A 57,671-nucleotide genomic window follows, 5' to 3' on the forward strand; every position below is an offset into this window, starting at 1 on the left:
TATCGATGTTCAACCGCTCTTCCAGCGCATTCAGCTCCGGATCGCCATAGATCTCCCACCACTTTCCATGCAGCATCGCATCCTGAGGCTGTGCCACCTTCCAGCCATCCGTATCCTGAAATTGTGTCGGCGACTCCTTATACGTCGCCGGCGGCGCCTGCGCAACGGCCGGAGGCGTGTGGTACTTAGGCCCCACCATGCATCCGGCCAACAAAAGCGCCGTGGCTGTCGGGCAAATCGCGATGGTCCATCGAAGGTTCGTCATAGAGTTAGACATCCAAATCTACTCCGCAGCGACGGCAGCTGGGCCGCCCCCGGGGTTGAAAGTATCGTGCTTACGACCCAATGCACGCAGACGCAGGCGATCCAGCGTGAGATAGACAACGGGAGTGGTGTAGAGCGTAAGCATCTGGCTCACGATCAAACCCCCAACAATCGTTATGCCCAGCGGTCGTCGCAACTCCGACCCCGTTCCTGTCCCAAATGCCAGCGGCAACGCCCCAAAGAGCGCAGCCATCGTCGTCATCAGAATAGGCCGAAAACGCAGCATGCACGCCTCAAAGATCGCGTCTTCCGTATTCATGCCACCCTCGCGCTCTGCCTGCAGCGCAAAGTCGATCATCATAATCGCGTTCTTCTTCACAATGCCGATCAGCAGCACAATCCCGATGATCGAAATAACGTTCAAATCCGTCTTGAAGAGCATCAGCGCCAGCATCGCGCCAACACTGGCCGAAGGCAGCGTCGAAAGAATCGTCAACGGATGCACCAGACTCTCGTACAAAACTCCCAGCACAATATAGACCGCAAGCAACGCCGTCAAAATCAGCAGGGGTTCGGTCCCCAGCGACTGCTGATACGCCAGCAGCGTTCCCGCAAAGAATCCATGCACCGAGGTGGGAGTCCCCAGCCGCTGCTGCATCTGCGCAATCTCAAGCGTCGCATCGCTCAATGACATCCCGGGAGCCAGATTGAACGACACCGTCACCGAAGGGAACAGCCCCGTGTGATTCAAAGAAAGCGGAGTCGTATTAGTCATAGATGTCGCCATCGTAAAGAGCGGGACGTTCCCGCTGGCCGTCGTGCTGCTGGTGCCGGAAGGATGAAAATAGATATTCTTCAATCCCTCTGGCGTCTGCCAGTACTCCGGCGCAACCTCCAGCACGACGTAGTACTGATTCAGTTGGGTATAGATGATCGAAACCTGCTGCTGCCCGAACGCACTGTACAGCCCCTGATCGAGCGACTGCGCCGTCTGGCCCAGCTTCGCCGCCGTCACCCGGTCGTACGTAAGCAGCTGATCCAGGCCCCCATTCTGCTGATCCGAGCTCACATCTTGAAACCCGGGCAGATGCATCATAGCTGTCAGCAGCTTGGGACCCCACGTCGAAAGATCCGTAACGTTATCCGCCTGAATCGTGTACTGATAGAGCGCGTTGCTCGATCGTCCGCCAATGCGAAGATCCTGTGAAGCCTGCAAAAACGCCGAGGCGCCCGTCACCCGGTTCAGCTTCGGCCGCAGCCGGTTGATAATATCCGGCGCCGTGATCTTGCGAAGGTTCAACGGCTTCAGCGCCACGAATATATTTCCTGTATTCGTAGCCCCGCCGCCACCCGTAAAGCCAATCACGTTTTGAACGGCCGGATCATTCTTCACGATATTTGCGACTTCCTGAAGTGCCATATTCATAGAAGCGAACGAAGCATCCTGCGGCCCCCGAACCGCCCCTGCCAGCGACCCCGTATCCTGCTGCGGAAAAAATCCCTTCGGAATCTTGATCACCAGAGCCACATTCAAAGCGATCGTCAACAGCAGTACAGTCAGAGTCAGCACAGGGTTTTCCAGCACCCAATGCAGGCTTCGCCGATAGAGCGAAAGCACCCAGTCGAAAAACCTCTCCGACGCCATGTAAATCCGGCCATGCTTCTTCGCGTGCTCGTTCCGCAGCAGATACGCGCACATCATCGGCGTCGTCGTCAGCGAGATCAGCATCGACACGAAGATCGCTGTAGAAAGGGTCACCGCAAACTCGCGAAACAGCCTCCCCACAATCCCGCCCATCAAAAGCAGGGGAATAAAAACCGCAACCAGCGAGATGCTGATCGACACCACCGTAAAACCAATCTCCTGCGCTCCCTTTAGCGCAGCGGCAAACGGAGTCATCCCGTTCTCGAGATGCCGCGTGATGTTCTCCATCACCACAATCGCATCGTCCACCACAAACCCGGTCGAGATCGTCAGTGCCATCAGCGAGAGGTTATCGATGCTGTAGCCAAACATGTACATCACCGCAAAGGTCCCAATCAACGAAACCGGAACCGCCACCGCGGGAATCAGCGTCGCTCGCCCATTCCGCAGAAAGACGAAAACCACCCCAATCACCAGCGCGATAGAGAGCAGCAGCGTTCGCTCCACATCACTCACCGACGCACGAATCGTCGTCGTGCGATCCAGCACAATCGTCGTATCGATCCCCTTCGGAATCGAGGCCTCCACCGACGGCAGCTCAGCCCGGATACGATCCACCGTATCAATAATGTTGGCCCCGGGCTGCCGAAAGATAATCAGCATCACAGCCCGCTTGCCGTTCAGATATCCCGCCGCACGCAGGTTCTGTGTCGAGTCGACCACATCTGCCACATCAGACAACCGCACCGCCGACCCGTTATTGTAACCAATAATGATCGGTTTATAGTCCTCCGCATGCGAGATCTGGTCATTCGCAACGATATCCGCTGACACGTCTCCGTTCGTGATCTGACCCTTCGCCAGGTTCGAATTCTGCAGACTCACCACCGACTGCACATTCGCCATCGTCATCCCAAAGCTCGCAAGCTTCGTCGGATTTACCTCAACCCGAACCGAGGGCAGCGCGCCTCCACCAGGATTGACCTGCCCCACTCCCTGGATCTGCGAAAGCTTTTGCTGCACCACCGTCGACGCTTCGTCGTACAACTTGTCCGGCCCATATTTATCCGACGTCAGCCCCAGAATCATGATCGGCGCATCCGCGGGGTTCACCTTGCGATACGTCGGATTTCCCGGAAGATTCGCCGGAAGATAAGTTCTCGCCGCGTTGATCGCCGCCTCGACATCGCGCGCCGCGCCATCAATATTCCGGCTCAAATCAAATTGAATCGTGATCGACGTCGTGCCGAGGCTGCTCGCAGAGGTCATCTCCGTCACCCCTGCAATATGCCCAAACTGCCGTTCCAGCGGGGTCGCCACCGACGACGCCATGATCTCGGCGCTCCCGCCCGGCAAACTCGCACCCACCGAGATCGTCGGAAAATCCACCTGCGGCAGTGGCGAAACCGGCAGCACATTGAACGCAATCGCCCCCGCAATCGCAATTGCAATCGTAAGCAGCGTCGTCGCCACAGGCCGATGGATGAATGGTGCAGAGATGTTCATGGCTGCTCCGCCGGCTCTAACTCGCCTCCGCCCTGCTCCGCCTTCTTCGACTTGCTCGAGAACCGATGCGAAAGATTGTCAAAGAAGATGTAGATCACCGGAGTCGTATAAAGCGTGAGCACCTGGCTTACCAGCAGGCCGCCCACCATGGCAATTCCAAGCGGCCTGCGCAACTCCGAACCGATACCATGCCCAAACGCCAACGGGAGACCGCCCAGCAGCGCAGCCATCGTCGTCATCATGATCGGACGAAAGCGCAGCAGGCACGCCTCATAGATAGCATCGGTCGAACTAAGCCCGCGGTGGCGCTCCGCATCAAGCGCAAAGTCGACCATCATGATTCCGTTTTTCTTAACGATGCCGATTAGCAGAACCAACCCGATAATCGCCACCACGCTCAGATCCTGGTGAAAGAGGATCAGAGAAAGAAACGCGCCAACACCCGCCGAAGGCAGCGTTGAAAGAATCGTAACTGGATGAATGAAGCTTTCGTAAAGAACACCCAGAACGATGTATACCGTCACCAGCGCAGCCAGAATCAGCAGCGGCATTCCCGAGAGCGAGTTCCGAAATGAAGCCGCAGTCCCCTGAAAATCCGCCTGCAGACTTGCTGGCATGTGCATGTCCTTCTGCACTTTTGTAATCTCGGTGATCGCGCCTCCCAGCGCAGCATTCGGCGCAAGATTAAACGAGACCGTAATCGCCGGAAACTGTCCCTGGTGAGTAATCGAGAGCGCCTCCGTCGTCGTCTCAAAGTGCGAAAACGCGCTGAACGGCACTGCATTATTGAACGTCGAACTCGTAGTACCAGCCGAAGTCGCGCCCTTGCTCGAGGTCGAATTCACAGTGCTCGAAGTGAGTGCATTGATCGGAGGAGCCAGCGTATTCGCAGAAGCCGTAAACAGTGCCGAGCCCGTCAGTGCGTTCGACCCCGCCGAGGTCGAGCCATTGCCCGAAGACGAAGTTGCCGCTGCACCCGTGGTCCCTGACGCCGAACCCGACCGGATATAGAGATGGTTCAGCTTATTCGGATCGAGCTGAAACTGCGGCTCGGCCTCCAGAATCACGTGATACTGATTCAACTGCGTATACATCGTGTTGATCTGCCGCTGGCCAAACGCATCGTAAAGCGTGTTATCGATCGTCGTCGGCGCCACACCAAGCCGCGAGGCCGTCGCCCGGTCAATCATCAGCGACACCGCCAGCCCGCCCAACTGCTGGTCCGTCGCAACATCCTCCAGTTCTGGCAACTCCTTCAACCGAGTTACAAATCGAGCCGTCCAGTCGTTCAGCTCGTTCTGATCCGGATCCTCCAGCGAGTACTGGTACTGCGTGCGGCTCACCCGGTCATCCACCGTAATGTTCTGCACCGGCTGCATAAAGATCTGAATGTCCTGCACATCCTTCAGCTTCGACTGAAGCCGTCGAATCACATCGGAGGCATTCAAATCGCGATCTTCGAGCGGCTTCAGGTTGATCGACATCCTTCCACTGTTCGTCGTGATATTTGTTCCATCCGCGCCAATAAACGAGGACAGGCTCTCGACAGCAGGATCCGCCAGGATCACCTTCGCCACCTCCTGCTGCTTGACCGCCATCGCCTTCGACCCAATCGTCTGGGGAGCCTGCGTGATTCCCTGGATCACGCCCGTATCCTGCACAGGAAAAAATCCCTTGGGAATAATGATGTACAGAAAGATCGTCAGCATCAACGTCGCAAGAGCAACCAGCAGCGTAATCGTCTGGTAGCGGAGTACAACCTTCAACGTCCGTCCGTAGAACGCAATCATCCGTTCAAAGACGTGCTCCGAGGCTCGATAGAAACGTCCCTGCTGCGCTTCAGGATTGTGTTTTAAAATCCGCGAAGCCATCATCGGCGTCAGCGTCAGCGAAACCACCGCAGACACAACGATCGTCACCGCCAGCGTCACCGCGAACTCACGGAACAGGCGACCCACAACATCTCCCATGAACAACAGCGGAATCAACACCGCAATCAAAGAGACCGTCAGCGAAAGAATCGTAAACCCGATCTGCTCCGCGCCCTTCAGCGCCGCCTCCATCGGCGTATCGCCCTCTTCCAGATAGCGCGAGATATTCTCCACCATCACAATCGCGTCATCGACGACGAACCCCGTCGAGATCGTCAGCGCCATTAGCGACAGGTTATCCAGGCTGTAGCCAAGCGAGTACATCGCTGCAAAGGTTCCAATCAGTGACAGCGGCACCGCCACACTTGGAATGATCGTTGCATACAGATTTCGCAGGAACAGGAAGATGACCAGCACTACCAGCCCGATGGTCAGCATTAGTTCAAACTCAACATCGCTCACCGACGCCTGAATCGGGGTCGTAAGGTCAGTCAGCGTCGTCACCTCGATGCCCTTCGGCAGATTGGCCTCGAGCTGCGGCAGCAACTTTTTGATGCTCTTGACCACGCTGATCGTGTTTCCACCCGGCTGGCGCTGCACATTCAAAATCACCGCAGGCGTCTGGTTCATCCACGCAGCCTGCGTCGTGTTCTCAACGCCGTCAAGAATGTGTGCAACATCAGTCAGCATTACAGGCGCTCCGTTGCGATACGCAACCACCACACTCCTGTAGTCCTTGCTGGTCACGAGCTGATCGTTTGCATCGATCTGGTAGTCTTGCCGCGGCCCGTCGAAGTTCCCCTTTGCAGCATTCACGCTGCTCTGGCTGACCGCCGTACGCAGATCCTCAAGGTTGATGCCGTACGACGAGAGCGCCGTCGGATTCGCCTGAATCCGCACCGCAGGCTTCTGTCCGCCGCTGATGCTCACCAACCCAACCCCGCTCAGCTGCGAGATCTTCGGTGCCAGCCGCGTATCCACCAGATCCTCCACCTGGGAGAGCGGCACCGTCTTCGAAGTAATCGCCAGCGTCAGCACCGGCGCATCCGCAGGATTCGTCTTGCTATAGATCGGCGGTGCAGGAAGGTTCGCAGGCAGAAAGCTCTGCGAAGCATTGATCGCCGACTGAACCTCTTCTTCCGCTATATCGATGTTCAAACTGAGATTGAACTGCAGCACCACCACCGAGGTTCCACCCGAACTGCTCGAGGTCATCTGGCTCAACCCCTGCAACTCGCCGAACTGGCGCTCCAGCGGAGCCGTCACCGTCGTCGCCATCACCTGCGGACTGGCGCCGGGATAAAACGTCAGCACCTGGATCGTCGGGTAATCGACCTCAGGCAGCGCCGACACCGGCAACTGCGTGTAACTCACAATACCGACTAGCAGAATCGCAGCCATCAACAACGACGTTGCGACCGGTCGCAAAATAAACGGACGGGATGGACTCAAGGAGCGCTACTCCCAGCCGTCGCTGCCGCAGGAATCGGCTTATTCGACACGCTGACCTTCGAATTGTCCTGCAGCTTGTCGAAGCTGCTGTTGGCAACCACGTCCCCGGGATTGATCCCGGTCACCTGCGCGGTCTCGCCCTCGACCACCCCCGGCTTTACCGAGCGCATGTGCGCCGTATTATTCTGCAAAACATAAACAAACGACGCCGTGCCGTTATGCTGAATCGCGGATGTCGGAATCAGCGTCGCTCCCTGCAGCGTATTCACCAGCAGCCGCGCATTCACAAACTCATTCGGAAACAGCGACGAATCCTTATTTTCAAACGTCGCCCTAGCCTTCACCGTCCCTGTCGTCGTATCGATCTGGTTATCCAGCGTCAACAACGTCCCCGTCGCAATCTGCTTCAACGCCGCCCGGTCATAGGCATCCACTGCGAGCTTCGCCTGCTGACGAAGCCGCGGCTGAATCTGCCCCAGGTTGTCCTCCGGCACCGTAAAGATCACCGTGATCGGCTGCATCTGCGTAATCACCGCAAGCGTCGTCGTCCCCGAGGCCTGCACCACATTTCCCGGATCGACCAGCCGCAGCCCGACCCTTCCCGAGATCGGCGCCCGAATATGACAGTACCCAACCTGAATCTGGTCGAACTTCACCGTCCCTTCGTCGTTCTTCACCGTGCCCGCATCCTGCAGCACAATCTTCTCCTGGTCATCCAGCGTCTGCTTCGGAATCGCATTCCTCGACCACGCATCGCGATATCGATTAAGATCCATCGTCGCCTGCGCCAGCGTAGCCTGATCGCGCTCCAATACACCTTGCGCCTGCATCAGCGTCGCCTCAAACGGCCGCGGGTCGATCTCAATCAACGGATCGCCCTTCCGCACAACCTGGCCCTCCTTGAAGCGCACCGCGACAACCGGCCCCGTCACCTGGCTTGTAATCGAAGCCGTGTAAACCGGAGTCACCGTCCCAATCGCATCGAGGTACACGCCAATGTTGCCCTTCTGTGCGGTTGCGGTCGTTAGCGCCACCGCCCCACCCCCGGCACCCCGCTTCGGAGCAGCGTTCGTGCCCGAATCTTCGTGATGCCGTAACACCAGAAAGAAACCAATAGCAAAGATCAGCAGCAATACGACCCACACAATAACCCGAAGCAGCTTACTTCGAGACGAGGTCGGAGGAGGAGCCGGAAGTTGATGATCCGGCCCAACGATGGGGTGCTGTTCATGCGATTCGGCTGGCAATACGTCTCCCTTGCCACATCAGAGAATTTTTTTTGGACAGAAAATGTGCAGCAGGTCCCTAATCTTATCGACGGATGAGCCCGTACAAAGACTCAGCTTCGGCCCACGCAACCGTCAACTTTTATCTGATCGACAGCTCAATAAGCAATGACTCCTCAATAAGATGCCTGCAAAATCCCACACGATGTCCCCAGCCTTCCCCTTCCCGCGACTCTCCCGTTGAGCCCACCGCCCACAGCATGGTATGATTACGAATCGGCAGACTACCCTTCATCGGGTAGCGGTCAGGAGCGACCCCGCTCCCAGTACCATCCTTCCCGACCCCGTTTTGAGGCTTCTTTCACTCAGGCGCATGTCCCCGGGAATCTTCTGCGACTCAGGATTGGAGCACTTCGTCATGGCACAAAAATGTGATCTTTGCGGCAAAGGCCCGCAGTTTGGCAACAACATCTCTCACGCCCACAACACCACCCGTCGTCGTTGGAACGTGAACCTCCAGCCCGTCAAGGCCCAGGTCAACGGTGCCAGCAAGCGCATGCGCGTCTGCACCAGCTGCATCAAGACCGGCAAAGTCGTAAAAGGCTAACCAGCTCTAACCTCCAGAAACAGAATGCCCCAGCCGCGACCTAGCCGGCTGGGGCTTTTCCTGTTTTTCAGCTCAATTTACTGTTTCTCAAAACCCAACGAAGCGCTATTGATGCAGTACCGCAGCCCCGTCGGCTTCGGACCATCCGGGAAGACATGCCCCAGGTGAGCCCCACAGGTCGCACACTGCACCTCCACCCGCCTCATCCCAAGCGAATTGTCCTCGATCGACACAATCGCATCCGGCGAAACCGGGTTCCAGAAGCTCGGCCAACCGCTCCCCGACTCGAACTTCTTATCCGAGGTAAACAGCGGCGCATTGCAAGCCCCGCAGTGATACACCCCGTCCTCATGGTTATTCACCAAAATCCCGGTAAACGGACGCTCCGTCCCGCCCTCACGCATCACATGAAACTGCTCCGGAGTCAGCAGCTCACGCCACTCCGCCTCCGTCTTATGAACCTTCTCACCCTTTGTCACTTCGGCCATCGTTCCGACCTCCTGTCGTCTACCAATTAGATGCCAGGCCGCCCATTATGTTTCAGGCGGCACCCTTCACGATCACTTCAATCTCCACCAGCGCATCCTTTGGCAGCCCGGCCACTGCCACCGTCGACCGCGCCGGCGGCACCACGCCCTCAGGCGCCAGGTACTTCGCATAAACCTCGTTCATCGCCGCAAAGTCCCCCATCGACTTCAAAAACACAGTCGTCTTCACCACATGACTCAGATCCAGCCCGGCCTGCGCGAGCACCGCCTTCACATTCTCCAGCGCCCTCGCCGTCTGTTCCGCAATCCCCCCGGCAACCATCTGCCCTGTAGCTGGATCCAGGCCAACCTGCCCCGACGCAAACAACATATCCCCCACCCGCACCGCCTGCGAGTACGGCCCAATCGCCCCCGGCGCCTCTTTCGTCGAAACCGCCGTCTTCCCCTGATCGCTCAAAAGTTCGCTCATGCCGCTAAGTCTATCCCGTTCTTCAGACAATGAAAAACCCCACGCGGCAGAGCATCGATACGATCCCTTCGCACAGCCATGCCCGCTCAGGATCAATCTATTGATGGATGTTCCGCCGAACTGCAAAACGATATCCTCCCTCAATGGCGATCCCGACTGAACCCATCGGCAGCATCCCCCGTCCACCTGCATTGCTCGAAGCCTCCGTCGCCTTCCACAACCAGCAAATCAGCAATGAGGCGCTTGAAGAAGCCACCGCCGAGGCACTCCGCGACACCATCCAGCGATTCGAGCAAACCGGATCCCCCATCCTCACCGACGGCGAACAGACCAAGCCCAGCTTCGCAACCTATCCCCTCTCCGGGCTCACCAATCTCGCTCCCGACGGAGTCACGATTCCCTTCGCCGATGGCCACGTCCGTCAACTACCTCGCCTCACCGCAGGTCCCTTCCGCTACGGCGTGCACGCTGCCAGCTACCTCAGCGCAGCTCGTCGCTACACCCGGCTCCCGATAAAACAGGCCGTCATCTCCGCCTCTGCCTTGAGCCTCCTCTATCCATCGGCGGGCATACCGGGCTATCCTCGCGAGGAGTTTCTGGCCGACCTCATCGACGAAGCTGCCGCCGACATCCGTGGCGCCCTCCAGGCCGGAGCAGCCTCTGTCCAGATCGACTTCACCGAAGCCAGGCTCTCCCTCAAACTCGATCCCTCAGCCGGCTTACTGCGCAGCTTCATAGCCCTCAACAATCAGGTCCTCGAACGCTTCACCCCCGAAGAGCGCCTTCTCATCGGCGTTCACGTCTGTCCCGGGGGCGACCACGACTCCACTCACAGCGCCGACGTGGACTACTCAACGTTGTTACCTGACCTCTTCCAGTTGAACGCCGGACGCTTCTACCTCCAAATGGCCAGCGAACCCGACAGAAAACGAATCCTCCAACTGGTAGGCCAGCTCCTTCAACCGAATCACACCATCTTCATCGGCGTCATCGATCCCATCGATCCGAAGATTGAAACCCCAGCTCAGGTGCGCGATCGCGTCCTCGAAGCGGCCTCTCTCCTCCCGGCAGCACAGCTCGGAACCACCGATGACTGCGGATTCGCTCCCTTCGCCGATGACACCTCCACCGCTCGTGACCTTGCCTTCAGCAAAATTCAGGCCAGAGTCGAGGGCACCGAACTTGCCGCGCGGGAACTTGGCCTCTCCTAGAACCACCCGTCCTCGATCCAATGAAAATCCATCACAATTAACCAAAATTGGAGCGCTTGGCGACCTCCATAAATCCACCTATCCAGCGGAACATTCCCCTCACTCCTTCGTACACTGTTTGCATGAGTGCGACCCCATCGGCAACTCTTGCGCCAAAACAAGACCGAACCCCATCTCTCCTGACCTCCGGAACCGCCATCATCGTCTACGTCGCCTTGGTGCGTCTCGTCCTCTACTTTTTTGCCGGACCACGCTACGGATACTTTCGCGATGAACTCTACTACCTGGCCTGCGGGGAACACCCCGCCTGGGGATACGTCGATCAGCCGCCACTCATCGGATGGATCGCCTGGCTCCTTCAGCACACCATCGGGACCTCGCTTTGGGCTCTGCGTCTCCTGCCAGCCCTTGCCGGTGCTGCCACCATCCTTCTTGCCGGCCTCCTCGCACGCGAACTAGGTGGCCGCCGCTGGGCGATGTTCCTCGCCTCATTTGCAGCATTGATGGCCCCCGTCTCCCTCGCCCTGTCCCACCTGTTCACCATGAACGCCTTCGATCCCCTGCTCTGGGCCGCGATCGCATACCTCGTCGTGCGTATCGCGAAGACAGGCAACGAGCCCCTCTGGCTTGCCGTCGGCGCCCTTGCAGGTGCCACGATCCTCAACAAGTACGCCGTCATCTTCTGGCTCTCGGGGCTGATTATCGGCGTCTGCCTGACACCTCTACGTCAAAGTCTGCGTCATCGCTGGTTTTGGTTCGGCTGCGCCCTGGCAGCGGCCATCGCTCTCCCCAACTTCCTATGGCAATGGCAGCACCAGTTCCCCTTTCTCCAGCTCATGGCCAATGTCCGAAAGAGTGGCCGCGACATTCTCCTCTCCCCGCTGCCTTTTCTCCAGGCCCAGGCACAGATGCTTGGCTTTGTCGCCGCGCTGCTCGTGCCCTTTGCGCTTCTGTTCTTCTTTTCCAGGCAGGGCCGTCCATATCGCGCTCTCGGATGGGCCTATCTCATATTTCTCGCCGAAATGATGATCCTTCACGGCAAAATGTACTACGTCGCCCCCGTATACCCCATCATGTTCGCCGCCGGTGCAGTCTGGATCGAAGCCGTCACAGATTCCACCCTCTGGATCTGGGTCAAACCCGCTCTCGCGCTCGCAATCCTCGCCGTCGGCGGCATCTATGCTCCAACGATTCTGCCCATCCTCAGCGTCCCGAACTTCCTCGCCTACGAGCACAAGACCGGCATCGAGCAACAGAAGTTCGAAAATATGCCACAGGGGGTTCTCCCGCAGTTGTACGCCGACATGTTTGGCTGGGAGCAGATCGCCCAGCGAGTGGCCGTGTACTATCACAGCCTCTCGCCGGAGGAACAACAGAAGACCGCCATCTTCGCCAATAACTACGGCGACGCCGGAGCCATCGACTTCTTCGGGCCCAGGTACGGCCTCCCCAAATCCATCGGAGTTCATCAGAACTACTGGATCTGGGGACCCCGTAGCTACACAGGCGAGAGCATCATCGTCCTCGGAGAGGGCAATGAACGCAACATGCAGACAAAATGCACCAGCTACTCGATTATCGGCAATACGGAGTACCCGCTCTCCCGCCGCGATGAATGGGGACCCATCTATCACTGCCGCGGATTCAAGCGGAACCTGCAAACGATCTGGCCGGACCTCAAGCGTTGGAATTGAGCATCGACTCTATGCCGAGCAGCCGGGCCAACAGACCCGCCTTTTCGTCTACCCAAATCAAAAGTCACCGCATGACAAATCCATAAATATTTCTTTCTTACGCCCGCACTCCTGCTAAATCAGTCATATATTGGGTGCGAGGTGAACAAACATGGGAATTATGGATATGATCCAATCGCTCGCCGGTCAGACTGGAGCCGCAGCCGGCACCGATCAGGCTAAAGTTGCAGGTGGCTTCATTGAAGCTCTCACCCAGCATCCCGAAGGTATTCAGGGCGTTCTCGACGCCTTCAAGAACAACGGAATGGCCGAGCACGTCAACAACTGGGGCGCAGGTCAGGCCACCACAGCCACTCCCGAGCAGGTCCAGCAGGGTCTCGGCGGAACCGGCCTCATCGAGGCCACTGCAGCCAAAGCCGGCGTCTCGCCTCAGATCGTTCAGGTAGCCCTCGCCACCGTCCTGCCTATGGTCATCCAGCACTTCGCTCCCAACGGACAGGCCGCGCCGACCAGCTCCATGGGCAGCATGGCACAGAGTCTCCTCAGCAAATTCGTCTAAACCGCAAGGTCGAAGCGGAACAACTTCGCAGGATCATTTTCAGGAGCGCAGGGGCCCCGCGCTTCCTCCCAACAGCATCAACCAAACAGTCAGCCAAGCTGACAAGGAGAGCTACGCCATGGCAGATCTAGACGCATTGAAACAGAAGTACGCCGGTGTCATTGCATCCCTGCAGAAGTTCGCCCCCTACGGAGCCACCCTCGATGCAGTCGACCTCGACGGCGAGAAGCTCCACATCAAAGGCAGCGTTCCCTCCCGCGTCATCCTCGAGCGCGTATGGGACGAGATCAAAAAGGCGGACCCCACCTACGCCGACCTCCACCACGAGATCACCAACACCGGCGGAGATACCCAGGCCTACACCATCAAATCCGGCGACACCCTCGGTGCCATCAGCCAGCTCTTCTACGCCACCGCCAGCAAATATACTCAGATCGCTCAGGCCAACAATATCTCCGACCCCAACAAGATCCAGGCCGGTGCCACCCTTCAGCTCCCCGTAATCACCTAGCGCAAAGTCATTTAGGAGCACCGCCGCGGTGGTTAGAGCAAACGCCGTAGTGGGGTATGCCGTAGTGGGGTGTAGAGTCGCCTTCGCTTTCTTGTTTGTCATTCCCGAAGGGAATCTGCGTCCGCAGTCTCTAACCCCCTCATAGAATCACCGGTAGCCTCATGTCTCGATTCTGAGACATGGGGCACACGGCCAAGCCACCTCCGCAAGGGCAGCCTCAAAAATCCTGTCAAGCCCCCTCCACACGAAAACCTGCGCCAATCCTGAAGATTCGCGTGGCGTATGAGTTAGTCTCCATCCGTTATACTGGACTAATAGAACAGAGAGCCCCGGAGACCACTCCGGGGTTCTCCAGTTTAACCAGTAACTCCTTTATTTCTTATATTTTGCAGGCAAGTCATCTAAAATCAATATTTTACAGGCATGCCATGCCGCTAGGCCACTGATTGTAAACAGTTTACGCCCAAGATACCCGGGAGGGGGGGGGTACCCCGCTAGCCCGGGATCGTCGAAGCCGCAGCCACCTCAACCCGGTTTCTGCCCGCGGACTTCGCTTGGTAGAGCGCCTGGTCGGCCGCATCCACCAGCATCGTCGCAGCCGAATCATGCCCCAGCATCTTCGTCGCGCAGCCGATACTCACCGTCACCACCCCGCTAGGACTGCCCGAGTGCGGCAGCCCAAGCAACTCCACAGTCCGGCGAATCTGTTCAGCGACCAGCTGCGCGCCGCTGCTCCCGGTGTTCGGCAGCACGGCCACAAACTCCTCGCCCCCATACCGGGCGAACAGGTCCGACGACCGGTGGATCACCTCCTGCGCCGCCATGGCAATCTGGCGCAGGCAGCTGTCGCCCATCACATGCCCGTAAAGGTCGTTGTAAGGTTTGAAGTGATCGACATCGATCATCAACACCGAAATCAGCGAGCCATCGCGCATAGCCCTGCGCCACTCCAGGTCCATCTTCTCCTCGAACCGCCGCCGGTTTGCGACGCCAGTCAAGCCGTCAGCCATCGCAAGATTCTCCACCAGCCGGAAGGCGCGGTTCAGCTCCTCCTCGGCAGCCTTGCGAGCAGTTACATCCCGCACCACGTTGACGAACCCGATAGGCTCCCACGTCGTCTCGTCGTGATAGAGCCGCAGGCTCGCCTCCATCCAGACATACCTGCCATCCTTTCCCGCACACCGATAGATCAACGGCTCGACCGGCTCCCCCTCACGACAGGCCCGCATCATCGCCTCCACCGCCACAATATCGTCAGCATGGACAATCTGGTGGTGGGTCCGGCCGATCAGCTCCTCCGGCTCCCACCCCAGCACGGTAAAAACAGCTGGAGAGACGTACCGCCTCGCGCCAGCGAGGTCCGAGAGAACAATCACATCGTTTGAAGCCTCAGCCAAAAGACGAAATAGCGTCTCGCTGGCCTTCAGGTTGACCTGCAGCCTCTCACGCTCGGAGATCACTACCTCAACGACATAAAGCACCAGCATCGAGACCGCAACGAAGAACTGCAGCAGCAGATCACCAGTCAGCGGCGAGCCCGCATGCACCAGCGCGATCGGACCCCGTCCCCGAATCGTCAGGTAGCCGCCGACTATCGACACGATCAACAGCCCAAGCGCCGATCCTGCCAGGCGCAGGCGAGCGCCAAGCAGTAGCAGCACAGGCAGCAGCAGGAACAGAAGCGGAAACCGCGTCTGCCAGAAGACACCCACCGTCGTCGCGAGCAGAAGCATCAGGAGCCCAGTAACCTCCAGCCGCGACCGGCCGGGAAACCGCTCCCTCTCCCGGAACGACAGGTACAGCGGCGTCATCACCGCAATGCCCAGCGCATCCGCCACAAACCAGTGTCTGGCTGCGATAAACCTCGGCAGCGCATGGAGGCTCGAGATGCTCAGCTGTGCCAGCACCGAAGCAATCGCCGGCGCGAGCACAACGCCATACGCCAGCAGCCGCAACAGCTGCCTCCGCTGGGTAAGGTCTGGATTGGGTGAGATCGTCCGATACGTCAGCGCCGCCGCGATGCCCACCTCCAGCATGTTGCACCCGGCAAGATAGATAGAGATACCAGGCGCAAACGACAGCGATAGATTGAGTCCAAGGTCGACAGCGAAACCTACCGCCAGATAAGCCGCCCACTGTCGACGCCTCGAACATAGGAGCACCCCCAGCAGCAGGCCGTTCGAAGGCCACAGGATCGTCGCCCCGCCAATGTCCCAGCTCCGAATATTCAACAGTAGCGCCGCATAGCCCAGGCACACAAGCACCAGCGCGACCGTCGTCAGTCGCCACAGAGACGAGACGCGATCCTCTACGGCCTCATTGAGAGAACCAATACCCATAACCAGCCCGGAGCCACCTTATCGGCAAACGCAGCGTTTCGCTTTATTGCCTTTCATCGGACTCCTAGTATGCTCCTTCCTGAAAGTTCAACCATCCAACGAACGATCTCGAACCCTGTTGTTCACCTGGGCGATCGAAGCCTCAGTTCGTGTTTGCCGCAGCGGCGTCCAGCTCGCCGGCAAAGTAGCTCTCGCGAAAGCGGATTCGCGCCTCAGGATAATCCGGAATCTTGACCCGTATCCTGTGCATTCCCGATGCCGGCTCACCGTTCGCCTCGGCGTGGGGCTGAAAGCTCAACAGATAGTAGTTATGCACGTGATTGGAGAGCTGATGCAGGCCTTCGTCGAAGCCTCGCTGCGTGGTGAAGTTGATGTACTCGCCGCCCGAGAGCGCAGCCAGCTCATGCGCCGCATTCTTCTTCAGGGCGTTCACCGCCATCACCAGAAGGCCGATCGGCCCGCTACCGCCGCCATACTTCAAATCACTCATAACCTCCGTCTTTCCTGGCCCAAACGCCACAGAGTCGACGACCGTATTGGTTCTCCCAAGTGCAGCAACTACCTCGGCCGGCTTAGCTGTGCTGCCGTGGTCACGGGTCTCGCTGATCAGCAGAATCGCGTGACGATAGTGGTTCTGGCGCGCTTCAAGCAGCTTCGTCGCATACGCGACGGCGTCGAGGGTTGAGGCTTCGGGATCGTCGCAGGGTTCAAGCTGCGAGAGTGCGCGGCTCATAGCGTCGACGTTGTTGGAGAATTTGCCGAGCAGCAGCGGTGCGGAGCCGTACGTGACGATGGCGACCTCGCGCGGGGCATCGCCGGCGATGCCATCGATCATCGAGCCCAGGCCGCTTAGCTTGGGGTACTCATAACCAGCGGCGCGGCTGCATTGGACGACGACGACGAGCGACAGGCCGAGGGAGTCGGTGTCCTCATCGACGCGCACCGCTTGCGGAACTCCATTGTCTTCAACGACAAACTGCTCCGGCTTGAGCTCGTAGATCATCTCGCCGTGTTTGGTCTGGACGGTGGTTGGGATCAGAACCACGTTGGATTGGGTTTTGAGGGTGTAGCTCTGGCTGTCCGCCGGCGCCTGAGCCAGGGCTGGAAGCGTGGCGCACAGCAGAAGGGCGAGGAGGAGAGACCGCATCCCTCAAGTCTAAACGGAGGAAATTTTGCATTTTGATTGGGAAAAAATGGTTTGTGGTGAGGGGGTGGCTTTTGTTGGGGTTTTGCGCTTTTGTGGTGTTTTGCGATGGTTAAATCGTGGTGTGATCGTGGTGACTTGTGTGGCTGACGTGGTGTTTTAGCCGTCACTTTTCTGCAACCGAAAGATGCGCCACAAATCTCAACTTTATTTTCGGACTTGCCGGTTTACTTTCTGCCTCCCGGGCGGTCGAAAGAAAATTTTCCCATTTGCGTCCACACGACAGGAATCTCTACTGCCTCGCGGCGACTTACTTCAGAGTCACTCATCTAAGTTATAGTCCGAGGGTGGCTGTCTGACCTCCCCCTGGAACGAGAATTGAACCGAAAGTTGACTTGATGACTACGACCCCTGCTATTGCTTCACCCTCCCCTGCGATGACCTCCCCTGCGACGACCTCAGCTCTCACGTATCCTACTGCCCGCAAGGTGGAGCAGACGGACGACTACTTTGGCACTTCGGTCAGCGATCCTTACCGATGGATGGAGGATGTCGACTCCGCCGAGTTGAAGGTCTGGGTGGATGCCGAGAATGAACTGACACAGAGCTATCTTGCGGAGGTCCCCTCTCGCGAGGCGATGCAGAAGCGGCTGATGGAACTGATCGACTTCGAGCGATACACCGCTCCCGCGCGGCGAGGCGAGCGATACTTCTACTCGCACAACAGCGGGTTGCAGAATCAGAACGTCATCTACTGGCACGAGGGGCTGGAGGGTGAGCCGAAGGTGCTGCTCGATCCGAATATCTTCTCGGCCGATGGCACGGTTGCGATCAGCGGCCTCAGCATCACCGACGATGGATCACTGGCAGCGTACTCGATCGCGGACGCAGGCAGCGATTGGGTGAAGTGGCATGTGCGCGATGTCACCACCGGCAAGGACCTGCCCGATATCGTCGAGTGGTCGAAGTTCAGCGGGGCCGCGTGGCTCAAGGACGGCAGCGGCTTCTTCTACGAGGGCTACGACGCGCCTGCGGCTGAGGCGCTGAAGGCTGCCAACTACTTTCACAAGGTGTTCTTTCACAAACTGGGTACACCGCAGAGCGAGGACAAGCTCGTCTTCGACCGTCCCGACGACAAGGAGTTGAATCTCGGGGCGAACGTGACTGATGACGGGAGATACCTGGTGCTCTATCAGAGCAAAGGCACAAGTCCGAACAACGAGATCGCCATCAAGAATCTTCAGCAGCCCGAGTCTGCGACTCTGCGGCTGATCGAAACTGCGGATGCCACCTACGCACCGATTAACAACGACGGCTCTCTCTTCTGGCTGCTCACAACGCTCGATGCTCCTAACGGTAAGGTCATCTCCATTGACCTGAATCATCCTGAGCGCGAACACTGGAAGACGGTAATTCCCGAGAGCAAAAACAAGCTGAGCGACATCTCGATCATCGACAATACGTTTATCGCGAACTATCTTGCCGATGCGCAGAGCCTGATCGAACTTCGCAGTCTTGATGGTCAGTTGATCGAACGGCTGAAGCTGCCCGCGATCGGCACCGCCTACGGCTTCGGCGGACTGCGCGAGGATACCGAGACCTTCTACCAGTTCACCAACTTTACGACGCCGGGCACGATCTACCGACTGGATATGAAGACGCGCCAGTCAACCATCTATCGACAGCCGAAGTTGTTGTTCGATCCGGCGCTCTATGAGACGACGCAGATCTTCTACATCAGCAAGGACGGTACGCGCGTTCCAATGTTTATCAGCCACAAGAAGGGCCTTATGCTCGACGGCAGTGCGCCGACACTACTGTATGCGTATGGCGGCTTCAATGTGCCGTTGATGCCGGAGTTCTCTTCCGCGCATGTGATGTGGATGGAGATGGGCGGGGTCTACGCACAGCCCAGCCTGCGAGGCGGCGGCGAGTATGGCGAGGCGTGGCACGAGGCCGGAACTCGACTGAAGAAGCAGAACGTCTTCGACGATTTCATTGCGGCAGCCGAGTGGCTGATCGAGAACAGGTACACCTCGGCGGCGAAGCTGGCCATCTCCGGCGGAAGCAACGGCGGTCTGCTGGTGGCAGCCTGTGAGCTGCAGCGGGCGGATCTCTTTGGTGCCGTAGTCGCGCAGGTTGGTGTGATGGATATGTTGCGCTTCGATAAGTTCACGATCGGCTGGGCATGGAAGGAAGAGTATGGATCTCCTTCAGAGAACGCGGAGGAGTTTGCCGCGATCTACAAGTACTCGCCGCTGCACAATGTTCGGCCGGGCGTGGCCTATCCGGCGACGTTGATTACCACGGGCGACCACGACGACCGAGTCTATCCGGCGCACAGCTTCAAGTACACCGCAGCTCTGCAGGCGGCACAGACTGGCTCGAATCCGATTCTGATTCGGGTGGAGACGCGCGCGGGACATGGGGCGGGAATGCCGCTGAGTAAGAGAATTGAAGCGACAGTGGATCAATATGCTTTTCTGGTGAGGGAGTTAAACCGGTAGAGACTGTCCTGCCGGACGGGCGCCCTACGCGGGCAGCGGTCACTTCGTGACGTGTATACCGCTTCGCGTGGTTCTCCCGTTGGTCGCGAGGAAAGATTGATTCCGACCAACGGGAGAACCACGCGAAGCTTTAAAAAGGCGTGCGAACGCCCGCGCTCCGCGCAGGAGGCCCGTCCGGCAGGACAGTTTCTAAGAGATGTTTTTACGAAGGAAGACGGTCGCCTGGGGGTTGTCGTTGTAGCGTTCACAGGGAACGTAACCACGCTTGCAATACAGCGCAATTGCAGTCTTCAAACCGTCGTGGCTATCAAGGTAGATCCAACGCAACTCCCTGCTTCGGGCGAACTCCTCCAGCGCATCCATAAGCTTGTCTGCGATGCCGTGCCCGCGGGCGGCAGGCTGCACGTAGAGCCGCTTGCATTCGCCGGCAAACGGAGTTGAGGTCATCTTACGCAGGAGGACGCAGCCAACCGGCTTGTCGTCCAGATGAGCGAGCCACACGCCGGAGGAGGCGCCGTCGATGATCTTCCGGATCGAAGGGAGCGTATCCCGTACCACGACGTTGATTGCATCGTAGTACTCCTGCAGAAGTTGAAGCACCTCGTCGCTGCACTTCGATACGCGAACGATTCGCAGAGAAGGTTCTTTCGGCCGACTCAGAATGGAACGAACCTTCGAGAGCGAATCAAGCAGCACCTCGCGGTCGGGGGAATCGAGGCCTGCGAGCAGCTGCTGTATTTGTAACTCAGACTGTTCGTTGAGCTTTGCTACGGCTCTGGCTCCTGATGTCGAGAGGGTAAGCAGCCTCTCGCGGCCGTCCTGCTTTGAAGCGACCTGGCGTACCAGCCTTCGCCGTGTGAGCAGAGCGAGGCATCGACTGATGTATCCGGCGTCGAGGCAGAGCGTGTTGCGTAACGAGGACGCAGTCTGGCGGGGATTGGCTCCGATCTCATAGAGAATCCGCGCCTCCGTCAGCGAAAACTCCCCATCCAGATGCCGCTTTCGCAGCAAGCCCAGCCGCGCTGTGTAGAAGCGGTTGAACTCTCGTACTGCGGAGACCTGATTCCGTTCTTCGAGGTTGGTGCCAAGCATAGGTGGAGTTTAAGATTAAATAGTTGCTAAAAGCAAGTATCTAGATCCGTCCATGACTCAGTGGAGCGGGCTGTTGATCTTGTGGAGTGGTTGGGGCATTTCGGCAGGTAATAACCAGTTACGCAATACAGCTTGCGGCACCCGACGGCGGGATTCAATTTTTATCGCTATTTTTGAGGCGATACTGGGTTTGTCCCGCTTTCGGGGTATATCCAAATACCCAGCATTTGTGGTGATCCGGCGGAGAAATGTGAATCCGGGGACATCGCCTACGCGTCTTAATAAATACGTAGAAAGGTTGCTCTATGAAACTGAGAATTTCTATCGCGTTCCTACTGGCACTGGTTCCTGCACTCGCTTCGGCAGCACCAAAGCAGCCCGCAGCGCATCTGCGGTCACAGGGGTATCACGACCGCGCCCCAAAGGCTCACATTGAACACTCATACCCGCACCACGCGTAAACGAGTGTTCTTCGCTGCCGCTGAGTTGAGATCAAACCAAACTTAGGTCAGATCGAATCGACCTTCGACTCACGCGCCTTCCGAATAAATACCGCTAGTTTTTCCGGGCTTTTTCTGCCCGGCACCGCCTCCACACCACTTGCGACATCGACCCCCCAAGGATTGAGCCCCTGGATAGCCTCCGCTACGTTTTCGGCGCGGAGGCCACCTGCCACAATGAGCTTGAGCTGAGGCGGGGCTTCGTCGAAGATGCTGCGCGCGATGTCCCAGTCAAACGCGACGCCAGTGCCCCCGAGGACTGCGCCTACCTTCGAATCGATCAGAACACGATCTACTAAGCCGTCAGCTGCAATCTTGCGCAGCTCCGAGGCTACGATCACTGCGCTGGCGGCGTCGGCATCGACTTGCCAGTGAACGGTCTGGATGAGGGAGACCTGCCCGGCGAAGAGCTTGTGGAGGCGATGCAGAAGGGCGAAGTCGACGCCGCTGTGGAGCTGCACTGCGGTGAGACCGGCCTCATGGGCTGCGCGCGCGATCTCGTAAGCATCGACTGCGTGGAAGACGCCTACGCGCTCGACGGTGGATGGAAGATGCGGCGTAATCTTTGCGACCTCGGCAGAGGTGATGCGGCGCGGGCTGGGGGCGAAGACGAAGCCGAGCGCATCGGCGCCAAGTTCGGCGGCTAGTTTTGCATCTTCGAGGCTAGTGTTGGCGCAGATCTTAATCCACATGAGGTTGGCCGGCTTCGCTCGCGCGCCTTCTGATTAGATGTCGGAGGAGAGCTCACGATCCAGAAGGGTGGCGAGCGCGGCTGCGGGGTTGGGCTGCCGCATGAGCGTCTCGCCGATGAGGAAGGCATCATATCCGACGGCTCGCAGCCTGGCGATGTCTTCGGCGGTGCGGATGCCGCTCTCGGCTACGGTGACGACGTCTTTCGGTACGGATGCGGCGAGCTCGAAGAGAACTTCGGTGCGTACGGAGAAGGTGCGCAGATCGCGGCTGTTGACACCGATGAGGTCGAAGCCCAAAGCGATGGCGCGTTCCATCTCTTCGCGGTCGTGGGTCTCGCAGAGGACGTCGAGGCCGCGTGAGCTGGCTTCGACGCGCAGATCGCTGAGCGCCTCGTCGCTGTGCGCGGAGATGATGAGCAAGATCGCATCGGCTCCGTAGGCGCGGGCTTCGAGGATCTGAAAGGGATCGAGGATGAAGTCCTTGCGGAGGCAGGGGATGTCGACGACGCTCGATGCCTGTTCGAGGTAGGCGAGCGAACCCTGGAAGAACTCCTCGTCGGTGAGGACGGAGAGGGCAGCGGCGCCGGAGGACTCGAAGGTTTTGGCGAGGGTGGCAGGATAGAAGTTGCTGCGGATGAGGCCCTTGGAGGGAGAGGCTTTTTTAATCTCGGCGATGATGGCGGGGCCATTTTTTGCAGCTGCCTGGAGGCCGGCACGGAAGCCGCGGGGGATGTGGGCGGCGGCCATGCTCTCAAGCAGCCCAAAGTCCGCGACCGCCTTGCGAGCTCTTACCTGTAGGAGCGTGTGCGCAAGAATCTGGTCGAGCTGAGTGGGCATAGTCCCCTTGCGATGGCCTTGTGGTCAGCTCCGGATGCGACCGGTTCGACCAACACTCGGCTGTCGTTGGCGGCTATTGAAAGCTGCCTGCCTGCAACCGAGGTTGAAACTTTGGTGCCGAAGGGGGGACTCGAACCCCCACACCCTTGCGAGTACATGGACCTGAACCATGCGCGTCTGCCAATTCCGCCACTACGGCACGGTGTCATTCGCCCCACCGCAAAGGCCGGAGCACGCTAACCGCGAGTCTCTAGTTTTACAAACGCGACAGCTGCTGTCAATGTTGTCGCTGCCAGTGTGGCGCAGGTTTCCGGGAGGCGGACATCCCCCGAAGAAGGAGACGTCCGGAGTGGGGACCTTGCGCATCCAATAACGAAACATGGTTCAATGCAGGATCGGAGATTGCGAGTCTTCTTCCCGGCAACCGCGTATAGATCCTAAGGAAGGCTGACCCATTTCCATGAACGAACCCAAGGCTCCCTCCCAGGGGACAAACGTTGAAAAGATTCCGGAAGATATCTCAGTCGAGATGCGCAGAATCGCACACGATCTCAGCAATGCACTCGAGATTATTGTGCAGACGAGCTATCTGCTGAGCACCACCGAGCTGAAAGAACCGGCTTCGGACTGGCTGCGGATGCTCGATGGTGGCGTGGAAAAAGCACTGAAGCTCAACCTGTCGCTGCGCACTTACATCAAGGAACACACCACAAGCTAGTGCGCGCAAAGCTGCCAGATCAGGACTTTGTTCGACGGCGTGCAGGCTTCGACTTGGCGGCGGCCTTTGTCGCCTTCTTCGCGATAGCTTTTTTGACGATAGCTTTCTTGACGACGGACTTCTTTCGGATTGGCGTCTTCGCGGTAGCAGCCTTCTTGGCCGGCGACGTTCTAGTGGCAACCTTCTTCGCAATCGCTTTCTTGACAACCGCTTTTTTGCCGACCGCTTTTTTGCCGACCGCTTTCTTGACGGTTGTTTTCTTTTTGCCAGTCGCCTTAGCAGCAGCGGGGTTCGACGCGGTTAGCGTCAAGCCAAGAGCCGCTAACTTTCGCTCGTGCGAGGCGATCAGGTCTTCAATCTGCTGGAGGAGTATCCGCGTATGCATGGGCTTGACCAGAAGTTGATCAGCGCCCATCTCCTGCCAGTCCTCTTCGGCGACAGGGAAGGCTGTCAACAACGCAACCGCGGGATGGTAGTTGGCCAACCGCGCGGCCTTGATCACCTCGATACCGGCAACATCGTGCTCCATGCGCATGTCGGTAATCAGCATCTGATACTCGCGGGTGTGCAGCTTCGAGATGCCCTCGCGCGCGGAGGCGGCTGTGTCCACATCGAAGCCGCTGATCTCCAGCACAGCCTTCAGGGTCAGCAGAACAGCGACTTCATCATCGACCAACAGAATACGGCGTCTCATTCAGTTCCCCTTCGAAGGCTTCCGTGCAAACATACATGATCGAGCGCACGATTCCAAAGCGGAAGGGTCCCGACGTTGAAGAGTCCTGCTCTGGAAGGCTCCCACTCGAAGCCCACAACGTTCGATCTTCTTCGCTGATTACAGGGGGCTTGGTGCGCGAAGTGTTATACTTCACGTTGCGGTGCAACCTTTCGTAAGATTTGCATCTAAACCCTAAACAAACGCATGGCGGCTGAGAAAATCCGCTGTGGAGGCGACTTATTCCACCAATTGATAAACGTTCCGCCAAGTCTTTTATCCGCACCAACGAACGCATCCGCGCCCGCGAGATTCGCGTCATCGACGAAAATGGCGAACAGCTCGGCGTCATGGCTCCCTTCGACGCCCTCAAGATGGCCCGCGAGCGTTCGCTCGATCTGGTTGAGATATCACCCAACGCCGTTCCCCCTGTCTGCAAGATTCAGGACTACGGAAAGTTCCTCTACGAGAAAGACAAGAGCGACCGCGCTGCCCGCAAGAAACAGAAGGTCATCGTCATCAAAGAGGTCAAGTTCTCCGTGACCGTGGACGAGCACGACTATCAGACCAAGAAGAACCAGGCTGTCCGTTTCCTGGGAGAGGGCGACAAGGTCAAGGCCTCCCTGCGCTTCAAGGGCCGCCAGATGGCGCATCGCGACCTTGGCTATAAAATCATCAATCGCCTCATTCTGGATATAGGCGATGCCGGCTTGGTGGAGTTCATGCCCCGCATGGAAGGCACCACGCTCCATGCCATCCTCGCTCCGTCCAAGAAGGTTGAGGCTGCCCCAAAGAAGGCTGCCTCCTCAGCTACTCCGGCTTCCGGCTCCAAGCCCGCCGAGCCTCTTGCTCCTACGCCTGCTCAAGCCTAAGAAAATACTCCTTTTTGCCATCGGTTTCAGGCTGAAGTGGGTGCGCAAAACATTTCGGCTTCAAGAGAAGAAAAAAGTCCCATCAGACACCTTCATCTGATGGGACCTTGCTGTTTTTCCCTAGTTCCCGCCGGCACTTTCTCTGCGGCTGGCTCTGGCCCCGCCCAATCGGAAGTCTTCTAACTAAGAGCCAGCCACACGTTAGTGGCATCGAGCCTGACCGTGACGACTCGCGCCCCGTGACAAAAGCTCTACCTAACAGGCCGTTCAACATTTGATCCCAGAATCGGCACGTCTATAAGCATCACCCATCCGTGAAGATGCTTACGTTACTTTAGTAATATAAACTGTTATATACTTTTTTATATAACTGATTCTATTAGACTTAGTCCAGTTTGTATCCTATGGTTACATCATCTGGTTTGTCCAGAGAAATCTTTTTACAGAAATACAACTTTGGGGGTATCTCGTTATGAAACATATCGTTCGCGCTTTTGTTGTCGTCCTCGTCCTCACCGGTGCAGCTGCCACAACCCAGACCTCCAACGCCTCCGCCAAGAACAAGGTAGTCGCCAGCCGCGTCAGTATGTTGCCCGTTCCAACCTGCGCTCCGAACGATCCTAATGCCTGTGGGATGATCGGTCGTTGATAGTGGTTTCCTTCTTTACAAGCTTATTTTCAGCCACTTACAAAAATAACTCTTAAGGGATCCCCATGAAACACATCGTTCGCGCTTTCGTCGTCGTCCTCGTCCTCACCGGTGTAGCTGCCACAACCCAGACCTCCAATGCCTCCGCGAAGAAAAAGGTAGTTGCCAGCCGCGTCAGCATGTTACCGGTTCCCACTTGTGCGCCGAGCGATCCGAATGCGTGCGGAATGAAAGGGCGTTGAGCAAAGGCACCTTTTTGCATAATTCAGGTATTTATTTCTTGTGTGCGCTACTGCATTAGGCTACGCTAGCTCTGTCGATAAGGTACAGAGCCTATGAACGTATCCTCAGCAAGCTTAGTTTCGTTCCTTGAATACCTCGAGCCCCTACTTTGCCTGATTGTCATCACGTTTTTGATTCGCGGCAAGAATGCTCGCCAGTTTGCGTATCTCACGGCACTCATGGGGGTGCGTCTGGTTTGTTCCCTAGCGTGCTTAAGCCTGATCTATGTCAGTGCACACTTTGGGATGGAACGTCATCTGGCATACCAGATTTACTTTTATGTTTATTGGTCCGGTTACGCTCTTGAAGCAGTGCTTTCTCTGCTCGTAATCTACAGCATCTTCAAGCTTGCAATGGCACCGCTTAAAGGACTCCAAACACTAGGGATGTTGGTTTTCCGATGGGTAGCTGCTATTTCGGTTGCGGTTGCAGTAGGCGTCGCCGTCACTCCGCACCTCTCCGGAATCAACTTCATGGTTGCTATGATCACGCAGCTTCAGCAAACCTCAAGCATTCTTACTCTTTGCTTGCTGCTCTTTGTGTGCTTTGCCATCCGCCCTATGGGGCTTTCTTATCGGAGCAGGATCTTCGGCATCAGTCTAGGTCTGGGTTTCCTTGCGACGATCAGTCTGGTCAATTCAGCCTGGATCGCGCATAACTCAAACATGTACTCCATGTTTAGTGTGATTAACGGCCTCGCCGTTGGCATTACTTTATTGACCTGGTCAACCTACTTCGCGTTCCCTGAGCCGAAGCGCCGCATCATCACTCTCCCAACCACCTCGCCGTTCCTTCGTTGGAACCAGATCTCGATGGCTCTGGGCGACGATCCTGGGCATGTGGCTGTCGGTGGAATTCCGCCGGAGCTCTTTGCCCCGGCTGAGCTCGAGGTCATGCGCCGCGCCTCTGCGAAGATGGCTACCGGAGCGATCGAGTCGCCAGCCTCCATGCACACTCTCTCCGCATAACAGCCTTCGCCGAGCAGCATCGATCCGTTTGCCCTCTGTCGAAAGACATAAAAAGGCCATCCCAAGCGGGATGGCCTTTTTACTGCTTGCTTATTCGAGCTTAGTCACGCTCAGATTCAGAACGCTTCCAGTTGATCAGATCGCCCAGCGTGGTGCTGCTGCTGTTGCCTGACGAGGAGGAGGAAGACGAACCGGAGTTGTTGCCCTTAGGCGACTTCTCGCGCTCCTTGTAGCTCTCGACCTCTGCGCGGCTGGCTTCTTCACCAACGGCACGGATGCTGAGACCGACCTTCTTCTCTTCCTGGTTCATCTTGACGATCTTGAACTCGTGCTCGGAGTCCACATCCATCGAGACTGGCTTACCCTCGGCATCGATCGCTTCGGAGACGTGGCAGAGGCCCTCGACTCCTTCGGCGATCTCAACGAAGGCACCAAACTGAGCCGTACGCAGGATCTTACCCTTGATGACATCGCCAACACGGTGCTGAGCGAAGAACGTATCCCAGACATCCGGCTGAAGCTGCTTGACGCCAAGCGACAGGCGGCGGTTCTCAGGCTCAACGCCGAGGACGATCGCGCGTACCTTCTCGCCCTTCTTCAGGACTTCCGAGGGATGCTTGATGCGCTTGGTCCAGCTCAGGTTCGAGACGTGAACCAGTCCGTCGATTCCATCTTCGATCTCGATGAAGGCACCGAAGTCGGTCAGGTTACGAACGCGGCCTTCGATGATGGCACCCGTTGGGTACTTGTCTTCGAGCTGCTCCCACGGATTGTCCTGCAGCTGCTTCATGCCGAGCGAGATGCGGCGATCGTTCGGGTTGACGCTGAGAATGATGGTGTCGACCTCGTCGCCGGGCTTGACCATCTTCGACGGATGCTTCATCCGCTTGCTCCAGGTCATCTCAGACACGTGAACGAGACCTTCGATTCCCTGCTCGAGCTCAACGAACGCGCCATAGTCGGTGACCGACAGAACGCGGCCGCGAACCTGCGCACCAATCGGGTAACGCTCGGTTGCATCGAGCCATGGGTCAGGCGTCAGCTGCTTGAAGCCGAGCGAAACGCGCTGCTTATCCTTGTCGAACTTCAACACCTTCACCTGGATCTCATCGCCAACATTGACGAGGTCGCGAGGGTGGGTGAGGCGGCCCCAGCTCATGTCGGTGATGTGGAGCAGGCCATCGAGGCCGCCCATATCGACGAATGCGCCGTAGTCGGTGAGGTTCTTCACGGTGCCAGTCAGGACGCTGCCCTCTTCCAAAGTGGAGAGAGTGACGGACTTCTTGGCGTTCTGGTCTTCTTCGAGAAGCTCTTTGCGGCTGATGACGACGTTGCCGCGCTTCTTGTTGAGCTTGATGACGCGAACTTCAATCTCGGTGCCGATGTAGCCGTCCAGATTGCGGACGGGGCGAACCTCGACCTGCGAGCCGGGGAGGAACGCCTTGATGCCGATGTCAACGGTGAGACCACCCTTGACGCGGCTGAGAACCATGCCCTTCACAGGGGTCTTGTCGTTCGCCGCCTGCTCCAGCTTGTCCCAGACCTTGTGACGGAGAGCCTTGTCATAGCTGACCAGGTATCCGCCTTCGGACTCTTCGCGCTCCACCACAACTTCAACAGTGTCACCTGCCTGGAACTTCGAGACACCATTGATGTCCAGAACCTGTTCCAGGGGGATGAGACCTTCAGACTTAAGCCCGATGTCGACAACAACATGCTTGTCGGTGATCTTGACGACGGTGCCGGTAACGATGACCTCTTCTGCGGTCAGGTTTTGGGCAGCGGCGGACTCGGCAGCCTGCTCGCGATCGAAGTTCGCAAGGGCGGCGGCAAAGTCAGCTGCGTCGTAGTTCAAATCATCGTCAGACTCGTCGGCTGCAGCGGTAACCGTGGCTACGGTTCCGTGATCTGCAGATTCATGAGCGGCGGCAGCGGGTGCAACATGCTGTGCAGCTACATTTGACGCGTCGTGGGCGGTCTCATGCTGTTGGGTTGAGGTGGATTCAGAAGACAGGTCTGTGTGAGCCGCTGTCGCTTCGTGCGCTAGGACTTCCGTTTCGGTGGTCAGGGGTTTGCTCTCGTTGTGGTCAGGATTATGGTTTTCTACCATGGTGAATGCGGACTCCGGGATCCAAGAGATTCCTTCCTCTAAGAGCAGCGCGTGGGCGGGAGCAATCAGCGAATCCGGGAGGGGAGGCTGGCTGCTTTCTCTATCCCCGCAACAGCTTCGGCAGGATGGAAGGAATCAGGTCTTGCAGAGGAGCTATTGCACTTGGGTCCCACACGCAATAGCTCACTGATAAAGCATAGAACTTTGCATACGGTACGTCAACAAAAGCCGGCCTCTTCGCCTGCATTTTCATCACCATGTCATGCTCGGAAGTGAAGGAAATCTTCTTAGGTCGTACATAGTTCGATGCAGAAAGTCCGGTTTTGATGCAGAGAGTGTCCGCCAAACCCGGTAAAGCGCAGGGAACGAACCGGAATCGGACTCGCCACGGCCTGTCCGGCCGCACTCTCAGCCTGGAGGCGCTCAGCCCCCGCGCTATACTCCCCGAATGGACCGCCTCTGGACGCCCTGGCGCTATAGCTACGTCACCCGCTCGGAACCGCAGGCCAAAAGCGGGGTTCCCGAGGCTCTCAGCGCCTGGCCCCCAACCGAGGCGGAGGACAAGCACTGCGTCTTCTGCAATATGATCGCGGCGGTCGACTACGCGGTCGAGCACGGGATGGAGCCGGAAGCCGCGGAGAAGGCCGCTCATATCGTTCACCGTGGAACACACTGCTTTATCTGCCTCAACGCCTTCCCCTACGCCACCGGCCACCTGCTGCTGCTGCCGTATCAACATCTGGACACGCTGGCTGCGCTTCCCGTCGAGGTCGCCCAGGAGTTCATGGCTCTGGCTCAGCGTTCGGAGCTGGCCCTCCGGCAGGTCTATCGCCCGGGCGGCATCAACATGGGCCTCAATCTGGGGGAGGCTGCGGGCGCCGGCATCGCCGCTCACATGCACCTCCATGCCCTGCCCCGATGGATCGGCGATACGAACTTCATGACGGTGACGGCCGAAACCCGCGTCCTTCCTGAGGCTCTCGATGTGACATGGGAGAGGCTTCGCGCTGCCTTCGAAATTTAATACAACCAAAGCCTCCCAGCCTCCGTCCTATCGTGTAGAAGCATGAAGCCACGTTGGTCTTCGTTGAGGGCTCAATGCAAAATATCTCACAGACACTCCCCGCATCTCTTCGATCGGTTCCGTCCGCTTCGAACGAAGATCGCAGCGCATCAAAGCCCGATCGCCGCCCTTATATCGTTCCCGTGCGCAAGCCCGCAGCCTCGACTCGCAAATATCTTTCGCTCTTTCCTCATGAGTCCGAGGATGCACGCCTGACCGGGGCAACCCGCTCTCTCTATCGCAGACTGCTTGCGTTGAATCTTCCCCGGCCAGTCGAAGCATCAGAGCTTCCCATTACGCCACGGGAGGCAAGGGAGATACGCGTCACGGTGATTGCACCGAAGACCGCATAAGGCCTCCGCTCCAAAGCTCGCCGCAGAATCGTGAAGAATTTCAGAGCCTTGAAGACCTTCAAAGCTGCGATAGGAAAAAACCCTGCCGCGAACAGGGTTTCCACTCGAAACGCGACTTTCACGCCTACTCGAACGAGATTCGCCCCGAGACCACCGAATCATCCAAGGGAGCTAAGAGGGCCCCTCCGGAGGCACACTGCTTACAGCCTTGGGTGCTGCCGCATCGTGATTGCCCGGATCTCTTGGTCCAGGCACCCTCGTAGCCTCAAAGCTCGTAATCTTCCATCCCCCGGAAGGCAGCCGTTGGTAGACACGCGTATAGCGGTAGGTTCCCTGAACCGCTACGCCTTCGTTGGTTCCTTCCACCTGGGCGCGAGAGGTCACAATCGCGATGGAGCCGACCAGCTTAACCTGCATTTCGCCCAGGTCCAGCTTGGTCAGGACAAACTTGCGGGTCCGCATGCGGTCCAGTTGCTGCATCTTGGTGTTGACCTGGCCGGTCATCGAGATGCCGATGTAATCGTCGGAGAGTAGCTTATCCATGGTGGCAACGTCGCCCGCCAGCTGTGCCTGCCGCCACTGCTCCTCGAGCGCTTCCACCTGCCGCTTGGCGTCGTGCTTCTTCTCATGCAGCGGCTGGAGATGACCGGCAAAGGCGATCGACGCAGGCCATCCCATCGCCATGGCCGCCAGCAACACGCCAGAGCCCATCAGCGACCTACGAATTGGACGACCAGACAAGCCCATAGCGTACCGGATATTAGATCGATTTATCGCGTTGCGTCAAAACTACTTTAGTCGTACGCGAGACTCCACGCATTAGACAGAGCGACGCGCAGGAAAATCATCAACAAACAGCGGTCAGATTCTCGACCTGACGTTCTTTCATCTTCTGATACAGACCACCGATCGCGTACTGATGAAAATGAGGTGTCCCTCTATGATGCTCCAAGGCAGCGTCATCCACATACTGCTCATAGATAAGTACCGTGCAGCCCTCTCCTTCTACGAAGTGCGGGATATAGCTGACGCAGCCGGGCTCCTTCCTGGAGGCCGCGGTGATATGGCACAGGATCTCGTAGATCTCGTCGCGGTCGGACTGGTCGAAGGTCATTCGCACGTTGAAACTAAGCATAATCGCCTTTTCCCCTATGCCTTCAATGCGTCTTCAAACGCTGGCAGGCTCATGGTCTGGTCGCGGTCCGGGCCGGTGGAGACCATGCCAATCTTCGCCCCGGACTCCTTCTCTACAAATTTCAGGTAATCCTGCGCCAGCTGCGGCAGCTTGTCGAACTCGGTAATCCCCTCGGTCGAGCTGTTCCAGCCCTTCAGCCTGGTGTAGACCGGCTCGATGGCGTTGTAACCCGGCATGTCCGCGGGAATCAGATCGGTCAGCTTGCCGTTTACCTTGTAGCCGGTGCATACCGGAATCTCGGCGCACTCGTCCATCACATCCATCTTGGTGACCACCAGCCATTCGGTCCCGTTGATCATGTTGCTGTAGCGCAGCAGCGGCAGATCGAGCCAGCCGCAGCGTCGCGGACGTCCGGTCACCGCACCATACTCCTGCCCGCGAGCACGCAACAGATCGCTGGTAGAATCATGGATCTCGGTGGGGAACGGACCTTCGCCGACTCGCGTCACGTAAGCCTTGGTAACGCCGATAACTGTGCCGATCCTGGTCGGCCCAACTCCCGTACCCGTCACGGCTCCGCCTGCGGTCGAAGAGGAAGAGGTCACGAAGGGATAGGTGCCGTGGTCGATATCCAGCAACGCGCCCTGCGCCCCTTCGAACATCACCTTCCCGCCGTTGTCGATCTCTTGGTTCAACATCACCGCCGTATCGGTCACAAAGGGTGCGATCTGCTCGGCGGCGCGTGAGTACTCCTCGTACATCGTCTTAGGGTCCAGCGGCTCCGTGCCGAACAACGCATGAGCGATGGTGTTCTTCTCGTGGCAGGCGTTCTCAATATGCGTCCGCAGCAGCGCCGAGTTCAGCAGGTCCACCACCCGCAGTCCGCTGCGATGCATCTTGTCTTCGTAGGCCGGCCCGATGCCGCGGCTGGTCGTGCCGATCTTCGTGCGTCCAGGCGCATTCTCCGCTGCCAGTTCGATCATCCGGTGGTAGGGCAGAATCACCTGCGCACGGTTCGACACGAAGAGCTGACCGTCGACCGGCAGACCCGCGTCCTTTAACTTCTTGACCTCGCTCAAAAACGCCATGGGGTCCAGAACGACGCCGTTGCCAATGACACCCTTGCACTCCGGCCGCAGAACGCCGCATGGAATCAGCTGCAGAACGAACTTTTTGCCTTTGATGATGACCGTATGGCCGGCATTGTGGCCGCCTGCATAGCGCGCCACCACGGAGAACTTCTCCGAAAGCACGTCGACAATCTTGCCTTTGCCCTCATCGCCCCACTGGGCACCCAAAATAACCGCTGATTTGCGTTGATTCACGACGGATGTGTTCTCCAAGGATGGTGGTTGGCCGCAAGACCGGAAGCCCGAAGACGCGCACCGCAAAGGGCCGATGCACGCTGCTATCTATCATATAGCGTCGCTCGCTCCGGCGTTTTGCTTCGCTGTCTCGGCATTCTTACGGCTGGCCGTAGTACAGGTTTCTCGTTCGAGCCGTCAGCCCAGGGGCTTCCACACTAACCGCGACCACATGAGATTGGTTTGGCCGGTCCGACGGCATCGGCTCCACGGTCAGCGTATAGAACGCGTCCGCCTCTTGAACGCAGCGTGTGATCTGCTCGGTAATATCGTTGCTGGAGTTGAGTGCCTGCCCGCCGCTCTGTCGCGCCAGCACCTGCAACGCAAGGTTTCCCGCCTGGGCATCCTGCGGCTTCGATATCGGCTTCAAAAACTCCTCGTAGTAAAAGACGCGGGTCGTCGCGGCATCGGCCACCCCCAGCGGATCGATGCTGTAGAGCGTGATCCGAGCCTGCCGGAGCATCGTAGAGAGATAGACGATCGACGAAAACAGCCCCTGCTCCTGCTTCGCACTCAACGTGATATTCGGTCCGCTGAGAATCGGCCAGCCTGGGCTTATCCAGATCACCATCTTCCGTCCCGGCTCCTTCGCCTCGGTGGCCGCAAGCAGACTGATCGCCTTGAGGGAGAGATCGAAGCGCTCCGTCGCGCCATAAAAACCCGCTGAGCGCCTGATGGTTCGCAGCTTCGTCACATGCTGATCGAACTCTGCCAGCAACGCATTGCCGTCACGCGAGGAGCCGCTCTGCAGCTCTGTCCCCGTGTCACTGAAGAAGGCCAGCGTCACAGGATGGACTAATTGGCCACCGTTTTGCAGAAGAAACTTCTTGAGCTCGTCGCGCTCATACGCGACACGAGTGAACGAAGTGTTTACCTCATCCACCAGGAGGATGATCTTCACCGGCTCGGCGGGAGCAGTACTATCCACAGCGCGGAACGAGAGGATCTTTCGGATCTGGTTATTGTCCCGCACGACAAAGTCACTCTGCGTGAGACCTGTTCTGGGCTTCCCCGACCGATCGGTCACCACAACATCCAGCGTCAGGTTAGCGTCTCGCGCTTCAGGGATTGGCACGGAGGCCGCTGGCAGCTGCTCCGCCGACGGTGCCTGCTGCTGTGAGAATGCCGCGAGAGGGAGGAACGAAAGACAGAACAGAACCAGCGGGACCCGATGCAACCTACTCATACTTCCACCTCGATTACCTCTCTGCAGTCGTGCGGCCTGCAGCATGAAACCTTGCACGATGAGACTCACGCAGGGGCCGATCTTCGGCCCTCCATGAAGACGCGGCAGCCAGGCCAGTAGTTTCAGCAAAACTCGCCCCGGCAGACCGCTGGATGCGACAGCATCCTCAAAAAGCCGCGCCGGGCCTTTTCGGTGGCGCAGCATAGGACTCTCTCGATATCCTCCTCCTGCACTTCGGTCGACAAAAGATCAGGTGCGGAGCGACAGCGCTGGCGCTTTGCTTCAACTCGGAGACCTCAGGGCCCACCATGTCTGCATCCCGCCTGCTCTACGGCACTACCATCTTCCTCGGCGCCTTCCTTCTCTTTCTCGTCGAGCCGATGGCCGCCAAGCAACTGCTGCCTGTGCTTGGCGGCTCCTCCGCCGTCTGGCTCACATGCTTGGTCTTCTTCCAGGTCACTCTGCTGCTCGGCTACCTCTACGCCCATTGGATCACCCGCTGTCAGGCCACCACCTGGCGCCGCCACGTCTATCTGGTCACGCTCGCCGCCGGAGCTGTGCTCCTGATGGCACAAAGAGTCGTCCCCGCAGAGCCAGCCCAGGGCGTCGGCCACCCTGTCACCACCATCTTCTCGACGCTCGCCTTCACCATCGGCCTGCCGTTTCTCCTGCTCAGCGCTACCAGCCCGCTGCTGCAGGTCTGGCTCCAACGCGCCACCGGCGGCACCATTCCCTACCGCCTCTTTGCGCTCTCGAACTTCGGCTCCCTTCTCGCTCTCATCGCCTATCCCTTCGTCGTCGAACCGCACCTCACCCTGAATCTCCAGCGGAGCCTCTGGTCGTTCGGCTTCCTCCTGTACGCCGTCTTCTGTGCGACCATCACACGCCAACTCCCCGCACCTGCACCCTCTGAAACTGCGGAAGAGACCGAAGCCCCAGCTCCCGCCAAAGCCCCCGCCAGATCAAAGTGGCTCTGGTTCCTCCTCCCCATGGCCGCCGCCATGCAGCTCAGCGCAGTCACCAGCCACCTCACCGTCAACATCGCAGCCATCCCGCTCCTCTGGATTCTGCCTCTCGCCATCTACCTGCTTACCTTCATCCTCGCCTTCGAGTTCCCAGCACTCTACCGCCGCGGCATTGTGGTGCGTCTGCTTGTCGTAATGCTGGCCAGCCTCGGCTACGCCATCTCGAAGACCGACGTGAGCCTCCCCATCGGCGTCGCCATCCTCTTCTTCCTCGCAGAGTGCTTCCTGGCCGGACTCTTCTGCCACGCGGAAGCCTTCGCCCTGCGACCCTCCCGCCCCACCGAAACCACGCTCTTCTATTTGCTGATCGCAGCAGGAGGAGCAGCCGGAACCTTCTTCATCGGCATCGCCAGCCCGATGATCTTCTCGGCCAACTACGACCTCGCAATCTCGTTCTTCGTCACCGCCGCGCTCGCCGTAGTCGTGACCTGGAGCGACGGCTGGCCCCAGCGTCTTCTCTGGTCCACCGCCGCTGCGTTGCTGCTCTTCTTCGCCTTCATGCTGCGCACCGCTTATGCCCGCGAGGCAATCCTCGAGGTTCGCAACTTCTACGGAACCCTTCGCGTCAAGCAGACGGTCGGCCCCCACGGCGGCACCGAGCGCATGCTGCTCAACGGCACCATCCAGCACGGCACCCAGCTCTTCGCGCCCGGCCTCACCCGCACCCCAACCACCTACTACGCCGACAACTCCGGCATCGGACTCGCGCTCCAATACTGCTGCGAGTCGCGACCCCGCAACATCGCAGTGATCGGCCTCGGCACCGGCACCATCGCAACCTACGGCACCGCCAGCGACCGCATCCGCTTCTACGAGATCAACCCTCTCGTACGCCCCATCGCACAAAATCTCTTCATCTATCTGCGAGACTCCCCCGCGCAGATCACCTTTGCCGACGGCGATGCACGCACCTCCCTCACCCGCGAGTTGACGCAAGATGCCCCACAGAACTTCGACGTCATCGCCATCGACGCCTTCTCCGGCGATGCCATTCCTCTCCACCTTCTCACCATCGAGGCCGTCGCACTCTACAAAAAACATCTCGCGCCAAACGGCATTCTGGCCTTCCACGTCTCCAACCAATACCTCAACCTCGCACCCGAGATCGCGCAGCTCGCCCACGCCGCCGACATGCAGGCAAAGCTGATCGAAAGCCAGCCCGACGACTCGCTCGGAGCCTATCGCGCCACCTGGATTCTGCTCACCTCGAGCCCCACCTTCTTCGATCAACCCGAGATCGCCTCCGCTGCCAGCGCCGTCCCCATCGACGCACGCCTTCGCGTCTGGACCGACGACTACTCCAGCATCCTGCCCATCCTTCAGCTCTCACATCACTAGGAAACTCTGATCAACTCCCGTTTTGTTAAGGGCACGGCTTCAGCCGTGCCGTAATGAGTTCAAAATGAACGCGGCTTTAGCCGCTGGGGTACGCTTTCTTTTTGAGCGGGAACTTGATCAGAGGTTACCTAGAACTGAGTTGTCCTGCCGGACGGGCCCACTACGCGTGGGGCGGTCACTTCGTGACGTGTATACCCCTTCGGTTGGTGCTCCCGTTGGTCGCGTTAACATTTTTTCCGCCGACCAACGGAAGGCTTGTGGCGAAGCCGGTATACACCCCACAAGGTGAGCTACTTCGCCCAAGCCAGGCCGTCCGCAGCATCCCCCGCATCGATCAACCGCGCCATCTTCCACTGTCCCAGATCAATCTCCGCCACCTGCTTGCTCCTGGTACAGGAGACAAACGCACTCTTGCCATCGGGATTCATCAGGATCTCCGTCGGCCCCTCCGCGACGTCGATCGTGCGTGCCACCTGCATCGACCTCAGATCGACCACCGCCACCTGATGCGTCGTTCGCAGCGCCACCAGCAACCACTGCCCATCGAGCGTCGTCGCCGTTCCGTATCCGACACTCGGCAGCGGAACCCACGTCTTCAGCTTATTGGTCGCAGTATCGATCACTGCAAGCTGCGGCTTGGTCTGGTCCGCCGTAAACACCATGCTGTCGTCGCGCGAGACCGCAATCCTCTGCGTATCGGTCGAGACCGGAATAATCGCCAGCGTCTTGCGCGCCTTCATATCCAGCACCGACACCGTCCCCGGACCCACATTCGCCGTGTACCCCCGCGAACCATCGCGCGACAGCGCCAGCATATGCGACTGCTCCTGCCCCGTAGGCACGCTGCCGACAATCTTCAACGTCTTCGGATCGATGATGCTGATCGTCTTATCCAGCTCCGTCGTCACGTACAGCATCCCGCTGTTCTTGTCGTAGATCACGCAGTGCGGCCGCACTCCATGCCCGAAGTCAATCGTGTGGACAATCTTGTGGCTGGCAAGATCGATCACCGAGATCTTGCTGCCGTCCGTACCCGGCTTTCCCACCCCGGCACTGCCATAGATCGGTACATACGCCGTCGTTCCATCAGGCGAAGCCGCCACCTCATGGCCCGTCACACCATCCACCAGCACAGTAGCCATCTGTTTGCCCGCGCCGGGATCGATCAAACTCAGATCTCGGTCACCTTGGTTCACCACCAGCAGCAATGGCCGGGCTTGTCTCTCCATGCCGCTCTGAGAGAACGCAATCGCACCGGCGGCGCTGAGTAAAAAGGGAAGGCTCAGAAGAGAACAGCCCATCATGCAACGCGAGAAAAAGATCTTCTTCATAAGGCGATCAGTATAGCCTCGCCGAACGATATAGGCCGCCGCGTGTCTGCGTTCCATTGCACAACCATCAACGCAAACCAGAGGAAGCTCTTCATGCATTGCTTGGCTGCAACACCCAGGCCTCGCCAACCATCTGCACCTTCTCCATGCCCTTCGAAGAGAGCACAACAAAGTCGCGGTTGGGTATCGGCCAGCTCGCGGCAAGCTTGTAGCCCAGATGTTTACGGGCCGCCTCAAGTTCGTGGGGCCCGAAGATACGGCACGGCAGCGTCTTGACAAACGTCTCCAGCGTGAAGAAGCCCTCACTCGCCGAGACAGGAACCTTATTCAAAAAGATCATGTACGGCCTCCTCGGCAGCCGCTCGATGAGCTCTTCAATCGACCAGTCCACATACTGCAGACTCCCAGAGCACAACAGCGCATCACACGCCTGGGTCTCTTCGACGTGCTCGTGGAAGCTCAACGAGTGCACCTCAGGAGGCACCCGCCGCCGCCCCTCCCTCACCATCGCCGGCACATCGACAATCTGCCAGCGAAAGTCTTCCGGAAGGTCGAGCATCTCTCGAAACGCATAGAACTTCACGCCGATATGACCACCAAAATCGGTCACCGCATGCAGGTGGTTCTCGCGCATCAGCTTCTGGCAGAAGGTCAAAATCGGCCAGTCAAACGGATGAATGGTCGAGTACGATTCGATCCCGATCGAAACCAGCGATTCATTGTCATAAGTTGCGCGGCGCGAAGGCGGAAGAGAGTTCGTCGCCTCTTCGCTGGTACTGAATCTTCCGCGATAGTGCCCAAACTCTTTGCCGGCTACGAAATCCAGTACCCCGGACTGCCGTAGCTGCTTGTATCCCGGAAGGGTTGAGAGATTCAAACGTGTCAGAACACCCGTCATAGTCATGGCATTTCATCCAGTTGTATTTGGGGAGGAATCTAACTATAGGCCGCGCAGGGACTGAATTTCGCAGTTAATTGTTAATATTGTGTAAATATTATCTAACTGAGAGCCGCAAACATGCAAAAGGTTAGCGGATTGCTACGCATTTTCTTGCAAGCAATCCTGTATCCATTCATTCGCCTATACTTACAGAAAGTATGCCCGAACTTCCTGAAGTCGAAACCGTCGCGAACGGCGTTCACGCCAGAGTCCACGGCCAGACAATCCGTTCGGTCTGGACCAGCAACAAACCCCAAACCTTCAAATCTTCGCCCGACGAGATTGTCGAGGTACTCACTGACAGCCGCATCGACCGTGTCCACCGCGTCGGCAAAACCATCGTCGTCGATCTCAGTTGCTCCAGAGAGAATCAAAAATCAGCGCAGTTCCTCGTCCACCTCGGCATGACCGGCCGCCTGCTCGTCTCAACTCCAGACACACCGATTCCACCCCACACGCACGCGATCCTCTCTCTCAGCAGCGGAAAGGAGCTTCGCTTTGTCGATGCCCGACGCTTCGGCCGGCTTTCCGTTGTTAAAGCCGCAAGCCCCGAAGAGCGATACGCCGGCCCAGGCGCCGAACCCCTCACCATCGAGCTTGAGGACTTCATCGCGCTCTTTCGTGGCCGCAAAACCCCGATCAAAGCCGCACTGCTCAATCAGTCGCTGCTCCACGGTGTCGGTAATATCTACGCTGACGAGAGCCTCTTTCACGCCGGCATTCGCCCCACACGCCACGCTGGCCGACTCACCCGCGCCGAACTGACGCGCCTCCACGCAGCGTTGATTAAAGTACTCACCGAGGCGATCAAGCTTGGCGGATCGTCCGTCTCAGACTACGTCGACGCCGACGGAGTCGCAGGCTTCTTTCAGCTGCACCATCACGCCTACTCGCGCACCGGCCAGCCGTGTCTTACCTGCGGAACGCCCATCAAGCGCATCGTCCTCGGCGGCCGTAGCACCCACTTCTGCCCCACCTGCCAGAGATAGCGCGTTCGGTCGGATTCGGATTCACTTCTTACCGGCCCGCGGCAAGTTCCGCCGAGACAGCAGCGCCGATCACCCGAACCTCAGGCGTATCGTCGACGATCTCCAATGAGTATCCCTGCAGCGGACTCATCTTCACCATCTGTTGCAGATAGTCCTTCAGCATGGACATATCGAGAAACCGCGTATTGAACCCGGAGAGAAAGATCTTCCCTGGCCCAGCCATGTGAATCGTGGTCGCCGACGCTGCAGCCAGTGCCTTATGCCAGAGCCGTTTGAACTCCACGCAGCGGGCATCGCCCTGTTTGGCCGCCTCGAAGACCTCCTCCGGCTCCATATCCAGAAACCTCAGGCGCATCGCACGATGCCCCATGATCCCCTCCATATGCCCGCGGCCGCCGCATCCGCAGAAGCGCTCTTTCTCGTCGAGCGTCACCACCGTGTGGCCGCCCTCCCACACGCCCGGAGCGAAGGGATACCGCCCATAGCCGATACCAACGCCCAGCGTCCAGACCCGGATCATGCTGTCCAGCTTGCCGTGCATCGAAGCCAGCCCCGCAGCCATTCCATCAGCATCGTTCACCGCCGTCACGGTCACGTCGAGCCCATGGTTGCGCATCTGGGCAACCAGCAACTCCTGAATCTTCGCGCCCTTCAATTGCGGCAGGTTCGGCGCCTCTGCTACCACGCCATCCTTCACCAGCCCTGGCAACGCCACGCCGATCGCCGTAAAGTCCCTCGCTCCATCAGCAGCCAGGAGCACCTGATTTGCGATCGTCTCCACCAGAGCTTCGGTGTGCTGCTCCACCAACGCATCTTCGTCGTCATGATCTTCAGGAAAACGGCGTACCGGTCCTACAAGCTTGTGATCCACGACCAATCCGGCCGAGATCCGCTCCGAAAGTATTACCCCAACTGTCTTTGCCATTACCCTGTCCGCCTCATCCTCGGGTGCCCGTGTTTCTACTCAAATTTACTGACGCGGTTCAACCCGTTGAAAGCCGCAACTTTATAACATTCCGCGAGAGTTGGATAGTTGAAGACCGTATCCACGAAATAATCCAGCGTTCCGCCTAGCGCCATCACGGCCTGGCCGATGTGCAGCAGCTCGCTCGCACCCTCGCCGATGATGTGCACCCCAAGGATCAAGTGGTTCATCCGGTGAAAGATGATCTTGAGCCGGCCCGTCGTATCGCCGCGAATCTGGCCGCGTGCAATCTCGCGATAGTAGGCCACGCCCACCTCGTACGGAACATCCTCTTCGGTCAGCTGCTCCTCGGTCTTGCCGATAAAGCTGATCTCCGGAATCGTATAAATTCCATACGGATAGAGCCCCGGGTTCGACAGGATCTTCTCATCCCCAAACGCCCGCGCCGCCGCCACCCGCCCCTGCTCCATCGACACCGAAGCCAGCGACGGAAACCCAATCACGTCGCCCACGGCAAAGATCGTCGGCACCTTCGTCCTGAAGTCCTTATCCACCGGGATGCGCCCGCGCGAGTCCGACTCGATGCCCACTGCGGCCAGGTTCAGCTCGTCCACATTGCCCTGGCGGCCGACCGCGTACAGCAGCGCATCGCCCTGAACCTTCTTCTTGCTTTCGAGATTTGCCACGACGGTTCCGTCCGGCATCTCTTCGACCGACTCCACCTCTTCGTTCAGCCGCATGGTCACCCGCGAGTCCCGCAGATGGTAGCTCAGCGCCTCGATGATCTCCTGGTCGGCAAACTCCAGCAGACGCGGCCTCCGCTCAATCAGCGTCACCCGCACCCCGAGGGCTGAGAACATACACGTGTACTCGACGCCAATTACGCCCCCACCCACGATAATCATCGTCTTCGGCAGGTTCACCAGCTCCAGCACCAGGTCCGAGTTGATGATGCTGCGCCCGTTGATCGGCACCTTCGGCGACGAGGCCGGCTTGGTCCCGGTGCCGATAAGAATATTGTTCGCCTCATACACCGTCGAACCGCGCGAGTTGGTCACCTTCACATGGTTCGCGTCTTCAAAGCTCGCCACGCCGACCAGCATCTCGATGTTGTTGCGTGAAAGCTGCGCCTCGGTCACGTCGATCTCGGTCTTGATCACATGCTGCACCCGGAACGCCAGGTCCGCCATCGTGATCCGTTCCTTCACCCGGTAGTTCATCCCGTAGATGGACTTGTAGTTGTACCCGGAGAGGTGAAGAACCGCCTCGCGCATGGTCTTTGAAGGGATGGTGCCGGTGCTGATGCAGGCGCCCCCAACGACCTCCCGCATCTCCACCAATGCGACCTTTTTGCCCAGCTTCGAGGCGTAAATTGCAGCGCGCTGCCCGGCTGGTCCGGACCCGATGACAATCAGATCGTAAACACTACTCATATTGGCACATACTCATGGACATTCCACTCCAGCGTCTTGGCGGCTCTTGTCCCGTTATCGGCCCCTCGAGTGGCGATCGTGAGGGGGCCAGTTCTTGACTGTGTGCGTGTTCGCCTTACTGCCTTGAAGCTACCACACCAACATCACAGACTCCACTGAGTGCCCTTGGCACCATACACTGATTTGACCATGCTCCGCTACGCCATCACAAGCCGCGCGCTCTACCCCGGCAGCGAGCAGGAAAAACAAACCGCACTCCTCGCCGAAGCCGCCCGATGGATCGCCGATGGCATCGACTTTATCCAGCTGAGAGAAAAAGACCTTCCCGCCGCCACGCTCGCGAACCTCGCCCGTAACCTGCTGGAGATGACAGCCCTCGCCGTCAGCCCGACGCGCCTGCTCGTCAACTCCCGCCCCGACATCGCCCTCGCAAGCGGAGCCCACGGGGTCCATCTCACCGCCTCGCCAGACGAGCTAGCCCCCTGCCAGATCCGCGACCTCTTCCTCTCCGCCCGCGCAACCAAACCCCTGATTACGCTCTCCTGCCACAACCTCGTCGAGGTCCACCGCGCCCATCCCCACCAGGTCGACGCGATCCTGTTTGCCCCCGTCTTCGAGAAGCCCCTCGCCGACGGCGAAGACCTCCCCGGCCAGGGCCTCGATCAGCTCCGCGCCGCCTGCCTCGCCGCAGCCCCCATCCCGGTCTTCGCCCTTGGCGGAGTCACCGCCGAAAACACTCCCGAATGTCTCAAGGCAGGCGCAGCCGGAGTCGCCGGCATCCGCCTCTTCCATCGCGTTCCCCATAAAGAAAGCTGACTCCCACCACGTCCCTTCCAACCATCAGCCCTTGGCTTTGAAGTAGTTCCTAAGAGCTGGCAAAACGCCCGCAGTTCAGGCTACTCCGCGCGCAGGGCTTCCACAGGATTAACCGAGGCTGCGCGGTGCGCGGGGATATAGCTTGCGAGCAGAGCAGAGATCGAGAGCACTAGAGCCACTCCTGCCAGTGTGCCTGCGTCCCATGGTTGTGTGCCGAACAGGATCTTGCGCATCAGGCTCGCCGTCACCACCGAACAGATCAGGCCCGCAAGAATGCCGATAGCTGCCAGCCGCCCCGCTTCTTTAAGAATCAGTTTGTACACAGAGCTGCGCTGCGCGCCCATCGCTATACGCACACCAATCTCCCGCGTTCGCTGGCTCACCGAGTACGCGATCAGACCATACAGACCAACCACTCCCAGCAGCAGAGCTATCGCCGCAAAGCCGCCAACAAGGCATGCAGACGAGCGATGCAGATAAGTTGACTGCGAGTGATTGATACGGTCCTCCATCGTCTCCGCATTGAAGGTCAGGATTTCGGGATCGATTCGGTGGACCGTTGCTTCGAGTGACTTCAGCAGTTCCTGCGGCTCTTGTGCTGTCCTTGCAACTAGGAAGAACGCATTGTCGGGCTCCTGGTTGAACGGCGTATACAGTACCGGCTGAACCTCCTCATCCAGAGGTCCTTCCTTAAGGTCGTCCACTATGCCGACGATCTCGATTGCTGGCGTCGTCGCGTCATATCGTATCTGCCTGCCGATCGGATCTTCTCCAGCAAAGTACTTTCGCGTGAAGGATCGATTGACGATCGTCACCCGAGGCTTCGAGACATCGTCCCCCTCACTGAAGTAGCGGCCTCGCACCAGCCGCGCCCGCACCGTGCTGAAGTAGTCAACACTCACATTGCGGCTGCTCGATTCATCTTCACTCCCATGTTGCGGCCTGCCAATCACCTCGAAGGTCGTATTTCCTCCTGCAACATTGGCGACAGGAATCTGGTGCGCTATGGCCACCGACTGAACCCCTGGCAGATGGTTTGTCTCGTCCATGACATGCCGCGCCAATGCAACCTGCTGCTCATCCTTCGCATAGCGCGAAAGGGGTGCCAACAATCTCATTGACGCCAGATGATCCGTCTGGAATCCAATATCGGCGTGCATCAACCGGTAGAAGCTCTTGCCCAGCAACCCGGCTCCCACCAGCAACACCATCGCCGCGCTTAGCTCTAGCGCCACAAGATTCGCTCCCAGGTGGCTCCACACCGTTCTGGAACTGGAACGACCGCCCTCCGTCAACCCAGTGCGGAGATCTGCGAGCGACAAACGGAGGATGGGCGTGAGCGAAAACAGATTCGCCATCGCGAGACCGATGGCCACGGCGAAACCCATCACATGCAGATTCAGTCCCAGTCCTTTCAGATAAGGCATATCCATCAGCATGTTGACCGGCATAAGAAGCTTCAGGAGATGGATCGCTCCGCATGCAGCGCACACGCCAAGAAGGCTGCCGGTCGCGGCAAGCATGACTCCCTCCGTCACGAACTGGCGGAGCAGCCGCATCCGCGATGCGCCCAGCGCCCCACGAATCGCGATCTCGTGACGACGGTTCTCCGAGCGAACCAGCAGAAGGCCGGAGACATTCACGCACGCGATCAACAGGAGAAGAACCGCCCCGCACAGCAGCAACAGCAGGACCGGGCGCAGGCTCCCCACAAGGACCTCCGTCAGCGGCAACACGGTCGCGCCGCGTCCTTCATCGGAGTCCGGATATTGTTTCGCGAGCTGCTGCGCGATCGAACGCATGTCAGACGATGCCGCCTCCCACGTGATTCCATCCTTCAGCCGCGCAATCGCCGAAAGTCCGTGGTTTCCACGATTCTTGGGATCGGAGGACTCGCTGAGAGCCGTCCAAAACTCTGTCTGCCCCGTAAGCGCGAAGTGAAAGTCCTGCGGCAACACGCCGATGATGACGCTCGGTTCTCCATTAAGCGTGACCGTCTGGCCCAGCAGATCCTGCCGTTTGCCGAAGCGGCTCTGCCACGCAGCGTAACTCACGATGACTGTGCGCGGCGCACTGGGAGTATCCTCGCCGACACCAAAATCGCGACCAACGATGGGAGCAACGCCCAACGTGCGAAAAAATCCAGCGCTCACCGTAGCGCCTTCCACACGCTGCGTCTCCGTCGCTGTCTTCAAGGCAAAAGATATGCTGTCGTAAGCCTCCACTGAACTGAAGACCTTGTTCTGCCTCTTCCAGTCCAGATAATCGAGATACGAAAGATGGAATCTCGGCCCAAGGGGCGTGCTCTCAAACAGCCCCGCCAACCGCGATGGAACTTGATACGGCAACGGACTGATCAGCACCGCATCGACAAATGCAAAGATCGCAATGCTGGCACACATACCCAAAGTCAGCACAAGGATCGCAGTGCAGGCGAACCCCGGATTCTTCCACAACTGACGGCACGCATAGCATAGGTCCGACCAGATGCTGTCAAGTGTCAGCGCCGTATCCGCCCCTGCCACGTGCTCTTTGGTGCTCGTCAGATTGCCGAAGCGCAGCAGCGCATCACGGCGTGCATCCTCGGCCGACATCCCCGCGGCAAGATTGTCCTCTATCCGCAGCTCGATATGAGACCTTAGTTCAGCGTCGATCTCCCGGTTCACCTTTGATCGGGACATGAGATTCGAAATGCGGCGAAGCATCGACATATATTTACCTCACGCATAGCTCAAAATGGCGCGAACGCCTTTCATTAGGTACTCAAAGTTCTTCTCGGCATCCTGTAACTGCTGGCGGCCCACGGAGGTCAGCTTGTAATACTTGGCCCTGCGGTTGGTATTCGTCAGCGCCCACTCTGAAGCGATCCATCGACGTTGTTCCATCCGGTGCAGCGCTGGGTATAAAGAGCCTTCCTCGACGCGCAGCAGATCGTCCGACGCTCGCTGAATATGGACCACAATTCCATAACCATGCAACTCCCCCATCTGGGAGAGAGTCTTGAGAACCAGCAAATCGAGCGTCCCCTGCAAATCATTCTTAGCCATGAAAATTGACCCCTAAACAACTTGGGATAAAAGATACCCATAGATGTATAGGGGTGTCAACGGCGAAACGACTAAACTAATAGGCGATGACAGCTCAGTTAGGCTGCTCGGAAACAGGACCGATAAACGCGCCTATGTTGACCCTATTTGGCTATCCCGGAGTACCGATCGAAATCCTGTCAAGTCCCCACCACACGAAAACCCTCGTCAATGCTGGACAATCGCGTGGCGTATGAGTTATTGCCAACCCGATATAATAAGTAGAGAGAAGATAAATAGAGACAAGAATAGCCCCGGGACCGGGGCTGTTCTTATGTGCAACTAGAACTGTAAGACTTCGAACGCTAACTCATTGATTCAGAGGAATTTGTACGTAACTCCTTTGGCAGGAATGATTACGAGGCTTGCATCCTCGTAAATCATTAATAATAAAAGGCTTACGCAACGGTAATAAGGGGGGGGGTAAGTTGCAGTTTGAGAGAACGACCCTAGGAAGGAAGCAGCGCCGCTTCAATCCCGGAGTTCACCTCGGCTTGAGCAAACTCTGCCGCAACCCGCACCCCGTTCATGATCGCCTTCTCATTCGACGATCCATGCCCTACGATGCAAACACCTCGCACGCCCAGCAGCACCGCACCGCCGTACTCCGAGTAATCCAGCCTCTTCTTGAACTCGGCAAAGGCCCTGCGCGACAGCAGCGCCCCTACCTGAGAGGTCACCGTGGACTTCAACGACTCGCGCAACGACGCACTCAGCAACTGGGCCGTCCCCTCAATCGACTTCAGCGCCACGTTCCCGACGAAACCGTCGCATACCGCCACATCGCTGTGCCCGTTGAACAGGTCGCGACCCTCCACGTTCCCCTTGAAGTTGATCCCCTTCAAGGCACGCAGCAGCGGCAGAGTATCGCGGGTCAGAGCGTTGCCCTTCGAATCCTCCTCTCCGATCGAGAGAAGGCCGACGCGAGGGTTGTTGATCTTCAGGATGTTCTTGGCATACATGTGGCCCATCACGGCAAACTGGACCAGATTGTCCGGATCGCAGTCAACATTCGCCCCAACGTCCAGCAGTAACGAGGGAATGCGATGGACGGTCGGCAGAATCTGGGCCAGCGCAGGCCGGTCGACGCCGGAAAGCATTCCCAGAACCATCTTCGCCGTAGCCATCGCCGCGCCGGTGTTGCCTGCGGTAAAGAACCCCGCGGCACGTCCCTCGCGGACCATCTTCAGCCCTACCCGCATCGTCGAATCGCGCTTGGACCGGACCGCCTGGGCGGCCTTGTCGTCCATCGTGATCCACTCGGTGGCAGGCACGATGAACACCGGAAGACGTTGTCCACGCAGCGCCTGCCGCAGAATTGGACGAAGTTTATCCTCCGGCCCAACCAGGTGGACGCGAACGTCATACTGACGCGCAGCAAGGACGGCCCCGCGAACCTCTGGTTCTGGGGACTTGTCGGAACCCATTGCATCTACAACGATGTCAGTCGGCATCAGCAGGGAAGAGCAGGGTTTGAGTTGGAAAGATTAGTTGGCTTCTTTGGTCACGAGAACGTCGCGGCCCTTGTACGTACCGCACTTGCGGCAGGCACGATGGGGAAGCTTGCGCTCGTGGCAGTTGGGGCACTCGGAGAGGCCGGTGGGGGTCAAAAAGTCGTGGCTGCGGCGCTTGGCAGTCCGTTGCTTGGAGTGGCGCCGTTTCGGATTAGGCATTGCAGTATCCCTTTCAATCGGCCGCGGCAATCACGCAAAAAACACGCAGTCGACGAGGCAAAAACTTGATTAGTGCTTCAGCTCGAGCTTGTCGGTCAGAGTTCCCAGACCCGCAAGCGCATTCCAACGCGGATCAGCCGGAGCCTCCTCGCAGGAGCATTTCGCTTGATTCAGGTTCTGACCACAGCGCGGGCAAAGCCCCTTGCAATCTGCCGTACAGAGGGTGCGACTTGGCAGGGAGAGTAACACCTGCTCGCGCACCACATCCTCCAGCAAAAGACCGCTCTCTTGATAATAACCGATTTCGGTCTCATCCGCAGTAATAGAACGCTCCCCGGCGTCCGCATCGGCGGATTCGGGACGAAAGATGAGGTCGAAATCGCCCGTAAGCGGCACCTTCACCGGGTCGACGCACCGCGCACAGAGAATCTCGAAGTCCGCACTGTAATTAGCCCGCAACCGGATATCGTTCACATGCGAACTGGAGCTGCGGTGCTCAATCAGTAAGTCAGCGACGCCGTTGACGGGAAGCGGCCCCACCTGCCGAATATCGGGGGCATAGTCCAATGCACCTGGAGCGATGACTTCAGTGAACTCAAGGGGTTCATCTACGAGTTGGAGCGGAGTAATCAGCACGTTATTAAGGGTAGCAGGTTCCCGGCGCAGATCAAATACCCTGCCCATCGCGCCGAAGAGGCTATCGGAAGCTTATGTCCTGCCGGACGGGCCCACAGCGCGTGGAGCGGTCACTTCGTGACGGGTATACCGGTCTTGGCAGGATGATAGTCATGGGGCCTCCCCTTGGTCGGCATAATCTGACTCCGACCAACGGGAAGACCACGCGAAGCTCTAAAAAGGTGTGCGAACGCCCGCCCAGCAGGACATCGATTCTAAGCAGCCCTTCGCCGACGCCCGCTCAGCAGATAAATCGCCGCTCGCAACTCCAGCAGCGGATCATCCGATGGTTCGATTCCCTCCACCCGCGGAATCGGATCGAAGATGATCTGCTTCTGTTCCTGAGCGTTATCGGCCACCAGCGCCGTCAAAGCGAAGGTGCCGAGTTCAAGAACTTTTCGATCGTCCGGCCAGTGATTGGTCGCATCGTCCACCACATCGCCATCGTTCGCAAGCTGCACCAGAATCTTGAACTTGATTGGCCCTCTCGCAACTCGCTCCGCAATCTCATCCATCAGGTAGTTCGCGTCTTTGGCAGCAGCCGCAGCGTCATCCAAATGATCGTTCCCAGCCTCAGGAACGATGCGATAGCGCCCAAATCGGCTGACTCCATCCTTGTTGGTGAACTTCATCGCGGTCACACCAAAGTAGCTCTCGCGGGCAAAGCTCGACGGCGCAGGCTTCGGCGCCTGCACAAACGCCAGCGCCTTTGGATGCGAACCAAGAAACGCCTCAAGCGAAGAGCCGGCCAGATTCTTAGGGTCACTCGTCGCAAGAGCCTTCAGTAACTCTAGAAACTCCGCCCCTGTTCTTGTCGGAAAGCCATCCGTCGAATGGCTGACGATATCGGTGTGGACGTGTTCCGCAAGGTTGAACCGAATCGCGAATCCTCGGGGATTTGCATTCGGATCGTTATCAGGCACCAGAGGAATACCAGTCGAGTCCGAAAATCGGACAGTCACTGGCATCGACTGCCGCAAGATGTGCGGCGCTTTGGTAAGTGTGGCCGCCTCGGAGGAAGGTGTAAACGTGCCGGTCAGCATCGTGCCCTTAGCATGGGCCGGTCGAAACCCGGGATTCAACCCAAAGATTGCGTCAAACTGTTGTAGAAGCTGTTCGCTGAGCGCAATGAGTTTTTCGTCGGTAGGAAGCGGCATCGTTATTCTCCTTCTCACAATCTACTGCACTCTGATTCAGCTTTAGTTAAAACGGACTCTTCTCGAAATGATTGTCTGAGAAAGACAATGCCTGGCTTACTCGCAGAAAAAGTTCGCATCTTTCATGACCCCCTGCTACGTCCAATACCGATGAGCAAGAAGTGGCAAGCATCAGACATTCCGTCGCTCGCAGACAAGCGTGTTCTTATCACTGGAGCGAATAGCGGCATCGGTTATCATGCTGCGCTAAAGCTTGCCCGTAAGGGTGCTCACATTATCTTTGCCTGCCGTGATCAGAGACGAGGCGAAGCTGCCCTCGCCCGAGTGGAAGCCGATTCACCGGGCTTGCGCATGGAGCTGGCAATTCTTGACCTCGCTTCTCTTTCTTCGATCCATCATTTTGCGGCTGCTGAACTCGCGCAACATCGCCCGCTGCACCTGCTCATCAATAACGCCGGCGTTATGACTCCGCCCCGCCGCAAAGAAACAGCTGATGGCTTCGAGGTGCAATTTGGCACGAATGTTCTAGGCCACTTCGCACTCACTGCACTTCTTATGCCCGCGCTGCAGCAGGCTGCTGGCGCATCTTCCGGCAATGCAGCCGAACGACCTCGAGTCGTGACCATTGCTTCGATTGCACACAAACGAGGACGCATAAACTTCGATGACTTGAACTCCACGCGAAGCTACTCTCCGATGGGAGCCTATCAACAATCGAAGCTCGCCAATCTTCTGATTGCTTTCGAGCTGGATCGTCGCCTGCGCGCGGCGAACTCACGCATCATGAGCGTTGCTGCGCACCCTGGCGTAGCGAATACAAATCTCTTCCAGTCGGGCGAATACTCCGCAGTTGAAAAGAGCCTTCGCACCTTTGTGGGACATGTTATTGGCATTGCTCTCAACTCGGACTCCGAAGGGGCTCTCCCGACGCTCTATGCATCAACATCCGACGATGCAGAAGACGGTGGGTATTATGGGCCGCAAGGTTTTCTGGAGATGCGTGGTCACGAGGTAGGACGAGCAAAGATAGCTGCACAAGCGACCGACACCGCCTGTGCCGTTCGCTTATGGCAAGTCTGCGAAGAATTGACAGGGGTTAAATTCTTTAGCGAGGTGGCGGCTGTCGCCTCGTAAACGTGATGAGAATTTCTCGACGGCACCACGCAGACACGGCTCTCGCTTAAGTGATCTGGAGCTTTTGGCAGACGTGGGTGAATGAGAAGAACTAAAACCAACTCACTCGCCTAAGGCCTGAATAAGAGTAATGTGCCTTCCCGCATCGTGCTGATCGGTCAACAGAACGATCTTCCCATCCTGAGCGACAGTCAGGCCAGCGTAGACGGGAGGAGTCTGCTTGAGCATTGCGTACAAGGATGTGATCTTCGTATCGGGATTGAAGAGACGAATTGCACTGGAGGAGTCCCCGCGGTCGAGGTAGAAGATCCCCCGGGAAGTAATCTGCCAGTACCCCCAATAACCTGCGGATGGCTGCGTCAGGATCTGCGTCTCAGCTCCGCCAGTTGGTGGGACCCGCCAGATCCCGTCTTCATCGCCGCGGGTGTAATAGAGCCATTTGCCATCGGGCGATTCCTGCGGAACGATCCCATCTCCCGTGGTCACCGGCTGCGGGTCCCCTCCTGCTGCGGGTACTCGCCAGAGCTGCCAGCGGTCGCCGCGGTTAGAGCGAAAGTAGATCGACTGATCATCATGAGACCACCTCGGAGTGATATCGTTCGCATCCCCAAAGGTGAGCTGCTTTGGATGGCCCCCGGCAGCGGGCACGCAGAAGATATGCGAGTGACCTTCGGGACGTGAGTCGAAGAGAATTTTGTTGCCTTGGTTGGACCAGGAGGGGCTGCCGGTGAGCGGGCCAGCCATGAAAGTCAGTTGCCGAAGCTGATCCCCGGACTGGGAGGCAATCCATATCTCCTGATTGCCCGAGCGTCGGGACTGGAAGGCGAAGAAGCGCCCATCGGGCGAAAGGGCTGGGGCTGAATCTTGCTGGGTTGAGGTCAGAACAGAGTCGGACTGAACCGGAGTCTCCTTGCCTGAGCTCGGTTGGAGACGGAGAATGCTCCAGATGGCGGATCCTTGCGTGTAGGCTAACTCTCCGGCCTTCGGCCCCACCGCCGGCTGATACGCATCTTCCGTTCCCACGGGTAGGCGCTCGGGGAGCTTATCTTTCAGCCCGATCTTCCAAAGACCATACTTCCCGCCCCGGTTAGAGGAGAAGATGAGGAAGGAGCTATCCGCAGCCCAGGCGAGGCTGTCGATGTTCAAATGGTCATGCGTGAGCTGATGCAACTCGCCAGTGGCAGTCGACATGAAGTAGATGTCCCGAACGGCGGTTTCACTTGCCCGAGTAAATGCGATCCATTTGCCGTTGGGCGAGTAAGCTGGGTTCAGATCACCCTCCCAGCCCGCAGGTGGCGTCGTGATGGATCTGGTACTGAAGGTATGGAGATCAAGCAGGAAGATTGAGGAGTTTGGAGAGGTGCCGGAGTGGTCCGGATAGATCAATGAGCTTCCTGAGGGAGCCCAGGAGAGCGCGCCTTGCTCCCAATGGCTGGGTTCCTGCGGGATCAGTAGTCTATGTGGAGCCGCCTGCGAACTCACATTCGCAACCGAGAGGCTGAGACCATCGTTCGATCTAGCCAGATAAGCTATCTGACTCCCATCCGGCGACCAGGTGGGGCTGAACTGCTCGTTCTCGTCAGAGGTGAGCTGTTTTACCTCTTCCGTGCCAATGGTCTTGATATAAATCCGTCGAGAAGCCATATCTTCGGAGATCCAGACGAAGGCAACTTTTCTTCCATCAGGAGAGAACGCGGGCTGAATCTGCTCACCTGAGTAAGAGGTGAACTGGATCGTCCGAAAGGAGTTGGCGGCCCTGACCGATCTTCCCTTGCTTCTCTGGTAGGACCAAATGGCTATCAATGCACCCAAAATCAGCACCGCGATCAAGACGATCCACCCAATCCAGTAGCGATCACTCCACCTGGAGGTTTGCGATAGCACTGGGGGAGGCAAAGCAGCGTGGCTGAAGGAGGGGTGGATAGATGATAAGTCTTGAGTTTCGATGGGTAGCTCAGAGACCGGGGCTACGAGCCTGTAACCAACTTTGGGGATCGTCTGAATGAAGTGTGGCGTATGAGGGTCATCCTCGGTGATACGTCGCAGAATGGAGATACATCGGGTGAGGACGTCGTCGCTAACGAATGTGTCCGGCCAAACTGCAGAGATTAAGTCTTCCTTGGAGACGACACGACCATGCTGAGCTGAGAGTGTAAGGAGCACTTTCATGACTTTAGGTTCGATGTGGCGTACCACTTCGTCCCTTGTTAGAGAGTTGAGCTCGGTCTGAACTAGCCACTCTCCGACCCGAAACTCTGTCCAGCGTTCTTCCACCTCTGCCCCGACTTCCTTTAAATTGCTCATTCAAATATGCTTGTCGTCCCTCAGAAAACCCTCAGACAAGCATCACTCTCTCTTCAGGATCATCGCGTTGTCGTCTGCATAGGGTTCGAAACGCAATTAGTTGTTTGTTTTCAAAGGAAGCCAAAGTGAACCAATCAAAAAAATCATGCAGTCTTAATAGATTCGTTAATAGCGCTCCGAGTCGCACCTGGTTCCTGTCGGCAGAATGTCTGGCCGCTCATCCGCTGAACAGAGTTATGTTGGCCGCGGTGTTTATCCTACTGGCCTGCTGTTTCCCTGCCTTCGCGCAAGTCACTTCGGGCACTATTCTCGGCTCCATTCAGGATACATCGGGAGCCATTATCCCCGGCGCTAAGGTCACTGCTACTGCTTCGAATCTTGGCATTTCGCGGACGGTGAACTCAGCCGACAACGGCACCTTTTCGCTCTCTAACCTCCCAGCGACCACTTACAAACTCACGGTAACGGCAAAGGGGTTCGAAACCCTCGAAAAAGACGGCATCATTCTCAGCTCCGCCGATAAACTAAACGCCGGTACCTTCAGCCTCAAAGTCGGCGCCGAGGCCACAAGCGTCACTGTGACCGCAGATTCTGGACAGCTCCAGATTCAGGCGAACTCAGGCGAGAGGTCGGACCTCATCACTGGCAAGCAACTCAATGATATCGCTCTCAACGGCCGCAACGTTCTCGATATCATTCGCGTCGTTCCAGGCGTCTCGGGCGTAGGATCCTTCGGTGCCTCCGGAACGGGTGGCCTCACCTCGTACAGTGTCAACGGTACACGGCAAAATCAGCACGACTTCACCATAGATGGAGCTTCAAACGTCGATACAGGCGACAACGGCGGAACCCAGGTGACCGTCAACACCGACGCCATCGCCGAAGTAAAGGTTCTCACCTCGAACTATCAAGCTGAGTTCGGCAAGGCGGGCGGCGGGTCTTTCGTCGTCACCTCGCGCGGTGGAACCAATGACTTTCATGGCAACGCACACTACTTTCATCGCAACGAAGGTTTGAATGCAAACGACTATGTCAGCGATCAAAACGGGACCCCAAAACAGCTTTACCGGTACAACACGTTCGGCTACCAGATCGGGGGCCCGATTCTCAAGGATAAGCTCTTCTTCTTCTTCTCCAATGAGTTTTACCGTCAACTCGTGCCAGGCAGCCTCGACCAGTACCGCACGCCGACTCAGCTTGAGCGCCAGGGCGATTTTTCACAGAGTGTCGACAGCAGCGGCAACCCTATCCAGATCTTCAACCCAGCCACTGGCGCTCCATTCGCTGGTAACAAGATCACGCAGGCAGCTTTGACGCCTTCGCAGCAGGCCAGCTTCGCCCAGGTGCAAAAGATCTTCAGTCTCTATCCCCTACCGAACGTCTCCAATAACAATACCTACAACCGGCAGGACCCTCTCTCCTCGACCCATCCCCGTACCGAGTACATTGGTCGCGTTGACTACCAGATTTCGCCGTCCGAACGCATCTTCGTTCGGTATATCAACAACCAAGATACCCAAACTGGCCCTATCGGTTCGTTCGGTGGCATCTTGTGCGGTGGCTCGCTCCAGTTTGCAGGTGGTTGCACCGACAAGCAGCCTGGCTGGAATCTCTCGGTCGACCTCACCAGCACCCTGAGACCGACGTTGCTCAACGAGCTCACCGTCGGCCCCAGCGTGTATCACTCCAATATCGACGGCGTGAATGGCAATATCACCGTCGGTGCGAATAACATTAACCTGCCTCTGCTGTATCCGGTCACAAGTGATACTTCGATTCCGGACTTCGGATTCAGCGGCAACGGGCAAAACTATCCCTCTACCTACTTAGGTTCGACGCCGTGGCACCAGGCGACCACGACCATCACCGCAAACGATAACCTGACATGGAGCCTGCACAGTCACACGGTCAAGTTCGGCGCCTTCTATCAGCGCGCTCGCAAAGACCAGATCAGCTACGGCAACTCGAACGGCCAGTTCAGCTTCGGCAACAATTGCACTGGATCGCTGGGTTGCCTTAACTCCAGCTCCTCAAACAGTGGATCTCCCTTTGCTAGTGCCCTGATCGGTTCCTTCTCAAACTTCGACCAGTCGAGCGCTCGGCCTACAGGCTACTTCCGTTATAACCAAGTAGAGTTCTACGCGCAGGATACATGGCAAGTCTCGCCTCGTTTCACTCTCGACTACGGACTTCGTTTTGCCTACATTCCGCCGCAGTACGACGCTAAAAACCAGATTGCTCTCTTTACGCCATCTGCTTACAACCCCGCCGATGCAGTCTCTATCGATACCGGTGGCAACATTATTCCGAACTCCGGCAATCGACTCAATGGCATGACCTACGCCGCCGATGGAACGCTGCCGAAGGGCGGATGGAATAGCCGCGGCATTATGTACGAGCCTCGCCTTGGAGCTTCTTACGATATCTTCGGCGACAACAAGGGTGTTCTTCGCGGCGGCTTCGGTATCTCGCACGACCGTGAGCAGGGCAACCTGATCTTCAATACCGTCTTCGGCAACCCATCTCTTGTAACTACTCCATCCGTCCCTTTCAGCACCATCCCACAGATACCTACGGCTGCCCAGGCAAACTCCGGTGTGCTCAGCGGTATCTACGGTGCGGACGTAAACGGTCAGGTTCCAACTGTCTATAGCTACAGCCTCGGCATCCAGCGAGAGATCCTTCATGAAACCACTCTCGATGTAGCCTACGTAGGCACCCAGGGCCGCCATCTGGTCACAGCTCGTGACCTTAACACGATTCCGTACGGCACAACTTTCACCCGTGCTGCACAGGATCCAAGCCAGTTTGCCGGCGGTGTCGTTCCAACCGTCGAGCCGAACCTTCCACCCGAGTACGCCGCCGCTGGATACGCCTTCAGTGGACGGTATGCCTACACGCAGAACTTCCTCTCTCCGTACAAGGGCTACGGCCAAATGGAGTATTACAAGTTCGACGGAACCTCGAACTATAACTCGCTACAGGTCTCGGTGCAGCGGCGCTTTGCCCGTGGTCTTACCTTCGGCGGCGTCTACACTTGGTCCAAAACACTCACTACCTCCAGCGCAGATGAGAGCTTCGTCGATCCCTTCAACCCGCGCAAATACAGCTACGGTGTCGCGAGCTACGACCGTCCCAACATCGGCGCAATCAACTACGTCTATGATCTTCCTAACCTTGCCCGTCGCTTCAATGGACCTCACTGGCTCAGTTACGTTACCGATGGCTATCAGCTCTCCGGCCTCGCCAACATAATGAGCGGCCAGCCAGTACGGAACTCCCTCTACTCACCTGCGAACCAGGTCACTGGCGGTTCACAGTACAGCAAGACGCCTCCTGCATGGGTGGGTGTCGATCACCTTGGCAACCTGATTCTGCCTACTATTGGGCAGCCTAACTTGGGCGCACCCGGCAGCCTCCGTCAAGGCGGCATGGTCACCTGGGACTCTTCTATCTTCAAGAACTTCGCCATCGGAGAGGCAAGCAAAGGCCGTTCCATCCAGCTTCGCGGCGAGTTCTTCAACGTCCTCAATCATCCGAACATCCTGACACGCGACTACAACGCAAACGTCACGCTGCCAACCTACAATGCAAATGGAACCTTTACGCCGCTCTCTATCGCGAAGGACACCAACTGGGGTCAACCCACTGCTGCTTTCGGAGCAGCTGGTCCCGGTGGCCCACGCGTTATCCAGCTTGCCGCAAAGGTTTACTTCTAAACGAATTGCATCATCCGGGCTATCGCCGAAAACGATAGCCCGATTTTTTATCTCTGCTTCCCGAGGAATTTTGTGCTCTCTCGCGCGCATCGCTACGCCTCTGCTGTTTTGCTTATCGCATCCAGCCCCTTGTTCTCGCAGACTGTACGGTCTTACATATCTACATCCGATCTCTCCCGTGCTCTTGAGGCGCAGCCTATCCTGTCGTTCGCGCCCGCAAGCAGTCCGGCGCCTCTTACGATTAGCGTAGATGAGAGCAGCCGCTTCCAGACAATGGACGGCTTCGGCATCTCTATGACGGAGGGCTCTGCATGGTTGCTCCACGAGCGGATGCCCCCAGCGATGAGCCGCGATGTGATGACGAAGCTCTTCGATCCCTCTAGCGGAATTGGCCTAAGTTTTGTTCGGCTCCCTATCGGTTCTACTGATCTATCGCTCAATCACTACAGCTACGACGACATGCCCGCAGGACAACAAGACACCGAACTGCACCACTTCTCAACCACGCACGATGAGGCGTATGTCTTCCCCATCATGCGAGAGGCACTGAAACTCAATCCGTCCATTACCGTCATGGCCACACCATGGAGCGCTCCTGCATGGATGAAGACGCATGATTCCATGATCGGCGGTTCTCTTCGCGAAGAGGACATGTCTGCTTACGCAGAGTACATCGTGCGATCGCTGCAGTCCTTTGAGAAGGAAGGCATCCCGGTGAAATACTTGACAGTGCAGAACGAACCACTACATGAGACAGAAGACTTTCCCGGAACCTTGATGCTTGCGGATCAGCAGAAGCATTTGATCGGCCATTATCTCGGGCCCGATCTACGTCGCATGGGCCTGCGGACGCAGGTGCTTGCCTACGATCACAACTGGGATCATCCGGAGTATCCACTTGAGGTGCTGTCGGACCCTGCGGCCGCTCCCTTCATGGCTGGGTCCGCACTGCACTGCTATGGAGGTGAGCCAACTGCCCAGAGCGTCATTCATAATAAGTTTCCCGACAAAGGAATATGGATGACGGAGTGTTCCGGTGGGACGTGGCAAAAGAAGGCTCCATTGGAGGTTACGGCTCACCTACTGATTGACTCTACCCG

Annotated in this window: 47 protein-coding genes and 1 tRNA gene (2 of these 48 cut by a window edge); 19 read left to right on the forward strand and 29 right to left on the reverse strand. The window is 57.8% G+C overall.

Annotation, left to right across the window (positions count from 1 at the left end):
• The 4 genes in view from HDF08_RS18020 to HDF08_RS18035 are tightly spaced (at most 18 nt apart) and all read right to left on the reverse strand, a layout consistent with a single transcriptional unit that may run on beyond the window.
• Positions 1–265, reverse strand: the start of a protein-coding gene (locus HDF08_RS18020; RefSeq protein WP_179640082.1) for an efflux transporter outer membrane subunit. The gene continues 1,247 nt to the left of window position 1, outside the view; the window shows 265 of its 1,512 coding nt (coding positions 1–265); the start codon lies at positions 263–265; its stop codon lies off the left edge, out of view.
• An 18-nt stretch (positions 266–283) separates the two neighbouring features.
• The gene (locus HDF08_RS18025; protein ID WP_179640083.1) at positions 284–3,415 is read right to left on the reverse strand and encodes an efflux RND transporter permease subunit; all 3,132 of its coding nucleotides are present in this window, start codon (positions 3,413–3,415) and stop codon (positions 284–286) included.
• Positions 3,412–6,738 (reverse strand): efflux RND transporter permease subunit, encoded by a 3,327-nt coding sequence (locus HDF08_RS18030; protein WP_179640084.1) that lies wholly within the window; start codon positions 6,736–6,738, stop codon positions 3,412–3,414. The genes HDF08_RS18025 and HDF08_RS18030 overlap by 4 nt, the downstream gene beginning before the upstream one ends.
• Positions 6,735–7,985, reverse strand: a complete 1,251-nt coding sequence (locus HDF08_RS18035) for an efflux RND transporter periplasmic adaptor subunit (protein WP_179640085.1) — start codon at positions 7,983–7,985, stop codon at positions 6,735–6,737. Before HDF08_RS18035 ends, HDF08_RS18030 begins: the two co-directional genes overlap by 4 nt.
• A gap of 397 nt (positions 7,986–8,382) precedes the next feature.
• Here HDF08_RS18035 and rpmB point away from each other — a divergent pair, with 397 nt between their 5' ends.
• Positions 8,383–8,571 carry a 50S ribosomal protein L28 gene (gene rpmB, locus HDF08_RS18040; RefSeq protein WP_179640086.1) on the forward strand — a complete coding sequence of 63 codons (189 nt, stop codon included), beginning with the start codon at positions 8,383–8,385 and terminating at the stop codon, positions 8,569–8,571.
• A 77-nt stretch (positions 8,572–8,648) separates the two neighbouring features.
• Here rpmB and msrB read toward each other — a convergent pair whose 3' ends face one another.
• Both msrB and HDF08_RS18050 read right to left on the reverse strand, forming a co-directional pair.
• The gene (msrB, locus tag HDF08_RS18045; protein ID WP_179640087.1) at positions 8,649–9,059 is read right to left on the reverse strand and encodes a peptide-methionine (R)-S-oxide reductase MsrB; all 411 of its coding nucleotides are present in this window, start codon (positions 9,057–9,059) and stop codon (positions 8,649–8,651) included.
• A gap of 52 nt (positions 9,060–9,111) precedes the next feature.
• Positions 9,112–9,528, reverse strand: coding sequence for a RidA family protein (locus tag HDF08_RS18050; protein WP_179640088.1), 417 nt, complete (start codon positions 9,526–9,528; stop codon positions 9,112–9,114).
• A 143-nt stretch (positions 9,529–9,671) separates the two neighbouring features.
• On the opposite strand from HDF08_RS18050, the gene HDF08_RS18055 reads away from it, so the two are divergent.
• The 4 genes from HDF08_RS18055 to HDF08_RS18070 all read left to right on the forward strand — a co-directional run bounded on the left by HDF08_RS18055 (position 9,672) and on the right by HDF08_RS18070 (position 13,503).
• Positions 9,672–10,739, forward strand: a complete 1,068-nt coding sequence (locus HDF08_RS18055) for a uroporphyrinogen decarboxylase/cobalamine-independent methonine synthase family protein (RefSeq protein ID WP_179640089.1) — start codon at positions 9,672–9,674, stop codon at positions 10,737–10,739.
• 122 nt (positions 10,740–10,861) lie between these two features.
• Positions 10,862–12,433 carry an ArnT family glycosyltransferase gene (locus tag HDF08_RS18060; RefSeq protein ID WP_179640090.1) on the forward strand — a complete coding sequence of 524 codons (1,572 nt, stop codon included), beginning with the start codon at positions 10,862–10,864 and terminating at the stop codon, positions 12,431–12,433.
• Between the two features lie 151 nt (positions 12,434–12,584).
• Positions 12,585–12,992, forward strand: a complete 408-nt coding sequence (locus HDF08_RS18065; protein WP_179640091.1) for a YidB family protein — start codon at positions 12,585–12,587, stop codon at positions 12,990–12,992.
• A 118-nt stretch (positions 12,993–13,110) separates the two neighbouring features.
• Positions 13,111–13,503 carry a LysM peptidoglycan-binding domain-containing protein gene (locus tag HDF08_RS18070; protein WP_179640092.1) on the forward strand — a complete coding sequence of 131 codons (393 nt, stop codon included), beginning with the start codon at positions 13,111–13,113 and terminating at the stop codon, positions 13,501–13,503.
• A gap of 494 nt (positions 13,504–13,997) precedes the next feature.
• On the opposite strand, the gene HDF08_RS18075 is transcribed toward HDF08_RS18070, so the two are convergent.
• Positions 13,998–15,842 (reverse strand): bifunctional diguanylate cyclase/phosphodiesterase, encoded by a 1,845-nt coding sequence (locus HDF08_RS18075; protein ID WP_179640093.1) that lies wholly within the window; start codon positions 15,840–15,842, stop codon positions 13,998–14,000.
• A gap of 142 nt (positions 15,843–15,984) precedes the next feature.
• On the reverse strand, positions 15,985–16,989 hold the full coding sequence (locus HDF08_RS18080) for a VWA domain-containing protein (RefSeq protein ID WP_179640094.1): 1,005 nt from the start codon (positions 16,987–16,989) through the stop codon (positions 15,985–15,987).
• Positions 16,990–17,384: 395 nt separating this feature from the next.
• Here HDF08_RS18080 and HDF08_RS18085 point away from each other — a divergent pair, with 395 nt between their 5' ends.
• The gene (locus HDF08_RS18085) at positions 17,385–19,493 is read left to right on the forward strand and encodes a prolyl oligopeptidase family serine peptidase (protein WP_257031261.1); all 2,109 of its coding nucleotides are present in this window, start codon (positions 17,385–17,387) and stop codon (positions 19,491–19,493) included.
• A 189-nt stretch (positions 19,494–19,682) separates the two neighbouring features.
• Here the strand turns inward: HDF08_RS18085 and HDF08_RS18090 are convergent, their stop codons facing one another.
• From HDF08_RS18090 to HDF08_RS18105, 4 genes are all read right to left on the reverse strand, one after another.
• Positions 19,683–20,585 carry a bifunctional helix-turn-helix transcriptional regulator/GNAT family N-acetyltransferase gene (locus tag HDF08_RS18090; RefSeq protein WP_179640095.1) on the reverse strand — a complete coding sequence of 301 codons (903 nt, stop codon included), beginning with the start codon at positions 20,583–20,585 and terminating at the stop codon, positions 19,683–19,685.
• A 508-nt stretch (positions 20,586–21,093) separates the two neighbouring features.
• Entirely contained in the window at positions 21,094–21,777 is a 684-nt protein-coding gene (locus HDF08_RS18095) for a phosphoribosylanthranilate isomerase (protein ID WP_179640096.1), read from the reverse strand.
• 33 nt (positions 21,778–21,810) lie between these two features.
• Positions 21,811–22,614 (reverse strand): indole-3-glycerol phosphate synthase TrpC, encoded by an 804-nt coding sequence (gene trpC, locus HDF08_RS18100; protein ID WP_179640097.1) that lies wholly within the window; start codon positions 22,612–22,614, stop codon positions 21,811–21,813.
• A 112-nt stretch (positions 22,615–22,726) separates the two neighbouring features.
• Positions 22,727–22,813 (reverse strand) — tRNA-Leu (locus HDF08_RS18105).
• A 261-nt stretch (positions 22,814–23,074) separates the two neighbouring features.
• Here HDF08_RS18105 and HDF08_RS18110 point away from each other — a divergent pair.
• Positions 23,075–23,332 carry a hypothetical protein gene (locus tag HDF08_RS18110; RefSeq protein WP_179640098.1) on the forward strand — a complete coding sequence of 86 codons (258 nt, stop codon included), beginning with the start codon at positions 23,075–23,077 and terminating at the stop codon, positions 23,330–23,332.
• Between the two features lie 19 nt (positions 23,333–23,351).
• Here HDF08_RS18110 and HDF08_RS18115 read toward each other — a convergent pair whose 3' ends face one another.
• Positions 23,352–24,026, reverse strand: coding sequence for a response regulator (locus HDF08_RS18115; RefSeq protein WP_179640099.1), 675 nt, complete (start codon positions 24,024–24,026; stop codon positions 23,352–23,354).
• A gap of 296 nt (positions 24,027–24,322) precedes the next feature.
• Between HDF08_RS18115 and infC the strand changes: the two genes are divergently transcribed.
• The 4 genes from infC to HDF08_RS21845 all read left to right on the forward strand — a co-directional run bounded on the left by infC (position 24,323) and on the right by HDF08_RS21845 (position 26,815).
• A complete protein-coding gene (gene infC, locus HDF08_RS18120; protein ID WP_455569284.1) occupies positions 24,323–24,916 on the forward strand; it encodes a translation initiation factor IF-3 in 594 nt (197 codons plus the stop codon).
• Between the two features lie 472 nt (positions 24,917–25,388).
• A complete protein-coding gene (locus HDF08_RS18125) occupies positions 25,389–25,565 on the forward strand; it encodes a hypothetical protein (protein ID WP_179640100.1) in 177 nt (58 codons plus the stop codon).
• A gap of 65 nt (positions 25,566–25,630) precedes the next feature.
• Complete coding sequence (locus HDF08_RS18130) at positions 25,631–25,807, forward strand: hypothetical protein (RefSeq protein WP_179640101.1); 177 nt, start codon at positions 25,631–25,633, stop codon at positions 25,805–25,807.
• Between the two features lie 426 nt (positions 25,808–26,233).
• The gene (locus HDF08_RS21845; RefSeq protein WP_257031262.1) at positions 26,234–26,815 is read left to right on the forward strand and encodes a hypothetical protein; all 582 of its coding nucleotides are present in this window, start codon (positions 26,234–26,236) and stop codon (positions 26,813–26,815) included.
• A gap of 100 nt (positions 26,816–26,915) precedes the next feature.
• Here HDF08_RS21845 and HDF08_RS18140 read toward each other — a convergent pair whose 3' ends face one another.
• Positions 26,916–28,925: a 30S ribosomal protein S1 gene (locus HDF08_RS18140; protein WP_179640103.1), complete on the reverse strand. Its 2,010-nt coding sequence runs from the start codon at positions 28,923–28,925 to the stop codon at positions 26,916–26,918.
• A 448-nt stretch (positions 28,926–29,373) separates the two neighbouring features.
• On the opposite strand from HDF08_RS18140, the gene HDF08_RS18145 reads away from it, so the two are divergent.
• Together HDF08_RS18145 and HDF08_RS18150 are read left to right on the forward strand one after the other, a co-directional pair.
• On the forward strand, positions 29,374–29,949 hold the full coding sequence (locus HDF08_RS18145) for an HIT family protein (RefSeq protein ID WP_179640104.1): 576 nt from the start codon (positions 29,374–29,376) through the stop codon (positions 29,947–29,949).
• A 74-nt stretch (positions 29,950–30,023) separates the two neighbouring features.
• Entirely contained in the window at positions 30,024–30,341 is a 318-nt protein-coding gene (locus HDF08_RS18150) for a hypothetical protein (protein ID WP_179640105.1), read from the forward strand.
• Between the two features lie 171 nt (positions 30,342–30,512).
• On the opposite strand, the gene HDF08_RS18155 is transcribed toward HDF08_RS18150, so the two are convergent.
• From HDF08_RS18155 to HDF08_RS18170, 4 genes are all read right to left on the reverse strand, one after another.
• Positions 30,513–31,052, reverse strand: a complete 540-nt coding sequence (locus tag HDF08_RS18155; RefSeq protein ID WP_257031263.1) for a nuclear transport factor 2 family protein — start codon at positions 31,050–31,052, stop codon at positions 30,513–30,515.
• Between the two features lie 136 nt (positions 31,053–31,188).
• A complete protein-coding gene (locus HDF08_RS18160) occupies positions 31,189–31,476 on the reverse strand; it encodes a putative quinol monooxygenase (protein WP_179640107.1) in 288 nt (95 codons plus the stop codon).
• 14 nt (positions 31,477–31,490) lie between these two features.
• Positions 31,491–32,801 carry an adenylosuccinate synthase gene (locus HDF08_RS18165; RefSeq protein ID WP_179640108.1) on the reverse strand — a complete coding sequence of 437 codons (1,311 nt, stop codon included), beginning with the start codon at positions 32,799–32,801 and terminating at the stop codon, positions 31,491–31,493.
• Positions 32,802–32,940: 139 nt separating this feature from the next.
• Entirely contained in the window at positions 32,941–34,230 is a 1,290-nt protein-coding gene (locus HDF08_RS18170) for a VWA domain-containing protein (RefSeq protein WP_179640109.1), read from the reverse strand.
• A gap of 104 nt (positions 34,231–34,334) precedes the next feature.
• Between HDF08_RS18170 and HDF08_RS18175 the strand changes: the two genes are divergently transcribed.
• A complete protein-coding gene (locus tag HDF08_RS18175; RefSeq protein ID WP_179640110.1) occupies positions 34,335–36,389 on the forward strand; it encodes a fused MFS/spermidine synthase in 2,055 nt (684 codons plus the stop codon).
• 290 nt (positions 36,390–36,679) lie between these two features.
• On the opposite strand, the gene HDF08_RS18180 is transcribed toward HDF08_RS18175, so the two are convergent.
• Both HDF08_RS18180 and HDF08_RS18185 read right to left on the reverse strand, forming a co-directional pair.
• Positions 36,680–37,777 carry a YncE family protein gene (locus HDF08_RS18180; protein WP_257031264.1) on the reverse strand — a complete coding sequence of 366 codons (1,098 nt, stop codon included), beginning with the start codon at positions 37,775–37,777 and terminating at the stop codon, positions 36,680–36,682.
• A gap of 34 nt (positions 37,778–37,811) precedes the next feature.
• Positions 37,812–38,624, reverse strand: coding sequence for a methyltransferase, TIGR04325 family (locus HDF08_RS18185; RefSeq protein ID WP_179640111.1), 813 nt, complete (start codon positions 38,622–38,624; stop codon positions 37,812–37,814).
• A 194-nt stretch (positions 38,625–38,818) separates the two neighbouring features.
• Here HDF08_RS18185 and mutM point away from each other — a divergent pair, with 194 nt between their 5' ends.
• A complete protein-coding gene (mutM, locus tag HDF08_RS18190) occupies positions 38,819–39,649 on the forward strand; it encodes a bifunctional DNA-formamidopyrimidine glycosylase/DNA-(apurinic or apyrimidinic site) lyase (RefSeq protein ID WP_179640112.1) in 831 nt (276 codons plus the stop codon).
• A gap of 28 nt (positions 39,650–39,677) precedes the next feature.
• Here the strand turns inward: mutM and HDF08_RS18195 are convergent, their stop codons facing one another.
• Both HDF08_RS18195 and sthA read right to left on the reverse strand, forming a co-directional pair.
• Positions 39,678–40,574 carry an ROK family protein gene (locus HDF08_RS18195; protein ID WP_179640113.1) on the reverse strand — a complete coding sequence of 299 codons (897 nt, stop codon included), beginning with the start codon at positions 40,572–40,574 and terminating at the stop codon, positions 39,678–39,680.
• 35 nt (positions 40,575–40,609) lie between these two features.
• Positions 40,610–42,007, reverse strand: coding sequence for a Si-specific NAD(P)(+) transhydrogenase (sthA, locus tag HDF08_RS18200; RefSeq protein WP_179640114.1), 1,398 nt, complete (start codon positions 42,005–42,007; stop codon positions 40,610–40,612).
• Positions 42,008–42,172: 165 nt separating this feature from the next.
• Between sthA and HDF08_RS18205 the strand changes: the two genes are divergently transcribed.
• Positions 42,173–42,823: a thiamine phosphate synthase gene (locus HDF08_RS18205; protein ID WP_179640115.1), complete on the forward strand. Its 651-nt coding sequence runs from the start codon at positions 42,173–42,175 to the stop codon at positions 42,821–42,823.
• Positions 42,824–42,903: 80 nt separating this feature from the next.
• Here HDF08_RS18205 and HDF08_RS18210 read toward each other — a convergent pair whose 3' ends face one another.
• From HDF08_RS18210 to HDF08_RS18235, 6 genes are all read right to left on the reverse strand, one after another.
• Positions 42,904–45,504, reverse strand: coding sequence for an ABC transporter permease (locus HDF08_RS18210; protein ID WP_257031265.1), 2,601 nt, complete (start codon positions 45,502–45,504; stop codon positions 42,904–42,906).
• A gap of 39 nt (positions 45,505–45,543) precedes the next feature.
• Entirely contained in the window at positions 45,544–45,870 is a 327-nt protein-coding gene (locus HDF08_RS18215; RefSeq protein ID WP_179640117.1) for a PadR family transcriptional regulator, read from the reverse strand.
• A gap of 488 nt (positions 45,871–46,358) precedes the next feature.
• Positions 46,359–47,363, reverse strand: a complete 1,005-nt coding sequence (gene plsX / locus HDF08_RS18220; RefSeq protein WP_179640118.1) for a phosphate acyltransferase PlsX — start codon at positions 47,361–47,363, stop codon at positions 46,359–46,361.
• Positions 47,364–47,396: 33 nt separating this feature from the next.
• Positions 47,397–47,582, reverse strand: a complete 186-nt coding sequence (gene rpmF, locus HDF08_RS18225) for a 50S ribosomal protein L32 (protein WP_179581146.1) — start codon at positions 47,580–47,582, stop codon at positions 47,397–47,399.
• Positions 47,583–47,651: 69 nt separating this feature from the next.
• A complete protein-coding gene (locus tag HDF08_RS18230; protein ID WP_179640119.1) occupies positions 47,652–48,266 on the reverse strand; it encodes a YceD family protein in 615 nt (204 codons plus the stop codon).
• 206 nt (positions 48,267–48,472) lie between these two features.
• The gene (locus HDF08_RS18235; protein ID WP_179640120.1) at positions 48,473–49,414 is read right to left on the reverse strand and encodes a catalase family peroxidase; all 942 of its coding nucleotides are present in this window, start codon (positions 49,412–49,414) and stop codon (positions 48,473–48,475) included.
• A gap of 87 nt (positions 49,415–49,501) precedes the next feature.
• On the opposite strand from HDF08_RS18235, the gene HDF08_RS18240 reads away from it, so the two are divergent.
• Positions 49,502–50,548 (forward strand): oxidoreductase, encoded by a 1,047-nt coding sequence (locus HDF08_RS18240; protein WP_306459728.1) that lies wholly within the window; start codon positions 49,502–49,504, stop codon positions 50,546–50,548.
• A gap of 102 nt (positions 50,549–50,650) precedes the next feature.
• On the opposite strand, the gene HDF08_RS18245 is transcribed toward HDF08_RS18240, so the two are convergent.
• On the reverse strand, positions 50,651–52,852 hold the full coding sequence (locus tag HDF08_RS18245) for a winged helix-turn-helix domain-containing protein (RefSeq protein WP_257031266.1): 2,202 nt from the start codon (positions 52,850–52,852) through the stop codon (positions 50,651–50,653).
• Positions 52,853–53,088: 236 nt separating this feature from the next.
• Between HDF08_RS18245 and HDF08_RS18250 the strand changes: the two genes are divergently transcribed.
• Together HDF08_RS18250 and HDF08_RS18255 are read left to right on the forward strand one after the other, a co-directional pair.
• Complete coding sequence (locus HDF08_RS18250; protein WP_179640122.1) at positions 53,089–56,571, forward strand: outer membrane beta-barrel protein; 3,483 nt, start codon at positions 53,089–53,091, stop codon at positions 56,569–56,571.
• 72 nt (positions 56,572–56,643) lie between these two features.
• A protein-coding gene (locus HDF08_RS18255; protein WP_179640123.1) for a glycoside hydrolase family 30 protein crosses the window boundary here: on the forward strand, positions 56,644–57,671 show its 5' portion. Its footprint extends 382 nt past the window's final position; the window shows 1,028 of its 1,410 coding nt (coding positions 1–1,028); its start codon is at positions 56,644–56,646; its stop codon lies beyond the right edge, outside the window.

The sequence above is a fragment of the Tunturiibacter empetritectus genome, assembly GCF_013410875.1.
Classification (GTDB): domain Bacteria; phylum Acidobacteriota; class Terriglobia; order Terriglobales; family Acidobacteriaceae; genus Edaphobacter; species Edaphobacter empetritectus.

What these genes read in the sequence shown, in the direction of transcription:
- rpmB (WP_179640086.1), top strand. Translation starts at nt 8,383, where the DNA reads ATGGCACAAAAATGTGATCTTTGCGGCAAAGGCCCGCAGTTTGGCAAC.
- HDF08_RS18090 (WP_179640095.1), bottom strand. Translation starts at nt 20,585, where the DNA reads ATGCTTGGCACCAACCTCGAAGAACGGAATCAGGTCTCCGCAGTACGA.
- HDF08_RS18070 (WP_179640092.1), top strand. Translation starts at nt 13,111, where the DNA reads ATGGCAGATCTAGACGCATTGAAACAGAAGTACGCCGGTGTCATTGCA.
- HDF08_RS18110 (WP_179640098.1), top strand. Translation starts at nt 23,075, where the DNA reads ATGAACGAACCCAAGGCTCCCTCCCAGGGGACAAACGTTGAAAAGATT.
- HDF08_RS18185 (WP_179640111.1), bottom strand. Translation starts at nt 38,624, where the DNA reads ATGACTATGACGGGTGTTCTGACACGTTTGAATCTCTCAACCCTTCCG.
- HDF08_RS18235 (WP_179640120.1), bottom strand. Translation starts at nt 49,414, where the DNA reads ATGCCGCTTCCTACCGACGAAAAACTCATTGCGCTCAGCGAACAGCTT.
- HDF08_RS18210 (WP_257031265.1), bottom strand. Translation starts at nt 45,504, where the DNA reads ATGTCCCGATCAAAGGTGAACCGGGAGATCGACGCTGAACTAAGGTCT.
- sthA (WP_179640114.1), bottom strand. Translation starts at nt 42,007, where the DNA reads ATGAGTAGTGTTTACGATCTGATTGTCATCGGGTCCGGACCAGCCGGG.
- HDF08_RS18150 (WP_179640105.1), top strand. Translation starts at nt 30,024, where the DNA reads ATGCAAAATATCTCACAGACACTCCCCGCATCTCTTCGATCGGTTCCG.
- rpmF (WP_179581146.1), bottom strand. Translation starts at nt 47,582, where the DNA reads ATGCCTAATCCGAAACGGCGCCACTCCAAGCAACGGACTGCCAAGCGC.
- HDF08_RS18160 (WP_179640107.1), bottom strand. Translation starts at nt 31,476, where the DNA reads ATGCTTAGTTTCAACGTGCGAATGACCTTCGACCAGTCCGACCGCGAC.
- HDF08_RS18080 (WP_179640094.1), bottom strand. Translation starts at nt 16,989, where the DNA reads ATGCGGTCTCTCCTCCTCGCCCTTCTGCTGTGCGCCACGCTTCCAGCC.
- HDF08_RS18075 (WP_179640093.1), bottom strand. Translation starts at nt 15,842, where the DNA reads ATGGGTATTGGTTCTCTCAATGAGGCCGTAGAGGATCGCGTCTCGTCT.
- HDF08_RS18065 (WP_179640091.1), top strand. Translation starts at nt 12,585, where the DNA reads ATGGGAATTATGGATATGATCCAATCGCTCGCCGGTCAGACTGGAGCC.
- HDF08_RS18155 (WP_257031263.1), bottom strand. Translation starts at nt 31,052, where the DNA reads ATGGGCTCTGGCGTGTTGCTGGCGGCCATGGCGATGGGATGGCCTGCG.
- HDF08_RS18180 (WP_257031264.1), bottom strand. Translation starts at nt 37,777, where the DNA reads ATGGAACGCAGACACGCGGCGGCCTATATCGTTCGGCGAGGCTATACT.
- mutM (WP_179640112.1), top strand. Translation starts at nt 38,819, where the DNA reads ATGCCCGAACTTCCTGAAGTCGAAACCGTCGCGAACGGCGTTCACGCC.
- HDF08_RS18095 (WP_179640096.1), bottom strand. Translation starts at nt 21,777, where the DNA reads ATGTGGATTAAGATCTGCGCCAACACTAGCCTCGAAGATGCAAAACTA.
- HDF08_RS18215 (WP_179640117.1), bottom strand. Translation starts at nt 45,870, where the DNA reads ATGGCTAAGAATGATTTGCAGGGGACGCTCGATTTGCTGGTTCTCAAG.
- HDF08_RS18085 (WP_257031261.1), top strand. Translation starts at nt 17,385, where the DNA reads ATGACTACGACCCCTGCTATTGCTTCACCCTCCCCTGCGATGACCTCC.
- HDF08_RS21845 (WP_257031262.1), top strand. Translation starts at nt 26,234, where the DNA reads ATGTTGGTTTTCCGATGGGTAGCTGCTATTTCGGTTGCGGTTGCAGTA.
- HDF08_RS18115 (WP_179640099.1), bottom strand. Translation starts at nt 24,026, where the DNA reads ATGAGACGCCGTATTCTGTTGGTCGATGATGAAGTCGCTGTTCTGCTG.
- plsX (WP_179640118.1), bottom strand. Translation starts at nt 47,363, where the DNA reads ATGCCGACTGACATCGTTGTAGATGCAATGGGTTCCGACAAGTCCCCA.
- HDF08_RS18130 (WP_179640101.1), top strand. Translation starts at nt 25,631, where the DNA reads ATGAAACACATCGTTCGCGCTTTCGTCGTCGTCCTCGTCCTCACCGGT.
- HDF08_RS18050 (WP_179640088.1), bottom strand. Translation starts at nt 9,528, where the DNA reads ATGAGCGAACTTTTGAGCGATCAGGGGAAGACGGCGGTTTCGACGAAA.
- HDF08_RS18245 (WP_257031266.1), bottom strand. Translation starts at nt 52,852, where the DNA reads ATGAGCAATTTAAAGGAAGTCGGGGCAGAGGTGGAAGAACGCTGGACA.
- HDF08_RS18170 (WP_179640109.1), bottom strand. Translation starts at nt 34,230, where the DNA reads ATGCTGCGCCACCGAAAAGGCCCGGCGCGGCTTTTTGAGGATGCTGTC.
- HDF08_RS18195 (WP_179640113.1), bottom strand. Translation starts at nt 40,574, where the DNA reads ATGGCAAAGACAGTTGGGGTAATACTTTCGGAGCGGATCTCGGCCGGA.
- HDF08_RS18145 (WP_179640104.1), top strand. Translation starts at nt 29,374, where the DNA reads ATGGACCGCCTCTGGACGCCCTGGCGCTATAGCTACGTCACCCGCTCG.
- HDF08_RS18025 (WP_179640083.1), bottom strand. Translation starts at nt 3,415, where the DNA reads ATGAACATCTCTGCACCATTCATCCATCGGCCTGTGGCGACGACGCTG.
- HDF08_RS18250 (WP_179640122.1), top strand. Translation starts at nt 53,089, where the DNA reads ATGTTGGCCGCGGTGTTTATCCTACTGGCCTGCTGTTTCCCTGCCTTC.
- HDF08_RS18175 (WP_179640110.1), top strand. Translation starts at nt 34,335, where the DNA reads ATGTCTGCATCCCGCCTGCTCTACGGCACTACCATCTTCCTCGGCGCC.
- trpC (WP_179640097.1), bottom strand. Translation starts at nt 22,614, where the DNA reads ATGCCCACTCAGCTCGACCAGATTCTTGCGCACACGCTCCTACAGGTA.
- HDF08_RS18140 (WP_179640103.1), bottom strand. Translation starts at nt 28,925, where the DNA reads ATGGTAGAAAACCATAATCCTGACCACAACGAGAGCAAACCCCTGACC.
- HDF08_RS18060 (WP_179640090.1), top strand. Translation starts at nt 10,862, where the DNA reads ATGAGTGCGACCCCATCGGCAACTCTTGCGCCAAAACAAGACCGAACC.
- HDF08_RS18055 (WP_179640089.1), top strand. Translation starts at nt 9,672, where the DNA reads ATGGCGATCCCGACTGAACCCATCGGCAGCATCCCCCGTCCACCTGCA.
- HDF08_RS18230 (WP_179640119.1), bottom strand. Translation starts at nt 48,266, where the DNA reads ATGGGCAGGGTATTTGATCTGCGCCGGGAACCTGCTACCCTTAATAAC.
- HDF08_RS18125 (WP_179640100.1), top strand. Translation starts at nt 25,389, where the DNA reads ATGAAACATATCGTTCGCGCTTTTGTTGTCGTCCTCGTCCTCACCGGT.
- msrB (WP_179640087.1), bottom strand. Translation starts at nt 9,059, where the DNA reads ATGGCCGAAGTGACAAAGGGTGAGAAGGTTCATAAGACGGAGGCGGAG.
- HDF08_RS18240 (WP_306459728.1), top strand. Translation starts at nt 49,502, where the DNA reads ATGCCTGGCTTACTCGCAGAAAAAGTTCGCATCTTTCATGACCCCCTG.